The 55792-nt window shown below is 69.4% G+C and carries 53 protein-coding genes (2 of these 53 running past the window's edge); 26 read left to right on the top strand and 27 right to left on the bottom strand.

The genetic code is table 11. From position 1 onward, the window contains the following. Positions 1–256, top strand: partial view of a hypothetical protein gene (locus IEY36_RS10190; protein WP_188966941.1) — the 3' portion only. 122 nt of this gene lie to the left of the window's left edge; the window shows 256 of its 378 coding nt (coding positions 123–378); its start codon lies beyond the left edge, outside the window; its stop codon occupies positions 254–256. Between the two features lie 67 nt (positions 257–323). Here IEY36_RS10190 and ykgO read toward each other — a convergent pair whose 3' ends face one another. Next, positions 324–449, bottom strand: a complete 126-nt coding sequence (gene ykgO, locus IEY36_RS10185; protein ID WP_188966940.1) for a type B 50S ribosomal protein L36 — start codon at positions 447–449, stop codon at positions 324–326. A gap of 587 nt (positions 450–1036) precedes the next feature. On the opposite strand from ykgO, the gene IEY36_RS10180 reads away from it, so the two are divergent. After that, positions 1037–2752, top strand: a complete 1716-nt coding sequence (locus IEY36_RS10180) for an ATP-dependent nuclease (protein WP_229681236.1) — start codon at positions 1037–1039, stop codon at positions 2750–2752. Then, complete coding sequence (locus tag IEY36_RS10175) at positions 2749–4488, top strand: UvrD-helicase domain-containing protein (protein ID WP_188966939.1); 1740 nt, start codon at positions 2749–2751, stop codon at positions 4486–4488. Before IEY36_RS10180 ends, IEY36_RS10175 begins: the two co-directional genes overlap by 4 nt. A gap of 301 nt (positions 4489–4789) precedes the next feature. On the opposite strand, the gene acdA is transcribed toward IEY36_RS10175, so the two are convergent. The 4 genes from acdA to IEY36_RS10155 all read right to left on the bottom strand — a co-directional run bounded on the left by acdA (position 4790) and on the right by IEY36_RS10155 (position 8564). Further along, positions 4790–6010 (bottom strand): 3-sulfinopropanoyl-CoA desulfinase, encoded by a 1221-nt coding sequence (gene acdA / locus IEY36_RS10170; protein ID WP_188966938.1) that lies wholly within the window; start codon positions 6008–6010, stop codon positions 4790–4792. A 5-nt stretch (positions 6011–6015) separates the two neighbouring features. Continuing rightward, positions 6016–6744, bottom strand: a complete 729-nt coding sequence (locus tag IEY36_RS10165; RefSeq protein WP_188966937.1) for a DUF533 domain-containing protein — start codon at positions 6742–6744, stop codon at positions 6016–6018. Between the two features lie 31 nt (positions 6745–6775). Beyond that, complete coding sequence (locus IEY36_RS10160; protein WP_188966936.1) at positions 6776–7681, bottom strand: hydrogen peroxide-inducible genes activator; 906 nt, start codon at positions 7679–7681, stop codon at positions 6776–6778. A 130-nt stretch (positions 7682–7811) separates the two neighbouring features. After that, positions 7812–8564, bottom strand: a complete 753-nt coding sequence (locus tag IEY36_RS10155) for a Crp/Fnr family transcriptional regulator (RefSeq protein WP_188966935.1) — start codon at positions 8562–8564, stop codon at positions 7812–7814. A 213-nt stretch (positions 8565–8777) separates the two neighbouring features. Here IEY36_RS10155 and IEY36_RS10150 point away from each other — a divergent pair, with 213 nt between their 5' ends. Both IEY36_RS10150 and IEY36_RS10145 read left to right on the top strand, forming a co-directional pair. Further along, positions 8778–9539: an SDR family NAD(P)-dependent oxidoreductase gene (locus tag IEY36_RS10150; protein ID WP_188966934.1), complete on the top strand. Its 762-nt coding sequence runs from the start codon at positions 8778–8780 to the stop codon at positions 9537–9539. 5 nt (positions 9540–9544) lie between these two features. Next, positions 9545–11152 carry an MBL fold metallo-hydrolase RNA specificity domain-containing protein gene (locus IEY36_RS10145; RefSeq protein WP_188966933.1) on the top strand — a complete coding sequence of 536 codons (1608 nt, stop codon included), beginning with the start codon at positions 9545–9547 and terminating at the stop codon, positions 11150–11152. Between the two features lie 175 nt (positions 11153–11327). On the opposite strand, the gene IEY36_RS10140 is transcribed toward IEY36_RS10145, so the two are convergent. From IEY36_RS10140 to IEY36_RS10110, 7 genes are all read right to left on the bottom strand, one after another. Further along, positions 11328–12293 (bottom strand): Bug family tripartite tricarboxylate transporter substrate binding protein, encoded by a 966-nt coding sequence (locus IEY36_RS10140; RefSeq protein ID WP_188966932.1) that lies wholly within the window; start codon positions 12291–12293, stop codon positions 11328–11330. 217 nt (positions 12294–12510) lie between these two features. Further along, complete coding sequence (locus tag IEY36_RS10135; RefSeq protein ID WP_188966931.1) at positions 12511–13425, bottom strand: cupin domain-containing protein; 915 nt, start codon at positions 13423–13425, stop codon at positions 12511–12513. After that, positions 13422–14627, bottom strand: a complete 1206-nt coding sequence (locus IEY36_RS10130; protein ID WP_188966930.1) for a hydantoinase/carbamoylase family amidase — start codon at positions 14625–14627, stop codon at positions 13422–13424. The genes IEY36_RS10135 and IEY36_RS10130 overlap by 4 nt, the downstream gene beginning before the upstream one ends. Next, positions 14624–15505, bottom strand: a complete 882-nt coding sequence (locus IEY36_RS10125) for an alpha/beta fold hydrolase (RefSeq protein WP_188966929.1) — start codon at positions 15503–15505, stop codon at positions 14624–14626. Before IEY36_RS10125 ends, IEY36_RS10130 begins: the two co-directional genes overlap by 4 nt. An 11-nt stretch (positions 15506–15516) precedes the next feature. Continuing rightward, positions 15517–16644, bottom strand: a complete 1128-nt coding sequence (locus IEY36_RS10120; protein WP_188966928.1) for a pyridoxal phosphate-dependent aminotransferase — start codon at positions 16642–16644, stop codon at positions 15517–15519. Then, on the bottom strand, positions 16644–17426 hold the full coding sequence (locus IEY36_RS10115; RefSeq protein WP_188966927.1) for an SDR family oxidoreductase: 783 nt from the start codon (positions 17424–17426) through the stop codon (positions 16644–16646). Before IEY36_RS10115 ends, IEY36_RS10120 begins: the two co-directional genes overlap by 1 nt. Positions 17427–17481: 55 nt before the next feature. Beyond that, positions 17482–18195: a GntR family transcriptional regulator gene (locus IEY36_RS10110; RefSeq protein WP_188966926.1), complete on the bottom strand. Its 714-nt coding sequence runs from the start codon at positions 18193–18195 to the stop codon at positions 17482–17484. 103 nt (positions 18196–18298) lie between these two features. Between IEY36_RS10110 and IEY36_RS10105 the strand changes: the two genes are divergently transcribed. From IEY36_RS10105 to trhA, 9 genes are all read left to right on the top strand, one after another. Beyond that, positions 18299–19099 (top strand): ABC transporter ATP-binding protein, encoded by an 801-nt coding sequence (locus IEY36_RS10105; RefSeq protein ID WP_229681235.1) that lies wholly within the window; start codon positions 18299–18301, stop codon positions 19097–19099. Next, on the top strand, positions 19096–19833 hold the full coding sequence (locus tag IEY36_RS10100) for a class II aldolase/adducin family protein (protein WP_188966924.1): 738 nt from the start codon (positions 19096–19098) through the stop codon (positions 19831–19833). Before IEY36_RS10105 ends, IEY36_RS10100 begins: the two co-directional genes overlap by 4 nt. A gap of 25 nt (positions 19834–19858) precedes the next feature. Then, positions 19859–20866 (top strand): ABC transporter substrate-binding protein, encoded by a 1008-nt coding sequence (locus IEY36_RS10095; RefSeq protein ID WP_188966923.1) that lies wholly within the window; start codon positions 19859–19861, stop codon positions 20864–20866. After that, positions 20863–21606: an ABC transporter permease gene (locus IEY36_RS10090; protein ID WP_188966922.1), complete on the top strand. Its 744-nt coding sequence runs from the start codon at positions 20863–20865 to the stop codon at positions 21604–21606. The genes IEY36_RS10095 and IEY36_RS10090 overlap by 4 nt, the downstream gene beginning before the upstream one ends. Beyond that, positions 21603–22346, top strand: coding sequence for an ABC transporter permease (locus tag IEY36_RS10085; RefSeq protein WP_229681234.1), 744 nt, complete (start codon positions 21603–21605; stop codon positions 22344–22346). The genes IEY36_RS10090 and IEY36_RS10085 overlap by 4 nt, the downstream gene beginning before the upstream one ends. A gap of 5 nt (positions 22347–22351) precedes the next feature. Beyond that, on the top strand, positions 22352–23644 hold the full coding sequence (locus tag IEY36_RS10080; protein WP_188966921.1) for an LLM class flavin-dependent oxidoreductase: 1293 nt from the start codon (positions 22352–22354) through the stop codon (positions 23642–23644). 49 nt (positions 23645–23693) lie between these two features. Continuing rightward, positions 23694–25124: a cryptochrome/photolyase family protein gene (locus IEY36_RS10075; RefSeq protein WP_188966920.1), complete on the top strand. Its 1431-nt coding sequence runs from the start codon at positions 23694–23696 to the stop codon at positions 25122–25124. Next, on the top strand, positions 25121–25900 hold the full coding sequence (locus IEY36_RS10070; RefSeq protein WP_188966919.1) for a metallophosphoesterase: 780 nt from the start codon (positions 25121–25123) through the stop codon (positions 25898–25900). Before IEY36_RS10075 ends, IEY36_RS10070 begins: the two co-directional genes overlap by 4 nt. Positions 25901–26091: 191 nt before the next feature. Further along, entirely contained in the window at positions 26092–26775 is a 684-nt protein-coding gene (trhA, locus tag IEY36_RS10065; protein WP_188966918.1) for a PAQR family membrane homeostasis protein TrhA, read from the top strand. Here trhA and IEY36_RS10060 read toward each other — a convergent pair whose 3' ends face one another. Genes IEY36_RS10060 through IEY36_RS10050 form a run of 3 tightly spaced genes read right to left on the bottom strand, consistent with a single transcriptional unit; the run spans position 26776 to position 29887 of the window. Further along, positions 26776–27546, bottom strand: coding sequence for a creatininase family protein (locus IEY36_RS10060; RefSeq protein WP_188966917.1), 771 nt, complete (start codon positions 27544–27546; stop codon positions 26776–26778). Between the two features lie 48 nt (positions 27547–27594). Continuing rightward, on the bottom strand, positions 27595–29127 hold the full coding sequence (locus IEY36_RS10055) for a cryptochrome/photolyase family protein (protein WP_188966916.1): 1533 nt from the start codon (positions 29125–29127) through the stop codon (positions 27595–27597). A 34-nt stretch (positions 29128–29161) separates the two neighbouring features. Further along, entirely contained in the window at positions 29162–29887 is a 726-nt protein-coding gene (locus IEY36_RS10050; protein WP_188966915.1) for an SDR family NAD(P)-dependent oxidoreductase, read from the bottom strand. Between the two features lie 112 nt (positions 29888–29999). Here IEY36_RS10050 and IEY36_RS10045 point away from each other — a divergent pair, with 112 nt between their 5' ends. The 5 genes from IEY36_RS10045 to glpD all read left to right on the top strand — a co-directional run bounded on the left by IEY36_RS10045 (position 30000) and on the right by glpD (position 35939). Further along, positions 30000–30536: a SixA phosphatase family protein gene (locus IEY36_RS10045; RefSeq protein WP_188966914.1), complete on the top strand. Its 537-nt coding sequence runs from the start codon at positions 30000–30002 to the stop codon at positions 30534–30536. A gap of 89 nt (positions 30537–30625) precedes the next feature. Further along, positions 30626–32122 carry a CYTH and CHAD domain-containing protein gene (locus tag IEY36_RS10040; protein ID WP_188966913.1) on the top strand — a complete coding sequence of 499 codons (1497 nt, stop codon included), beginning with the start codon at positions 30626–30628 and terminating at the stop codon, positions 32120–32122. 200 nt (positions 32123–32322) lie between these two features. Further along, entirely contained in the window at positions 32323–32793 is a 471-nt protein-coding gene (locus IEY36_RS10035; protein WP_188966912.1) for a thermonuclease family protein, read from the top strand. Positions 32794–32917: 124 nt separating this feature from the next. Next, positions 32918–34225, top strand: coding sequence for a citrate synthase (gltA, locus tag IEY36_RS10030; RefSeq protein WP_188966911.1), 1308 nt, complete (start codon positions 32918–32920; stop codon positions 34223–34225). A 229-nt stretch (positions 34226–34454) separates the two neighbouring features. After that, positions 34455–35939, top strand: a complete 1485-nt coding sequence (gene glpD / locus IEY36_RS10025) for a glycerol-3-phosphate dehydrogenase (protein WP_188966910.1) — start codon at positions 34455–34457, stop codon at positions 35937–35939. Here glpD and IEY36_RS10020 read toward each other — a convergent pair. From IEY36_RS10020 to IEY36_RS09995, 6 genes are all read right to left on the bottom strand, one after another. Next, positions 35936–36736, bottom strand: a complete 801-nt coding sequence (locus IEY36_RS10020; protein WP_188966909.1) for an N-acyl homoserine lactonase family protein — start codon at positions 36734–36736, stop codon at positions 35936–35938. The genes glpD and IEY36_RS10020 overlap by 4 nt on opposite strands. Further along, a complete protein-coding gene (locus IEY36_RS10015) occupies positions 36726–37652 on the bottom strand; it encodes an NAD(P)-dependent oxidoreductase (RefSeq protein ID WP_188966908.1) in 927 nt (308 codons plus the stop codon). Before IEY36_RS10015 ends, IEY36_RS10020 begins: the two co-directional genes overlap by 11 nt. A 4-nt stretch (positions 37653–37656) precedes the next feature. Beyond that, entirely contained in the window at positions 37657–37992 is a 336-nt protein-coding gene (locus IEY36_RS10010) for a carboxymuconolactone decarboxylase family protein (RefSeq protein WP_229681233.1), read from the bottom strand. A 17-nt stretch (positions 37993–38009) separates the two neighbouring features. Further along, complete coding sequence (locus tag IEY36_RS10005; RefSeq protein WP_188966906.1) at positions 38010–38792, bottom strand: class II aldolase/adducin family protein; 783 nt, start codon at positions 38790–38792, stop codon at positions 38010–38012. Further along, a complete protein-coding gene (locus IEY36_RS10000; protein WP_188966905.1) occupies positions 38789–39574 on the bottom strand; it encodes an MBL fold metallo-hydrolase in 786 nt (261 codons plus the stop codon). The genes IEY36_RS10005 and IEY36_RS10000 overlap by 4 nt, the downstream gene beginning before the upstream one ends. A 66-nt stretch (positions 39575–39640) precedes the next feature. Then, entirely contained in the window at positions 39641–40360 is a 720-nt protein-coding gene (locus tag IEY36_RS09995; RefSeq protein ID WP_188966904.1) for a maleate cis-trans isomerase family protein, read from the bottom strand. A 132-nt stretch (positions 40361–40492) separates the two neighbouring features. Between IEY36_RS09995 and IEY36_RS09990 the strand changes: the two genes are divergently transcribed. The 7 genes from IEY36_RS09990 (at position 40493) to IEY36_RS09960 (ending at position 48750) form a co-directional block, all read left to right on the top strand. After that, complete coding sequence (locus IEY36_RS09990) at positions 40493–41152, top strand: aspartate/glutamate racemase family protein (protein WP_188966903.1); 660 nt, start codon at positions 40493–40495, stop codon at positions 41150–41152. A gap of 55 nt (positions 41153–41207) precedes the next feature. Then, positions 41208–42536, top strand: coding sequence for a paraquat-inducible protein A (locus tag IEY36_RS09985; protein ID WP_188966902.1), 1329 nt, complete (start codon positions 41208–41210; stop codon positions 42534–42536). Further along, positions 42536–44227 (top strand): PqiB family protein, encoded by a 1692-nt coding sequence (locus IEY36_RS09980; protein ID WP_188966901.1) that lies wholly within the window; start codon positions 42536–42538, stop codon positions 44225–44227. The genes IEY36_RS09985 and IEY36_RS09980 overlap by 1 nt, the downstream gene beginning before the upstream one ends. A gap of 4 nt (positions 44228–44231) precedes the next feature. Next, positions 44232–44804 (top strand): PqiC family protein, encoded by a 573-nt coding sequence (locus tag IEY36_RS09975; protein WP_188966900.1) that lies wholly within the window; start codon positions 44232–44234, stop codon positions 44802–44804. Between the two features lie 306 nt (positions 44805–45110). Then, on the top strand, positions 45111–46115 hold the full coding sequence (gene glsA / locus IEY36_RS09970; protein ID WP_188966899.1) for a glutaminase A: 1005 nt from the start codon (positions 45111–45113) through the stop codon (positions 46113–46115). 26 nt (positions 46116–46141) lie between these two features. Continuing rightward, positions 46142–47770, top strand: coding sequence for an MFS transporter (locus IEY36_RS09965; RefSeq protein WP_188966898.1), 1629 nt, complete (start codon positions 46142–46144; stop codon positions 47768–47770). Continuing rightward, entirely contained in the window at positions 47767–48750 is a 984-nt protein-coding gene (locus IEY36_RS09960; RefSeq protein ID WP_188966897.1) for an asparaginase, read from the top strand. The genes IEY36_RS09965 and IEY36_RS09960 overlap by 4 nt, the downstream gene beginning before the upstream one ends. An 88-nt stretch (positions 48751–48838) precedes the next feature. On the opposite strand, the gene IEY36_RS09955 is transcribed toward IEY36_RS09960, so the two are convergent. The 6 genes in view from IEY36_RS09955 to IEY36_RS09930 are tightly spaced (each overlapping or abutting the next) and all read right to left on the bottom strand, a layout consistent with a single transcriptional unit that may run on beyond the window. After that, the gene (locus IEY36_RS09955; protein WP_188966896.1) at positions 48839–51256 is read right to left on the bottom strand and encodes an AsmA family protein; all 2418 of its coding nucleotides are present in this window, start codon (positions 51254–51256) and stop codon (positions 48839–48841) included. After that, positions 51253–52860: a complex I subunit 5 family protein gene (locus tag IEY36_RS09950; RefSeq protein ID WP_188966895.1), complete on the bottom strand. Its 1608-nt coding sequence runs from the start codon at positions 52858–52860 to the stop codon at positions 51253–51255. Before IEY36_RS09950 ends, IEY36_RS09955 begins: the two co-directional genes overlap by 4 nt. After that, a complete protein-coding gene (locus IEY36_RS09945) occupies positions 52857–54338 on the bottom strand; it encodes a complex I subunit 5 family protein (RefSeq protein ID WP_188966894.1) in 1482 nt (493 codons plus the stop codon). The genes IEY36_RS09950 and IEY36_RS09945 overlap by 4 nt, the downstream gene beginning before the upstream one ends. Next, on the bottom strand, positions 54338–54628 hold the full coding sequence (locus IEY36_RS09940) for an NADH-quinone oxidoreductase subunit K (protein ID WP_188966893.1): 291 nt from the start codon (positions 54626–54628) through the stop codon (positions 54338–54340). Before IEY36_RS09940 ends, IEY36_RS09945 begins: the two co-directional genes overlap by 1 nt. Next, positions 54625–55560 carry a hydrogenase subunit MbhD domain-containing protein gene (locus IEY36_RS09935; RefSeq protein ID WP_188966892.1) on the bottom strand — a complete coding sequence of 312 codons (936 nt, stop codon included), beginning with the start codon at positions 55558–55560 and terminating at the stop codon, positions 54625–54627. Before IEY36_RS09935 ends, IEY36_RS09940 begins: the two co-directional genes overlap by 4 nt. Beyond that, positions 55557–55792, bottom strand: partial view of a monovalent cation/H(+) antiporter subunit G gene (locus IEY36_RS09930; RefSeq protein ID WP_188966891.1) — the 3' portion only. The gene runs 58 nt beyond the window's last position; the window shows 236 of its 294 coding nt (coding positions 59–294); its start codon lies beyond the right edge, outside the window; its stop codon occupies positions 55557–55559. The genes IEY36_RS09935 and IEY36_RS09930 overlap by 4 nt, the downstream gene beginning before the upstream one ends.

The following is a 55792-nucleotide window of genomic DNA, read 5'->3' as shown; positions in this document are numbered from 1 at the left end:
GCTGCAGATGGAGGCGGCCGGGGGGAATACCTGGCGGGTGGTGTGGAGCGTGGCCGGGGATAGCGCGCGGGGGCTGGGGCTGCTGATCCCGGAAGGGCCGCTGCTGGTGGTGGGGTATCTCGCCGGGCGGGAGATTGGCGTCGTTGCCTATGCCGTGCAGCCGGATGGGCGGCTGTTGGGCACGTGGACGCAGGGCGCCGGCGGCGGCGTGGGCAGCGAGACGCTGACGCCGGCCGGCGGAAGCACCGGGAAATAGACAAGGGGGGCTTGAGCCCCCCTTTCGACCTCGCATGGACCGTGCCGGGTTGGGCCCGGCGCGGGGTTCAGCCCTGGCGGGCCTTCAGGCGGGGGTTCTTCTTGTTGATCACGTAGACGCGGCCACGGCGGCGCACGACGACGCAGTTCTTGTCGCGGGTCTTGGCGGTCTTCAGGGAATTACGGATCTTCATGGTCTTACCTCGTGAGGGGGCCGCTTCTAAGGGGGGGTGAGGCGGGCGTCAACCTCGGGCGGGTGGGGCACTTTAGGATTTTAGGGTTTTAGGATTTTAAGGGGGGTGGAAGTGCGGGTTTTGGACAAAGGGCGGGGGTTGGGGGGTGTGGCTACCTGTGTATGGACGGATGGACGGGGTCAAAGAGCGAGAAAGAAAGGTATACACTAGCGACGACGGCCTCAAGTTTTTTTTCCTATGCCGTCAACCGCTCCTCAGACTCTCGAAGCGTAGTTGAAGGGGGGAATGCGCCTTCAGATTCGGCTTTGCGCCCATCCCGGTCATGGGCTTGGTGCTTGTCGATTACTGAAAGCAGTCGCTCGCTCAGACTACCCGCTGACGTCGATTAGAGCTGAAAAGCGTACGTTAGACCTCTTCAAGTGGATGATCCCTACGGCCGGTAGTTCTGTTCCTGCGCCGCCGTGGTCGGCACCGCCGATAATATTCCACAAGTCTTGATCGCCACGGCTACCGGGCGACCGTTGGTTGAGATAGCAGCGTGTGGGGATGAACGCTTTGGGGGCGCAAACGTGTTTCTGGCGCAGCTGATGATCAAGAATTTCCGGCGGGTGGGCGAGGCTACGCTGCTATTTCGGCCGGGCCTCAACGTGATCGTCGGACCGAACAATATCGGCAAAACGGCGGTCGTGGACGCATTGCGGGCGCTGCTTGCGGGGGCCGACGATCCTTATCCCCGCTTCAGTAGCGACGACGTTCATCTTCCGCTAGGCGGCGCGGCCACCGGGGAAATTCGGTTTGAGTATATCTTCCGGGACCTGAGCCTCGATGACGAGGCTGAGTTCATGCATGCGATCCACGAAGGTCCCGACGGCAAGACAGAAGCGGTCATGGGCGTGACCTATGGCGATGCCGATAAGGCGGGACGCCTGAAGCCTCGCCGCTGGTGCGGGGATTTCGACGAACTTTCGATGACGTCGTCGATGCTGGAGAACTTGCGCAGCGTCTATCTCCAGCCGCTGCGTGACGCTGAGCAGGGCCTGCGGCCGAGTCGGAACAGCCAGCTTTCACGCCTTCTCCACCTGCTCTCCGACGAGCCCGGACGGGATGCGATCGCGGCGGCGCTTAAGGAGCTGGATAACAAGCTAAAGGGTGAAAGGCCGATCCAGGACACCCACGGCGCGATTTCCGGCCGCCACCGGACGATGCTCGGCCCCAAGCTTGCTCAGGTGGTCGACGTCGGGCTTGCGGGGACCGACTTTGGCAAACTTGCCGCACGCCTGTCGCTCGTTGTTGACGCCTTCGAAATCGAGCGGAATGGGCTCGGCTACAACAACCTAATCTTCATGGCGGTGGTGTTGAGCGAGCTCGCTAAGAATGCCGATGCGGCATATCGCAGCCTGATCGTCGAGGAACCCGAAGCGCACCTCCATCCGCAGCTTCAGGCCGTTTTGCTGCGCTACTTGTCGAGCATCGACAAGGGCGAGCCGGGCGAGAAGCCGGTACAGGTCTTCGTAACTAGCCACTCGCCCAATTTCGCCAGTATCGCCGACCTCGACTCAATCGTTTGTCTTGTAGATGCAGGAGCAAGCAAGGCGGCGGCATTCCACCCGCGATCGGTGAAGTTCGAAAAGGGCAAGCGTGAGAAGCTCGCACGCTACCTCGATGTCACCCGGGCCGAGCTGTTCTTCGCCAGGCGTGCATTATTCGTCGAGGGGGCCGCCGAACTGCTGCTGGTCAACGTCCTCGCCCAGTGCCACGGGCATGACCTGCGCGATCATGGTGTCAGCCTGATTAGCGTCGAGGGTTTGAACTTCGACTCCTTCATGCCGCTGTTCGGCGAGAAGGCGATACCTATCCCGGTGTCGGTGATAACCGACGCCGATCCGAGCACCAAGATAGAGGGCAAGACGGTCGCCCTCTATCCGGCAGCGGGCGATGCCGTCGATCCCTCCGATACGACCAAGTCAATGCTCAAGGCGCAGGACGGCCTGGTGAAGGTCTTTCATGGCCAGAAAACCTTCGAATATGACCTCGCACTGATCGCCAAGAACCGGCCGACAATGCTGGCGGCGCTAGCGGATATACATCCTCAGATCGGCGCCGAGCTCAAGATCTTGGTTGAGGCCGCCGAGGATGATCAGGCAAAAGCCAAGGCGCTGTTTCGAGGCATGTTCGAGCGCACCAGTAGCAATGTCTCAAAGGGAAGATTCGCGCAGGCGTTGGCCGCGCAGATACAGGACCAGAAGCTCGAGATCGAGGCACCTGATTACATCCTCCATGCAATCAAGCATGTCTGCCAATGATCGATGATCTTTCGCCCGAGCAGCGCGACATCGTCGACCAGCCGCTCGGCCCGATCGCGGTCACGGCCTGCGCGGGCAGCGGCAAGACCAAAACGGCCGTGTATCGGCTAGCTACCATGCGACAGCGGCATGAGGGCCCCGGTTTGGTTGCACTCCTATCCTTCTCGAATGTAGCGGTTGATACGTTCCGAAAGGAATATGCGGCATTGCTGCGCAGCCTGCCGATGATCGGCCGATCCTCCGCGGTCGAGATCGACACAATGGACGGCTTCATCACGAGCAACGTCCTGCGGCCGCACGGGCACCGGGTGATGAAATGCGACCGGGTGCCCTATCTAGTCGAAGGCCGCGAAGCCTTCTTGGCCGGTTTCAAGGTCTATGATGGCAAAATCATGCGGCCGACAACGGATATCGAAGTCGCATGCAACGGCGCTGGATTCCACTTTACGATCGGGCGAGGCGCTACGGCGCTCCCAGCGAGACGAGCCGAACCCGCCTTGGGCAAGCTTGCATCGGTCGGCGCGTATAGCCATTCGGCAGGCCGTTACTGGGTGCTGCGCGTGTTGCGCGAAAAGCCGTTCGTCCTGCGCGCGCTAGCGCGGCGCTATCCTCACATCCTCATCGACGAGGCTCAGGACATTGGTCCGGAGCATCAGGCGATCCTCCAGCTTCTGATAGATGCCGGTTCACAGGTATCGCTGATCGGCGATCCCCACCAGGGCATCTACGAATTCGCGCGTGCCGATGGGACATTTCTGCGGACATATGGCTCTCGGCCAAGAGTGTCCGCGCACAATCTGACGGTCAACTACCGATCGCTGCCCGACATCGTGGACGTAGCCAATAAGCTGACCAAGCGCGCCGACACGGCCAAGCGCGTGGGTGCGGTGAACCGAGCGACTGCCTATTATATGCCCTTCAAGGCGGCCGAACGGGATCATGCGCTGACATCCTTCCGAAGCCTGTTGGTCGCGGCGGGCATCGATCCTGCAAAGGGAGTCGTCCTATGTCGGTCGAAGCCCTTAACCGCAGAATGGGCCGGCGAGCTCGACGGACAGGGCATCGGCGTCGTGCGATGTTTTGCTGACGCCGCGATCAGCCGCGACCAAAAAAGGAACTTCCATCAGGCCTTCAATCAGACGGGCCTAGCCGTGAGCGGCTTACTCGCCGCAAAACATGGTTCTCTGTCGGCGCAGCTCGCGCGTCCAGCGGATGACAACATGCGTCGCTTACGCCAGCTGATATGGTCGTTCGTACGCGATCCAACGACCGGCCTTCCATCGGCCGCGCTCGTTGCCGACAGCGTATGGCATCCCTTGCTTCTCGCACGCGCGCAGGCCTTGATCGCAACCATGGTCGCGAAGTTTGGGTTCGAAGCGGCGGACAATCTCGGCCGCAGACTCGCCAAGACAAAGCTCGAGGCGCGCCCTCTGGTCCCGGCGGCCGGTCTTGCGGTTGATGTCGGCGCGACCTTTCGCACCTCGACCGTACATAAGGTCAAGGGGGAGAGTCTGAATGCGGTCCTCTATGTGGCGCAGAAAGGGCATGTTCGGGCATTGCTGAACGGCACCGGCACCGAAGAAGGCAGGATCGGCTATGTGGCCCTCACTCGGGCCCAGGACCTGTTCGTCCTTGCAGTGCCCGACAACTGCCTTGTGGAATTTGAGGCCGAGCTTCAGGCATTGGGCCTGAAGCGGGTCGGGTTCGTCGAGGCGCCCGTCCAACCAGACGCCTGATCGCGACAACCGGGTCAACTCTGCCGCAGGAGAATACCGCAATCCGTCTTTCGCCATCCTGCACGCCCTGCGGACCAAGCGGCGGGTAGCTGCTACGCGCATCTTGTATCTAAGAGCGGGCTGTCGCTTAGCGGCCAAAGGCAGTCAAACATGAGCCGCGCCTCTCGACCGTAGACGTCAAAAATCGGTTTCCAAAGGCCTCGGGCCTTTGGCGGGGTGAGGTCCGGAGAGGGGCGGCGCCCCTCTCCGCTGCCGGACGTGGCGCCGAGAACCGCCCCTCCCCTGCCCTATCGACCCCGCCTCACTCCGCCGCCACCCGCGCCGCCGCTTCCGCCAGCCGGACGAACCCGTCCCGCGTCTGCGGCAGTTTCCGCCCCAGGATCTGTTCCGCCACCTGGGTCCGCAGCACCTGGGCGGTGCCGCCGGCGATGGCGAACATGCGGGCGTCGCGGACGTAGCGTTCCATCGGGTTGTCGCGGGAGTAGCCGGCGGCGCCCCAGACTTGCAGGGCGTTGTTGGTCACGCGGATGGCCATGTCGGCGGCCATGACCTTGGCCTGTGCTGCCGCCAGGCGGTCGGGGAAGCCGTTGGGGCCGGCGGAGCGGGCCGCGCGCCAGACCAGGGCGCGGGAGGCTTCGAGTTCGATGGACATGTCCGCGAGCATCCAGGCCAGGCCTTGGAATTCGGCGATGGGGCGGCCGAATTGCTCGCGCGTCTGGGCGCGGTCGAGGGCGTGGTCGTAGGCGCCGGCGGCGAGGCCGAGAGCGACGGTGGCCGCACCCACGCGCTGGCCGTTGTAGGCGTCCATCAGCCGGCCGAAGCCGCGGGCCCAGCCGCCGGGCGGGCGGAGGACCATGGAGTCGGGGACGATCACGTCGCGCATCGTGATGTTGGCTTCGGGCATGCCGCGCAGGCCCATGGAGGGGATGCGTTCGGCGGTCATGCCGGGGGGCATGGCGTCCCCGTCGCGGATGACGATGAAGCCGCCGATGCCTTGTTCCTCGCCGTTCTCGAAGGCGCGGGCGAAGACGAGGTGGAGGCGGGAGATGCCGCCGCCGGTGATCCAGGTCTTGTCGCCGGTGAGGACCCAGTCGTTGCCGCGGCGGGTGGCGCGGGTGGTCATGTTGGTCGCCGCCGAGCCGGCCTCGGGTTCGGTGATGAGGATGGCGGGTTTGTCGCCGGCGAGGACGAGTTCGGCGGCGCGCTTTTTCTGGGCGGGGGTGCCGTAGGCCATGATGGCGCCGACCGCGCCCATGTTGGCTTCGACGGCGATGCGGCCGCAGACGGCGCAGGCCTTGGAGAATTCCTCGATGACCAGGACGGCGTCGAAGTAGGACAGGCCGGGGCCGCCCCATTCCTTGGGGATGGTGAGGCCGGTGAAGCCGGCTTCGGCCATGCGGGCGACCATGGGCCAGGGGTATTGTTCGGATTTGTCGGTGGCGGCGGCCTGGGCGGCGGCGTCCTGGGCGAGTTCGCGGGCGCGGGCGCGGAGGCGGGCTTCGGCTTCGGACAGGTCGGTCATGGTGGTTACGTTCCCCTGATTCGGCGTTCGATGGCCTCGGTCGCGGCGCGGTCCAGGCGCAGTGCCTTGGCGAAGGTATCGAGCCAGGCGCGTTCGGCGCCTTCGATGGTTGCCGTGCCGGCGACGGCGGCGGCGTAGAGCTGGGCGGCCAGCATAGGGTCGGTTGCTTCGCGCGCCAGGGCTTCGGGTGTGGCGGTCTGTTCAAATTGCGCGAGGACCGTATCGCGGCCGGCGGGGGTGAGGCCGGCGGCGTCGAGCTGGTCGGCGATGCGGGCGCGTTCGTCGGCGTCGACGAGGCCGTCGGCTTTGGCGGCGGCGATCATGGCGCGGAGCATGAGCAGGGCTTCGCGGTCTTCGGCGGCGATGGGGGGTGGTGGCGGGGTGCCCGGGGTGGGGGACCAGGCGTCGGTGGCGCGCGCGGGTTTGGTGGGGGCGGGTTTGGTGGTGGGTGGCGTGCCCCAGGGGCTGCCGGAGGGGGGGACGCTGGCGCGGGTCGGGGCGGGTTTGCGGGTGGGGACGGCGTCGTCCCAGCCGGTGGTGGGTTTGGCGGTGCGGGGGCGTGGGGGTGGCGGGGCGGGTTGCTGGGGTTTGGTCATGGCCTCGATGGCCGCGCCGGCCAGCATGGCGAGGGCGCGGTTGAGGTCCTGCTTGCCGCCGCGCCGGCGGGTGCCGCGCGTGGCGGCGGTGCCGCCGAGCATGGCGCCGAGCACGCCGCCGAGGTCGAATTGTGCCATGGCCGTGGGCCCTTCCCCGAGTGGGGGATTGTTACGATCCGTTCAGGGCGGCCGCAATGGTGGGGACGAGGGCGCGGAATTCGTCGGCGCGGGGGCTGCGGGCGCGCCAGGCGAGCGCGATGCGGCGGCCGAAGGCGCCGGTCAGCGGGCGGGTGGTGACGTTGGCGCCGGCGGTGATGCCGCCCGTGACGGCGATGCTGGGCAGCAGGGTGAGGCCGAGGCCGCCGCCGACCATCTGCACCAGGGTGTGCAGGGAGGTGGCGGCGAATTCCTCGGAGGAGGCGGTGCCGGGCAGGCCGCAGGCGGAGGCGGCGTGTTCGCGCAGGCAGTGGCCTTCTTCCAGCAGCATGAGGCGTTCGCCGGCCAGCGCCGTTGGGGGGATGTCGGGCATGGCGGCGAGCGGGTGGGTGGGGGGCATGGCGACGTGGAAGGGGTCCTCGGCGATGGAGACCGATTCGATGTCGCCGCAGTCGCAGGGCAGCGCGAGGAGGAGGAGGTCGAGGCGGCCGGCGTCGAGGCCTTCGATGAGGCGGTCGGTCATGTCCTCGCGCAGCCAGAGGCGCAGGCGGGGGAAGGCCTCGCGCAGGCGGGGCATCAGGCGGGGCAGCAGGAAGGGGCCGATGGTGGGGATGGTGCCGAGGCGCAGCGGGCCGGTGAGCGGGTCGCGGGCGGTTTCGACCGTTTCGACGAGGGCGGTGAGGGCGGCCAGCGCGGTGCGGGCGCGGCCGACCAATTCACGGCCGAGGGGGGTGAAGACGGGGCGTTTGCCGCCGGTGCGTTCGAGCAGGGCGGCGTCGAGCTGGCGTTCGAGGGCGAAGATGCCGGAGGACAGCGTCGATTGCGTGACCGCGCAGGCGGTGGCGGCGCGGCCGAAATGGCTGTGCTCGGCGAGGGCGACGAGGTAGCGGAGCTGTTGGGGACTCGGCAGGGCAATCATCGGTTGTAGAGATTACCCCGTTTGCGCGTCGCGCCAGGGGCGGGAATGCAGGGCGGCCATGCGCGGTGGAGGCGGTTGCGAGCCGGCGACAGGGCGCGTGAAGCGGTCTCGGGCAGATCGGAAAAGGGCGTCAGGCCGCGTCGGCGCCATCGCCGTTGCCGAGGCCGATCAGCGCCGCGCGGTCAATGAGTTCAATGCCGGAATGGCCATGGAGGCGAATCCAGCCACGTTTGCGGAAGGCGGAGATGGCACGGCTCACCGTCTCGAGCGTCAGGCCGAGGAACTCGCCGATATCGGCGCGCGTCGCCGGCAGGTCGAAGACCGGGCCGACATGGTTGCGGCATTCCTGCGCCTCGGCGAGGGAGACGAGGAAGGCGGCGACACGCTCCTCGGCGCTGAAGCGGCCCAAAGCGAGGATGTGGTCCTGGCTGGCCGCCAGTTCCTTCATGCACAGGTCGAGGAAGCGGCGTTCCAGCACCGGGTACCGCCGGAACATCTGTTCGAGACGGCGGCGGTCGAGCCGGCAGACGGTGCCGCGGGTGAGCATCTCGGCCCCGAAAGCGTGTTCGGCCGCCGGGGTGAAGCCGAGGATGTCGCCGGCGAAGCGGAAGCCGATCACGGATTGGCGGCCGTCGGGCAGCACCCGGGTCAGGCGCGCCATGCCTTCGGTCAGGGTATAGACGTGGCGCGCGGGATCACCCTGGTGGAACACCGCCTCGCGCACATCAAGGGTATGGCGTTCGCTCTCGCCCGCCATGTCGTCCAGCGCAGCCATGTCGAGCGGGGCGCAAAGCCCGATCGAGCGCGAACCGCATTTCAGGCAGACATCCGCACCAGTCCCGAGACCGTCCATCAGAGCGCGGGTGCTGTCGAGAGGGTTCATGATATCCGTTTACCTGGCTGGGCGGATCATAGACCGCAGACGCCCGCAAACCGGGCCGACCGTGCGCGGCACCATCCTCCGGCCGTTGCGGTAGATCAAGAACAAACGCATCTACGGCGTGATGTGCTGCTGCGCGTCAGGCGCGTGGCCGGGTTGCGTTGCGCGGCACGGTGGCGACACTGCGCGGTGGGGACCGTCCCACAGGAAATTCACATGATGCAGGCTGCACCCGTTTTCCGTCTCGATGGCCAGAGGATCCTGGTCACCGGGGCATCGCTCGGCATCGGGCGCGCCGTCGCACTGGCCGCCGCGGCGAGTGGGGCGACCGTCGTACTGGCCGCGCGGGGACGGGTGGGGCTTGAGACAGTCGCGGCCGAGGTCGCCGCGGCCGGTGGCACGGCCGAGGTGCTGCCCTTCGATGCCGCGGACCCGGCGGCGATCCGAAGCGCCGTCGAGGCCGCCGGCGTGCTGGACGGCTTGGTGAACAATGCCGGCAGCGTGACACGCGAGGCCTTCCTCGACGCAACCGAGGCGGAGATGGACCGCGTCCTTGGCCTGAACGTGAGAGGTGCGGTGATCGTGGCCCAGGCGGTGGCGCGCGGCATGGTGGCGGCGGGGCGCGGCGGGTCGATCGTCAACATGGCCTCGATCGCCGGGCTGGTGGGGGCGCGCAATCGCAGCCTCTATGCGGCGACCAAGCATGCGGTGATGGGGCTGACGCGGGCGATGGCGCTGGAACTCGGGCCGAAGGGGATCCGGGTGAATGCGGTCTGCCCCGGGCTGGTGAACACGCCACTTGCCGCCGACCTGATGGCGGATGCGACATTCGTCGCGGCGGCGCGGGCGCGCATTCCGCTTGGACGCATCATGGAGCCGGAGGACATCGCCGGGCCGACGGTGTTTCTGCTCTCGGCCGCATCCTCCGGCATCACCGGCATCGCGTTGCCGGTCGATGGCGGCGTGACGGCGGAGTGAGCGCGATGCCCGTCACCGTCCGCACCTGCGGCGCCGCGCGCACCGTCACCGGCCTGTCGCTGCTGTTCGAGACCGGCAAGGCCCGCTTCCTCGTCGATTGCGGCATGTTCCAGGGGCCGAAGACGCTCAAGGCGCTGAACTGGGAACCCTTCCCCTACAATCCGCGCGAGATCGACGCGGTGCTGCTGACGCATGCGCATATCGACCATTCCGGCCTGCTGCCGAAGCTCGTGAAGCAGGGGTTCCGCGGGCAGATCCATGCCACGGCCCCGACCGTCGATCTGTGCGCCGTCATGCTGCCGGATTCGGGGCATGTGCAGGAGATGGAGGTCGACCACCTCAATCGCCGCAATCGCCGGCGCGGAGGCGAGGCGGTCGAGCCGATCTACACCGCCAACGATGCCGTCGCGGCGATCCGTGCCTTCCGCGCGGTGCCGATGGACCGCTGGCTGACCTTCGATGCCCTGCCGGGGCTCCGCGCGCGCTGGTGGAATGCCGGGCACATGCTCGGTTCGGCTTCGATCGAGCTGGAATTCACCGAGGGCGACGCGGCGCCGCTGCGCGTGCTGGTCTCGGGCGACCTCGGGCCGGATTGCGCGGCGTTCCATCGCGACCCGGAAGGGCCGGAGACGCTCGACCATGTCTTCCTCGAATCCACCTATGGCGACGAGGACAAACCCTGCGTCGGCCAGGCCGAGCGTCGCGATCGCCTCGCCACGCTCGTGAACGAGGCGGTGAAGCCCGCCGGCGCGCTGTTGATCCCGGCCTTCGCGGTGGAACGCACGCAGGAAATCTGCTGGGACCTGGTGGCGTTGATGCAGGCCGGACGGATTCCGCAGGCGCCGATCTTCGTCGACAGCCCGCTCGCCATCCGCGCCACCGAGGTGTTCCTCGAGCATGCCGCGGCGCTGGAGGATGGGCGCTCAGTCAAGCGCGCGCTGCGCTCGCCGCTGCTGAACTTCACGGAGACGGGCGAGGCGTCGCGCCGCATCGCCTCGGTCGAGGGGTTCCACATCATCATCGCCGGGTCGGGCATGTGCGATGCGGGGCGCATCCGCCATCACCTCAAGCGCTGGCTGTGGTCCCCGGAGGCGACGGTGCTGCTGACCGGCTACCAGGCGGAAGCAACGCTCGGGCGGCTGTTGCAGGAAGGGCGGCAGGAGGTGCGCATCCAGGGTGACACCATCCGCGTCGCCGCGCAGATCCGGGAAATCCGCGATTATTCCGGCCATGCCGATGCGGTGGAACTCGGCGCCTGGTTGAAGGCGCGTGGGACGGTGACCGGGGGGGTGTTCCTGGTGCATGGCGAGGAACCGGCGATGGAGGCGCTGGCGCAGCGGCTGACCCGCGAGGGGATCGCCCGCGCCGGGCAGGTGTTGATGCCGTCGCTCGACGACAGTTTCACCTTGGCCAGGGCGAGCATGCCGGCGCAGCGGGAGGCGCCGCGACGGCGCGAGGACCCGGCCACGGCCGGGCGGCCGGATTGGCACAATGCGCGCGCGGCGCTGCTGCTGGGGATCGAGGATGCCATTGAGCGCGCGCCGAATGCGGCAGCGCGCGAGGCGCTGATGGCGGCGCTGCGGGAGGCGCTGGAGGCGCGGCGGCCGCGGTAAGGGCAGAACCATCGGCACGGGGCTCCGGCCCGTGCTGAGGCCGCGAATGCGGCCCGCCGGCGGTCCGGCAAAAGCCAGGCGAACCGAAGGCGCGCCGCTGGCACGACGCGTCTGGGGGCCTGATGAGGCGGGTACCGGCGGTCGAAGAATTCGGCCGTCGGCATCAGAGCACGGTTCAGTTGATGGTGATCTGCGCCTCGCGCACCACGGGGCCCCAGACGCGCGCGAATTCGACGTGGACCTGCTGGTATTCCGCCGTGGAGACGATGCGCCCCAGCGGATAGAGACCGGCCGCGATCAGGCGCCGCTCGGTGTCGGCGTCAGCGAGTACCTGCTGCATGGCGGCATGCATCTCGGCGACGATCGCGGGCGGCATGCCGCGTGGGCCGGAAATGCCGGTCCAGGACGAGACGGTCAGCGCCGGCAGGCCCAATGCGCGATAGGTCGGCACGCCGGGCAGCGGTGCGAAGGGCTCGGCGGTGGACACGGCAATCGGCTTGACCTGGCCTGCCTCGATCGCGCCGGTGGTGCCGGCGAGCGGGGTCAGGAAGCAGTCCACCTCCCCCGCCATCGTCGCCTGCAGGCCCGGGCCGGTGCCTCGATACGGCACATGCACCCAGGTGCCGCCGCTGAGCTTCGCCAGCATCTCGCCCTGCAGATGCTGCATGCCGCCGGCGCCGGAACTGCCGTAGGTCACGCCGCCGGGGCGCGTGCGCGCGGCCTCGCGGAGTGGCTCGAAGCCGGTGAAGGGGCTGTTGCTCGGCAGCAGCATCACCGTCGGCGTGTCGGCGACCATGGCGATATGGGTGAAGTCGGCATCACCATCATAGGGTTTCGGCGTCATCGCCAGCGGCACGATGCCATTGGGCGAGGTGTTGGAAATGCCGATCACGCTGCCATCGGGCGGTGCCTGCACCAGCATGCGCGTGCCGATGGCCCCGGACGCCCCGGCACGGTTCTCGATGACGATGGCACGGCCGAGCCCGGCGGCGAGGCCCGGCTGGATGATCCGCGCCGTGGTGTCCGAGGCGCCACCCGGCGCGAAGGGCACGATCAGGCGAATGGTGCCTGCCTGCGCACGCGCCAGATTCGGCGCGGCGAGGCAGGCTGTGGCGATGGCGAGGACAGAACGACGCTGCATGGCACGCTCCCGACATGGTGCAATTGTGTACAAAGCAATGTCGGGGCCAGCGCCGGCCAGGCCGGATCATACCAATGGCATGAGGCATTGCCCCATGCCGGGGCCGCGAATGCGGCCGGCCGGAAGTCCGGCGAAGCCAGGCAATCAGGAGGTCGCGCCCGGCGTTTGAGGGTTTGGGAAGGCCAATACCGGAGGTCGAAGCAATCGGCCGCTGGTATCAGTGCGGCGCGGATTCCAGGAATTCAAAGCCCATGGTGCGCGCGTGGTAGTGCAGCCCGCCATCCTGCACGATCAGGAAGCGTGCCTGCACCGGGCCCGCATTGTGGTGCGAATGCGGGTCGCCGGGTGGGGTGACGAGGGTGTTGCCGAGGCTCCAGGGGCGCGGCGTGCCGGCGATCATGGAATGGCAGTGTTCCCCTTGCAGCACCAGGGTAATCGCCGCGGAGTTGTGGCGGTGAGCGCGCTGGTGTTCGCCGGGCGGCAGGGTGTTGAGCGAGAGGGTCAGGCTCGGCGTGATGTTGCGCCAGGCCTCCAGCCCGTCCGAGGAGAAGATGACGGCGAGGCCCGAAGTACCGGGATTGGTGGTGCAGGCACCAATGAGGGCGAGTTGGCGTTCGATCTCGGCGGCCGGGTAATGAACGGGCGCGATGGTGGCCGGGTTTTCGCGCAACGCTTCGAAGGCGAGCATCGGATCATTGCCGACCAGCCAGAGCACCGTGTGGTCGCGCGCGGTTAAACGCTGCGCGCCACCGGGCAACAGAAAGACGTCACCCGGCCCCCAGGCGAAGTCAAGCGTGGTGCCGGTGCCGCGCAGCACATAGCCGATCAGGCCGGTGCTGCTGGTGTCGAGGGTGAGCGTCTCGCCGGCGCGGATCACCGCGTAGCGGGCGAGGAGGAGCGGCGAGGTGGCGGGGAAGGCGCAGCCGATAGCGTCGGATTGGTCGCAGAGCAGCACGCCGGTGGGCGCGCCGGGAGCGAGGGCGGCGGCAGCGATGGCAGCGAAATCGGCGGCGGGGACCGGTGGCAGCTTGATGTTGAAGGCGTTACCGGAATTGAAGAAGCGGGCGCGCGCGGCGGCAGCGCTGGCGGGCAGGGCCGGAAGTTGGACGGGCAGGTCGGCCATGTCGGTCATGTCGTCAGCTCCTTCACGACGGATGCAAGCAGTGCGGCGCCGGCCTGCACATCGGCGGGTTCGGCCGATTCCTCGGGCGAGTGGCTGATGCCGCCGCGGCAGGGGATGAAGATCATGGCCGACGGGCAGAGCGGGGCCATGTGGCGCGCGTCGTGGCCGGCGGCGGAGAGGATCGGCATGGCGCCGAGGCCGAGGTGGTCGGCGGCCTTCGTCAGGCGGTCGCGCAGGTCGGGGTCGAAGGTGTTGGAGGGGGCGTCGACCAGGCGCGTGACGGTGACGGCGCAAGGGGCGGCCTCGGCCTGCGCGGCGGCTTCGAGGCGCGTGCCGTAAGTCTGCAGGGCGGCGTTGTCGGGGTGGCGGAGGTCGATGCGGATGGTGACGCGGCCGGCGATGACGGAGGGGGCGTTGGGCTGGACCGTCACGCGACCGATGGTGAATTTCACGATGGGGTCGGCATCACCGACATCGCGCTGCATGCGGGTGGCGATGCGGGCGAAGGCCATGACGGCGTCGCGGCGTTTCGCCATGTCGAGGGTGCCGGCGTGGCCTTCCTCGCCCTCGATGGTGATCTCCCAGGTGATCTTGCCCTGAATGCCGGTGACGATGCCGAGCGGCAACCTTGCCTGTTCCAGCAAGGGACCCTGTTCGATGTGCGGCTCGATGTAGAAGGCCGGGGTGAAGCCGAGCGCGCGATGCGGCAGGTCGGGGAAGGCGGCGTGCAACGTGTCGAGTGCCTCGCCCACGCTGACGCCGGCGGCGTCGCGCGCGGCGCGGATGGCGGCGAGGTCGCGCAGGCCGATGAAGGCTTCGGAGCCCATCATGCCGGGGGCGAAGCGGCTGCCCTCCTCGTTCATCCAGGCGACGACGGTGATGTCGCGCGCGGGGGTGGTGAGGTCGGTGGCGGCTTCGAGGGCTGCCAGCACACCGAAGGCGCCGTCGAACTTGCCGCCATTCGGTTGGGTGTCGATGTGGCTGCCGATCAGCGCCGGCGGCAGGGTGCGGTCGCGGCCGGGGCGGGTGAGGAAGAGGTTGCCGGCGGCGTCGGTCGACGGTTCGAGCCGCGCCTCTTCAGCCCAGGTGAGGAGGAGGCGCCAAGCGTCGACCTCGCCGGAGGACAGCGCCTGGCGGTTGACGCCGCCGTCGCCGCGGGCGCCGATCTCGGCCAAGCGCATCAGGCGTTGCCAGAGGCGGGTGTCGCTCATGTGGTGCGCATGATCTGGCCGGGCAGCGCGCGCGGGTCGCGGCGGCGCCAGCGGCCGGCTTCGACCTGGGCGATGAAGGATGCGAGCAGGGCGTTGAAGGCGTCGGGCTCTTCCAGGTTCAAGGTGTGGCCAGTCTTGGGGAAGACGGAGAGGCCGCAGGCGGGGATGGTCTTCTTGAGGAAGATGCCGGGTTGCAGGCAGTGGTCGTCCTCGTCGCCGACGATGACAAGGGTGGGGACGTCCATCGCCTTGAGTTCGGCTTCGAGGTCCCAGAAGGAGGGGCGGCGCGCCTGCACGCCGCGCATGGTCAGCGCCGCGCCCTGGTCGGAATGGGTGGCCAGGCGGTCGGCGAATTCGCGCCAGCCGCGCGGGTCCTTGTCCTGGAACTGCACGCGGCTGGCGCCCTCGGCGTAGATGGGGGCGAAGGCGCGGGCGCCGTCCTTTTCGAATCGGTCGGCGACTTCGAGGGAGACGCCGCGGAAGTAGTCCTCGTGTTCCTTCTCGCAGCCATAGCCGGCGCCGGCGACGGTGAGAGAGAGGGCGCGGTCGGGGTGGCGCAGGCCGAAATGGACCGTGGCGAAACCGCCCATGGACAGGCCGACGATGTGGGCCTTGGCGATGCCGTGGGCGTCGAGCACGGCGATGGCGTCGGCCACCGCGATGGCCTGAGAGTATTGGTCGACGTTGGCCGGCACGTCCGAGGGCGGGTAGCCGCGGGCGGCGTAGGTGATGCAGCGATGGCGACGGGAGAAATGCCGCATCTGCGGTTCCCAGCTCGCATGATTGCCGCCGAATTCGTGGATGAAGAGCATCGGCGTGCCCTCCCCCGCTTCCTCATAGTGCAGGCTGATGCCGTCCGGCGTGGTGATGCGCGGCATGGTGCGGTCCTTCAGAATTGCGGCGGCAGGTCGTTGAGGCTGCGCGCCGTCTCGACCAAAGCGGGCAGGCGGTCGGCGAGCTTTTCCGCCCAGTCGCGCGGGACGGAGGTGCTGACCTTGATGAAGCGATGGCCGAAGCGAGCGGTGTGGTAGCTGCCCTGGCGGATCATGATGCCCTCGCGGTTAGCGGCTTCGACGAGGGCTTCGGGCTTGAGGCTGCCGGTCTCGATGACGATGAAATTGCCGTGGGAGGGCCAGACCGGGACGGAGAAGCCGGGGATGGCGAGGGCGGCGTCGCGGATCAGCGCGTTGTTGGCGCGGGTGGTGGCACGGACGGTCGCCATCCAGTCGGGCTTCACGGCGAGGCCGGCCAGCGCCGCGCGTTGCGCGATGACGCTGGCGCCGAGCACGCCGGTGGATTGCGCGGCGAAATCCTCCAGCATCGCGGCGGGGGCGACCAGCGCACCGATGCGCAGGCCGGCGAGGCCGAGCCATTTGGAGAAGGAGACAGAGACCACGGCGTTGTCGGGAGCTTCCAGCAGCGCGGGGTGATGGTCGTCGGCGAAGTCGCGGTAGGTGCAGTCGTGGACGAACAGCGCGCCGACATCTTTCGCGATGGCGGCGAAGGCGGCGATCTCGTCGCGCGTGTAGCGGATGCCGAGCGGGTTGTTGGGATCGACGATGTAGATGATGGCGGTGCGGGCGTCGCAGGCGGCGCGCAGGGCGTTGGGCGTCAGGCGGTAGGCGCAGGCGGGATCGTAGATGGGGATTTCGATGACCTCGGCGCCGGCCTGGCGGGCGAAGAGGCAGGGCCATTTCCAGGTCGGGTCGGTGGTGACGAAGGTGGTGCCAGGGCGGCAGCGGGCGCGGCAGACCAGGGCGAGCGCGTTGACGCCGCCCTCGGTGACGAGGGCTTCGGCGCCGGTGACACCGAGATCGGCAGTGATGGCGGCGCGCAGGGCCTCGAAGCCGAGTGGGGGCGCGTAGGCGTTGAACTCGGCGGCGTCGATCGAGGCGTGCATGGCGGCGAGGACGGCCGGGTGCGCGGGGATGTGGTTGGTGTTCTGGCCCATCCAGGCGAGGCCTGGCGTGGCCGTCAGCGTGTCGAAGTAGCGGTTGCGGGTCAGCGCGCCGGACATCAGATCACCGAACCCCGCGCGGCGATGCCGCCATCGATGGTGACGACGGTGCCGGTGATGTAGCCGGCGCGCGGGGAGGCCATGAAGGCGCAGAGGTCGGCGGTTTCGCGCACGGTGGCGGGACGTTTGCCGGGGTACTTCGCGTAGAGTTCTTCCCATCGGGATTCGTCGCCGAGCATGTCGCGCGCCTTGATGCGCATGATCTTCAGCATGCGGTCGGTGGCGACGGGGCCGGGATTGATGCCGACGACGCGGATGCCGTCATCGAGGCTACGGCCGCCGATCGCCTTGGTGAAGGACATCAGCGCGGCATTGCCGGTGGAACCCGCGAAATACGCCGCGTCCCAGTTCTCGCCGGAATTGCCGATGACGTTGATGATGACCCCGCCGCCCTTGGCCATCATGCGGGGGTAGAAGCAGCGGGTGAGCGTGATGTAGCCGAAGACCTTGAGGTCGAAGCCGCGGCGGATGGCGTCGTCCGTCACGCTGTCCAGCGGGCCGGCGGGGATGTCGCCGGCGTTGTTGATCAGGATGTCGGAGTCGGCGGCGGCCTCGGCGAGGGCTTCCATCGCTGGCGTCGAGCCGAGGTCGAGCGCATGCACCGTGACGCGGACCCCGTGGTCCGCACGCAGCCGCGCGGCAGCTTCCTCCATCGCCGGGCCGTTGCGAGCGGCGAGGTGGAGGTGGCAGCCCTCCTCGGCCAGCACCTCCGCACAGCCGAGGCCGATGCCCTTGGAAGCCCCGGTGATGAGGGCGGTCTTGCCGATGAGGTCGAGCTGCAAGGGTCTCTCCGCGGAGGTTATGTATACGTGGGACAGGCAAGCCGCATACCAGAACTCAGTCGAGGCCGGCGATCAGGTCCAGCAGGTTTTCGCCGAGCAGGGTCAGGTGCGCGCGCATGGCCCGGTGGGCGGCCTCGGGGTCGCGGGTGAGGATGGCGTGCATGATCTCCTCATGCTCGCGGATGGTGTCCTCGATGCGGGTCGGCATGTGGGTGACGCGGCGGCGATAGGCGGCGACGCGGTTGCGCAGGCGGCGCGTTTCATCGGCCAGGAAGGCGTTGTTGGCGGTCTCGTAGATGGCTTCGTGGAACTCGGCGTTGACGTCGTAGAAGGCGTCCACGCCGGCCTCGGCGGCGACGATCAGACGGCGGTGGATGGCGCGCAATACTTCGGCCTGCGGCGGGGTGACGCGGCGGGCGGCGAGGCGGGCGCAGAGGCCTTCGAGTTCACCCATGACCTGGAACATTTCGATCAGCGTCTGGGCGCCGATGGTGCGCACCACGGCGCCCTGGCGTCCGCGCAGTTCGACGAGACGGTCGGCCGCGAGCAGGCGGAATGCCTCGCGCACCGGGGTGCGGGAACAGCCGTAGCGTTCGGCGATCTCCTGCTCGTCCAGGCGGCTGCCGGGTTCGATGCGGCCGGCGGCGATCTCGGTCTCCAGGCGGCGGTGCAGCGTATTGGCGAGGGTGGCGGGGAATGGCTCGACACGGGCCGAGGGGCGCCCCCTTTCTGGCCATTCTGCACGCCCGACTGCCTGTTTGCTGCGCATTTGTATTCCAACGCCCCAATCTTGTGTGCACGAACCGCCATTTATGTATTCCACAAACCACCCCCGTGCCGCCAGTATCAATGCAAGGACGGAAGGCGGGGCTTTGCAGACCACCACCACAGCGCTGCTCGAGATGCAGTCGATCGGCAAACGCTTCGGCGCCGTGCAGGCGCTGGACGGCTTCGCCATGGATGTCGAGCCGGGCGAGTTCGTCACCGTCGTCGGCCCGAGCGGCTGCGGGAAAAGCACGCTGTTCAATATCGTCGCCGGGCTGGAAGAACCCGACGAGGGCGGTATCCTGCGCTTCAAGGGGCGTGGGTGCCATGCGAAGGAATTGCTGGGCCGCGTCTCCTTCATGCCGCAGCGGGATTTGCTGCTGCCCTGGCGCAATGTTGTGGACAACGCGATCCTGGCCCGCGAGATCGAGGGCGCGAACCGCGCCGCGATGCGCGCCGAAGCCCGCGCCATGCTGCCGGAATTCGGCCTGGCGGGGTTCGAGAAGCAGTATCCGCACCAACTTTCAGGGGGGATGCGCCAGCGCGTGGCACTGATGCGCACCTTCCTGTTCGAACGCGAGCTGATGCTGCTGGACGAACCCTTCGGCGCGCTCGATGCGCTGACGCGCAGCATGATGCAGCGCTGGCTGCTCGATATCTGGCAGCGGCATCGGCGCACCATCCTGTTCATCACCCATGATGTGGATGAGGCGATCTTCCTCGGCGACCGCGTGCTGGTGATGACGGCGCGGCCGGGTCGCGTGAAGCTGATGCGGAAGGTGGAATTGCCGCGGCCGCGCAAGGCGGAGCTCGTCACATCGCCGGAATTCACCGCGATCAAGCGCGAAGTGCTCGATGCGATCGAGGAGGAAGCCATGAAGTCCTTCGTCGCGGAGACCGCCGCATGACCCCCGCCGAAACGGAAGCCCGCATCAGCCTCGCCGCCTGTTACCGGTTGGTGGCGCGGCTCGGCATGGATGACGTGATCTACAACCACATCTCGCTGCGCGTGCCGGGCGAACCCGGCGCCTTCCTGCTCAACCCCTATGGGTTGATGTTCGGGGAGATCACGGCGTCATCGCTGGTGAAGATCGATATCGACGGGCGCAAGCTATCGAACAGCCCGCATGAGGTGAATGTCGCCGCCTTCGTCATTCATGGCGCGCTGCACAAGTCACGCGAGGATGCCGCCTGTGTGCTGCACACCCACTCGGATGCCGCACTCGCTGTCTCGGCGCAGAAGGATGGACTGCTGCCGCTCAGCCAGTTCGCCATGCGCTTTTACAACCGGCAAGCCTTCCACGATTACGAGGGCGTGGCGATCGACCTCAATGAGCAGCAACGGCTGATCGCCGATTTCGCCGACCATCCGGTGATGCTGATGCGCAACCACGGCATGCTGACGCTCGGCCGCACGCCGGGCGAGGCCTTCATGCTGCAATACTATTTCGAGCGCGCCGCGAAGATCCAGCTGATGATGCAGGCCTCCGGCGTGCCGATCATCGCACCGCCGCATGACGCCTGCGAACACGCCGCGCGGCAGTTCTGGGACCTCAAGGGCGACATCAGGATCCCCGGCGAGCGCGAATGGCCGGGCTTCCTGCGCCTGCTCGACCGCGAGGACCCGTCCTATCGCGACTGACCCTTTCCCCCAAGGAGCCACCACGATGAACAGGCGTCATCTTCTCACCGGCCTCGGGGCGGCGCTCGCCCTGCCCGCCATTCCCCGCGCCGGCGCGCAGACGCTGACGCGTGCTACGCTGCGGCTGAAATGGCTGACCCAGACGCAGTTCGCCGGCTTCTACGTCGCCGTGCAGAAGGGCTATTACCGTGAGGCGGGGATCGACCTGACGATCAACCCCGGCGGGCCGAACCTGCTGACGGAGAACCTGGTCGCCTCGGGTGCCGACACCTTTGGCCTGTCGGGCGGCACGGACAGCGTGTTTGCCGCGCGCGAACGCAGCCTGCCGATCGTCTGTACCGGCGTGATGCATCAGCAGACGCCCTTCGTGTTCGTCGCTCGCGCCGATGGGCCGATCCGCACCCTGGCGGATTTCCGCGGCAAGACCATCACCACCTGGTTCACGGGGGCGAATTTCGTGCTGCTCGGCATGCTGGCCGAAGCGGGGCTCCGGCCGACCGATTTCACCATGCAACCGCAGCAGGTGAGCGTGACGCCCTTCGTGGACGGGCAGATCGATGTCGTCACCGCCACGCGCTACAATGAATTCTATACGCTGATGACGCGCATGGGGCGCGACAAGTTGCGCGTCTTCGTCCCAGACGACCACGGCATCACCTTCCCGCGCGACACCGTCATCGTCAGCGAGCAGACCGCGCGCGACAAGCCCGACATGGTGAAGGGCTTCATGCAGGCGTCCATCCGCGGCTGGCGCGATGCGTTGCGCGACCAGAAGCTCGGCGTCGATACGGTGATGGCGGTCGCCCCCACACTGGCCCGCCCGCATCAGGAATTCATGCTGGAGGAAGCCGGCAAGCTGATGGTCGCCGGCCCCGCCGCGACCAACGGACTGTTCTGGGTGGACATGCCGACCATCCAGAAGGCGCATGACTTCTTCCTACGCAACGGGGTGATCAAGGCGCCGCTCGACCTCGCCGCGGCCTACAAGCCGGATGTCCTCGCGGGCATCCCCCTCGCCGACCGGATGGCATGAAGGCATCGCTGCGCCTGGCCGGCGGGCTGCTGCTCGCCGGTCTTATCTGGGAAGGCGCGGTCGTCGTCTTCGGCATCCGGCAATCCACCCTGCCGCGACTGACCGAGGTGCTGGCGGCGATCGCCGCCACCCCCGGCGCCTATTGGAGCGGCTTCCTGCGCACGGCGATCGAAACGCTGATCGGCTTCGCCGCCGGCACCGTGGTGGGTGTGGCGAATGGGCTGATCTTCTTCCGCGCGCCGATCCTGCGCGACATGTTGTTGCCGATCTTCGTCGTCTCGCAGACCATTCCCGTCATCGCCTTCGGCGCGCTGGTGGTGATGTGGTTCGGCAATACGCTGATGGCCAAGGCGGTGATCGCCTTCTACCTGACATTCTTCCCCGTAACCGTGAACACGCTGCTCGGGCTGCATTCGGTCGATCCGCGGCAGGTGGCCCTGCTGCGCAGCTTCGGCGCGACGGGCCGGCAGATCCTGTTCCGGCTGCAATTGCCGATGGCGCTGCCGCAGATCTTCGTGGCATTGCGCCTCGGTGCCTCGCTCAGCCTGGTCGGGGCCATCGTTGGCGAGTGGTTCGGCGATACCACCGGCATCGGTGTGCTGCTGCTGCAGGCGATGTACAACGAGAACGTCATCGCGGTCTGGGCGGCGATCCTGTGCGCGGCGGTACTCGGTACGGGATTCTATGCGCTGGTCGCCCTGGCCGAACGGCGCATCGTGTTCTGGGGGGCGGAGCAGTGACGCGCCATCGCGGCACCCTGCGCGGCATCCTCGGCGGCGTGCTGCTGCTGACCGTGTGGGAGGCCGTGGCGCGGGGCTTCTCGCTGCCCGCCTATACGCTGCCGGCAGTCAGCGACATCCTGGCCGCGGCCTGGCAGCACCGCGCCGTGCTCGCCGCCGCCGGCTGGATCACGGCGCAGGAAGCCTTGGCCGGCTACGCGATCGGCACCATCGTGGGCATCGGGCTCGCCGGGCTGCTGGTGGTCGCACCGCTGCTGCGTGGTCCCGTGCTGCCCACCGCCATGGCGATCAATTCGGTCCCCGTGGTGGCCTGGTCGCCGCTGGTGCTGCTGTGGCTCGGCGTCGGCATGGGATCGAAGATCGCCATGGTCGCGCTGGCAGTGGGTTTCACGGTGTTCCTCAGCGCGCTGGCAGGGTTCGACCGGGTGGACCGGCGCAGCGTGGACCTGATGCGCAGCTTCGGTGCCGGGCCGGCCGGCGTGTTCTGGCGGCTGCGCCTGCCGGCCGCATTGCCGCTGATCGCGGCGGGGATGCGCGTCGCGACCGTGCGCAGCCTGATCGTGGCGATCGTGACGGAGATGCTCGGCGCCTATGGCGGGCTCGGCTGGGTGATCTACCAGTCGGTGACGCTGATCGACTTCGTGCAGGTGTGGTCGGCGATTCTGGTGGCCTCGGCGATCAGCCTCGCCTTCTTCGGGCTGGTTGGCGCGATCGAACGACGCGTGATCTTCTGGCGGTGAGCGACATGGCGCGACAGATGCATCTCGGCCTGTTCATTCTCGGCACCGGCAGCCATGTGGCGGGCTGGCGCTATCCGGGGGCGGTGGACAGTTTCCAGGACATGGCGGCGATCCGTGCGATTGCGCGGGAGGCCGAGCGCGGCCGCTTCGACATGATCTTCATGGGGGACAATCTCTACGCCGATCCGGGCGCGCATCCCTCCTACACGGTGCGTCTGGAACCGCTGACGATGCTCGCCGCACTGGCGGGCAGCACGACGCATATCGGCTTGGGGGCGACGGTCGCGACGACCTACAGCGACCCCTTCACCGTGGCGCGCGCCTTCGCCTCGCTGGATCATATCAGCGGCGGGCGGGCGGCGTGGAATGCGGTGACCGGGGCCAGCCCGCAGGCGGCGCCGAATTTCGGCAAGCTGCATCCGAACCACGCGGAGCGTTATGCGATCGCCGGCGAATTCGTCGATGTGGTGCGCGGCTTGTGGGATTGCTGGGCGGATGACGCGATCGTCGCGGACCGCGCGACCGGCGTCTATGTCGATCCGGCACGGCTGCGGCGGCTGGATCATGCGGGGCCGCATTTCGCGGTGCAGGGGCCGTTGAACATCGGGCGCTCACCGCAGGGGCGGCCGGTGGTGTTGCAGGCGGGTGGGTCGGCGCCGGGGCTCGACCTCGCAGCGCGAACGGCCGATGTGGTGTTCTCCGTCGTGCAGGATTTCGACGAGGCGCGCGCGCAATACGCCACGCTGAAGGCGCTGCTGCCGCGCCATGGCCGCCGCGCGGCGGATGTCACCGTGCTGCCCGGCGTAATGCCGGTGGTCGGGCGGACCGAGCGCGAGGCCTTCGATCGCCTGGCCACGCTTCAGGGTTTCATCGATTCCCGCAACGCGCTGCAATTGCTGTCGGACCGTTTCGGCACGGACATGTCGGCCTATGACCTCGACGGCCCGGTGCCCGACCTGCCGCTGCCGGACACCTATCATTCCTTCTCCCGCGCCGTGTTGAACAAGGCGCGACGGGAGGGGATGTCGCTGCGCGACGTCTACAACCTGATCGCCGCCGCGCGCGGACATTGGGTGCTGTGCGGATCGGCCGAGACCATCGCCGACACCCTGCAGGCCTGGTTCGAGGGCGGCGCGGCGGATGGCTTCAACATCATGCCGCCCTGGTTCATGGAAGGCTTCACCGATTTCGTCGACCTGGTGGTGCCGATCCTCCAGGCGCGCGGGTTGTTCCGGCGGGAATACGCGGGGCCGATGCTGCGCGACCAGCTTGGCCTGGCACGGCCTGAGCGGGTCTGACACGCGCTGCCCGGTGACGCGATGGCGCGCCACCCCCACATAGGCACAAATGCGTGACACTGCCCTGATCTGGTTCCGCCAGGATTTGCGCCTGGCCGACAATTCCGCGCTCGCCGCCGTGCAGGAGCGCCCCGTGCTGCCGGTCTACGTCCTGGAGGACGGACCATGCGCGCCGGGCGGGGCGGGGCGCTGGTGGCTGCATCACAGCCTGGTGGCGCTCGGCCGGTCGCTGGCCGAGCGCGGCGCGCCGCTGGTGCTGCTGCGCGGCGACCCGCGGCAGGTCATCCCCGAGCTTGCCGCGCGCATCGGTGCCAATGAGGTGCATGCCGGCCGGCAGACCGAACCTGCCGCCCGCCGCCGCGATGCGGAAACCCACGAGGCGCTGGAGCGGGCCGGTCGTCGGCTGGTGCTGCATCGCAATGCGCTGCTGCATGAACCGCATCTGGTCCGGACCGGGGCGGGGGCGCCGTTCTCGGTCTATACGCCCTTCTCCCGCGCGGTCTTTGCCGGGCTGGAGGGGTTGCCGCCGCCCCAGCCCGCCCCCGATGCGCTGACGCCGGCGCCCGCTGCGCCGGAGGGCCTGGCGGAAGCGGCCTTCGGCCTGCTGCCGGCCCCGCCAGGGCCTGATTGGGCTGCCGAATTCCCGGCCCATTGGACGCCCGGCGAAGCGGGTGCGACCGCACGGCTGGCGCAGTTCCTGCGGGACGGTCTCGCCACCTATGCCGATCGGCGCAACCTGCCGGCGGCCGAGGCGGGCACCTCGGGCCTGTCGCCGCACCTGCATCTGGGCGAGGTTTCGCCCCGGACCGTCTGGCATGCGGCGAAGGCCCAGGGCGGCGCGGGGCTGGAGACCTTCCTCAAGGAGATCCTGTGGCGGGAATTCTCCCACCACCTCCTCTGGCACCGGCCCGAGATGCCCGAGGAACCCCTGCGCCCCGCATACAAAGCCTTCCCCTGGCGGCACGACACCGCGATGCTGGCCGCCTGGCAGCGCGGCCGGACTGGAGTCCCGATCGTCGATGCCGGAATGCGTCAACTCTGGCGCAGCGGTTGGATGCATAATCGGGTACGGATGATCGTCGCCTCCTTTCTGGTGAAACATCTGCTGCAGCCGTGGCAGTCGGGCGAGGCCTGGTTCCGGGACACGCTGGTCGATGCCGACCTCGCGGCCAATGCCGCGTCCTGGCAGTGGGTCGCCGGGTGTGGGGCGGATGCTGCGCCCTATTTCCGCATCTTCAATCCGGTGCTGCAGGGCGAGAAATTCGATGCCGAGGGCGCCTATATCCGCCGCTGGTGCCCCGAACTGGCGCGGCTGCCGGCCAAATTCATCCACCGTCCGCATGAGGCGCCCGAGGTCATCCTGCGCGGCGCCGGCCTGCGCATCGGTAGCGACTACCCCGCGCCGATCATCGACCTCGCCGAGGGGCGCGCCCGCGCGCTGGCGGCCTTCGCCGCCATCAAGGGTGCCGAGCCGGCGTGAACCCGACACCCGACAGCCTCCGCGCGGCAGGCTTCACCGGGTTGCGGGTGGTGGGCGACGTGCATGGCGACATTCGCGGCTTCACCGCCGCGGTGGCCGGGGCGGAGGCGTCGCGGCTGTTCCTCATTCAGCTCGGCGACCTGACCGATCACGGGCCGGACAATGCCGCCGTGCTGCGCGCGATGTTCGCGGTGATCGATGCCGGCCGCGGACTGTTCGTGCTCGGCAACCATGACCACAAGCTGCGCCGCGCGTTGATGGGCCAGTCGGTGCGCATGGAACGCGACGGGCTGGGCCGCACGCTCGACCAGATCATGGCGGCGCCGGACGCGGCGACGCTGAAGGCGCGGGCCATCGCCGAGATTGGCCGCGCCCCGGCCTGGCTCGGCCTCGGGCGGCTGCTGTGCGTCCATGCGGCTTTCCATGACGGCATGCTGCAACACCCCTCGCCGCCCGACGCCGGGGAGGCGCGGCCCGAAGGCCTGGTCGGCCGCGCCATTTTCGGCCAGGTGACCGGGCGGCGCGGTGCCGATGGCTTCCCGATCCGCCTGACCGGCTGGGTGGACCGGATCCCGTCCTGGCTGACCGTGCTGGTCGGGCATGACAACCGGTCGCACGATGGGCGGCCGGTGACGATGACCGGGCTGCGCGGCGGCCAGGCGATTTTTCTCGACACCGGCGCCGGCAAGGGCGGCGCGCTGGCCTGGCAGGACTTCAGCCTGGCCGAGGCAGGGCTTGATTCACCGCAAGGACCGCCTTTTTTCGTCGCCGTCTGATGGCCGTCATGACACCCGACCACAATCGCCGCACCGCCGCCTTCGCCTTCCCCGTGAGGGCGAGGATGAGGCCGTGGGACCCGGTCAGCGCCGGACCCACCGCCCATGTGATCGAGGCCGGGCCCGCTTTGCCGTGTTGGGCGGCGATAGGCCGCGCCACCGGACTGCGCCTGGTGTAAGCTCGCGCGGCCATGCGACATCCCACCAAATTGCGGCTCGCCCTGCCGGTGCGGGCGGGGCGGCAGGACACCGCTGCCGAACGCCGCGTCGATGCCGCCATTCTCGGTTCCGGCCTGGTCGCGGCGATCATCGGTTGCATGGTCATCGCGCTGATCCTGCCGGCGGATGCCCCAGCCGGCCCGATTGCCGCCCTCGCCTTCTACGGCGTCGCGCTGATCGCGATGCTGGGCTTCGCGCTGGCCTACAACCTGGCGCGAGGGGAACGGTCGCGGGCCGTGCTGCGGCGGCTCGACCATGCCGCGATCTTTCTGATGATCGCCGGCACCTACACGCCCTTCGCGCTGGTGGCGATCGGCGGCAGCTGGGGCTGGTCGCTGATCGCCTTCGTCTGGGCCGGGTCATTGGGGGGCATGGTGCTGAAGCTCGGCTGGCCGCACCGCTTCGAGCGCGCCTCGATCGTCGCCTATCTCGCGCTGGGCTGGGCGCTGCTCGGTGCGCTGCCGGCGATGCTCGAACGCGTGCCGACGGGGGCGCTGGTGCTGCTGGGCGTCGGCGGCCTGATCTACAGCGCCGGCATCGCCTTCCATGTCACGCGACGCATGCCGTTCCAGAACGAGGTCTGGCATTTCTGCGTCGTGGCGGCGGCGGGCTGCCACTTCGCCGCGGTGGTGGTGGCGGTGCTGCCGGTGGCGTGATCAGCTCCAGAGGCGCGGGCTCGCCAGTTCGCCGGCGATGCGTTCGGCGGCGGCCTCCAGCAGCGCCTCGCCCTTCGCCGCAGATGCCGAACGCGCATCGCCAATCACGCCCGAGGGGGTGACATCCTTGAAGGAGCGGCGGCGGATCATCGCCGCGGGCTGGCCTTCCGGGCGCGTGGAATGCGGGCCGTGGGCGTCGGGCAGCCGGTCCAGGCGCACGGCTTCGGGCAGCAGCGTCATCACCATCGAGGTCTCGGCCTCGCAGGCATGCATGACATTGGACTGGCGTTCGAGGATCGGGGCAAAGGCGTCGCCGGCGAGGTGCCAATAGGTGCCGGCGGCAACGGCGACGCCGAATTCGCTCTGGCATTCGCCGCCGACCACGGCAACCGCCTCGGCATTGCCGCCATGGCCGTTGAGCAGCATGACGCGCTTGAAGCCGGCGCGGGCGGCCGAGCGCACCACGCCCTTCAGCACCGCGGCGAAGGCCGCGTAGTCCAGGGTAACGGTGCCGCCGAAGGGTATGTGATGCTCGGCGAGGCCGGTCCAGACGCAGGGCATCACCACCACCGGATGGCCTGCCCCGGCCATGCGGCGCGCGACGCGCTGCGCGACGCCAGTGGCGCAGATGATGTCCACGCCGGTCGCCAGATGCGGGCCGTGCTGTTCGAGCGAGGCGACCGGGACGATGACCAGCGCATCCTCGGCCGCGCGGGCGTTCAACTCGGCGAAGGTGAGCTTCATCCATTCGATCTCGGTGTCGGTCGCCATGGTCGTGTCCTCTCGCATCGGCTGGCGCGGAAGATGCCGCCTGGGCGGTCAGGCGTCGAGGGTGGCCAGGAAGCGCGCCGCCTCGGCCCGCAGCGCGGCACGCTTGCGCGGATCCATCTTCGCCAGGCTGCGCAGCGGCATGGCCATGCGCGGGTTGGTGGCGAAACGCTCGGCGTGGCGGGCGATAAAGTCCCAATAGAGCGCATTGAAGGGACAGGCGCGCGGGCCGGTCGCCTGTTTCGGGTCGTGCGCGCAGCCGACGCAGTAATCCGACATGCGGTTGATGTAGGCGCCGGAGGCGGCATAAGGCTTGGACGCCATGACGCCGCCATCGGCATGGATCGCCATGCCGTGGGTGTTGGGCAGTTCCACCCATTCGACGGCGTCGGCGTAGACGGCGAGATACCAGGCATTCACCTCGGCCGGGGCGAGGCCGGCGAGCAGTGCGAAATTGCCGGTCACCATCAGGCGCTGGATGTGGTGGGCATAGGCGAGGAAGCGGGTCTGCGCGACCGCCTGTTCGATGCAGCGCATCGAGGTGGCCGCGCCCCAGTAGAAAGCAGGGAGCGGGCGGTCGGCGCCGAGCGCGTTCTCAGCCGCGTACCCGGGCATGAGGTGCCAGTAGAGGCCGCGCACATATTCCCGCCAGCCGAGGATCTGGCGGACGAAGCCTTCCACCGCATTGAGCGGTGCGCGACCTGCGCGCCAGGCGTCCTCCGCCGCGCGACAGGCTTCCATCGGGTCGAGCAGGCCGATGTTCAGGCTGGGCGCGATCAGGGCATGGAACAGCGTCGGCTGCCCGACCGCCATGGCGTCCTGGTAGCCGCCGAAGCTTGGCAGCCGTTGGCGAATGAAGTCGTCGAGCGCGGCGCGCGCCTCCTTCGCGGTGACCGGCCAGGCGAAACCCGCCACATCGCCGAAATGCGCGCCGAAGCGCTCGGCGACGAGGGCGATGACCTCGCGGGTGATGTCGTCGGGGGCGAAACGCAGCGGTGCGGGCGGCACGAGGCCCTTGGGCAGGGCGGCGCGGTTCTCGGCGTCGTAGTTCCATTGTCCGCCGACCGGGTCGTCGCCTTCCATCAGCAACCCGGTCTCGCGCCGCATCTCGCGGTAGAAGAACTCCATCCGGTATTGCTTGCGCCTTGCCGCCCAGGCGCGGAAGCGCGGCAACGGACAGAAGAATCGGGTGTCCTCGCGGATCTCGACCGGCACGCCCGTGGCGTCCTGCCAGCCCTCCATGCCCTGCAACACGCGCCATTCGCCCGGATGAGTTGCCACGATGCGCACGGGGCGGTGGCGCCGCGCGGCGCGCTGCACCTCGCCGGTGAAGGATTGCGTGTTCGCCGGGTCGTCGAGCCGGATGTAGTCCACCCGCACGCCCCGCGCCGAGAGGGCACGCGCGAAATGGCGCATCGCCGAGAGGAACAGCACGATCTTCTGCGGATGGTGGGGCACATAGGTGCATTCCGCCTGCACCTCCATCATCAGCACCGTGTCGCGCGCGGGGTCGAGGTCCCGCAGCGAGGCAAGGTCGCGCGCACATTGGTCGCCGAGGACCACGCGCATCGAGCCGGCGGTCATGGCGTCCCCACCCGCGGCGACGCGTGACGGCGCGTCACCCGCGCGTGCGGACGGTGGACCGCCCGCCATCGACCGCGAAGACCTGGCCGGTGATCCAGCCCGCCGCCGCCGACAGCAGGAAATCCGCCAGCGCGGCGGAATCCGCGCCCTCGCCGAGGCGCGGGATGGGGTGTTGCCTGGCGATCGCCTCGGCCATTTGCGAGTTGCCGATCAGCGGCGCCGCCATGGCGCTGCGGGTCAGGGAGGGGGCGATGCAGTTCACCCGCACTGCCGGCGCGAGTTCGGCCGCGAGGGCAACGGTCAGCCCCTCCACCGCCCCCTTGGCGGCGGCGATGGCGGCATGGTTCGGAAAGCCGGCCCGCGCCGCGATGGTCGAGAACAGCACCACCGCCCCGCCGGCGGTGACCAACGCCTCCTGCGCCGCTTGCACGGCGATCGCGGCCCCCAGCGCATTCAACCGGAAGGCGTCGAGGAAATCGGCCTCGGTCGTGCGCTTCAGCGGCTTCAGTGCGATCGAGCCGACGCAATAAGCGAGGCCGTCGATGGCCGGCCCGGCCCCGGCCAGCGCGGCGCGCAGCGCGGCGGGGTCGGTCGCATCGGCCGCGACGGCGAGGCTGCCGGGCAGCTCCGCCGCGAGGGCGGCCAGGCGCTGCCCGTCGCGCGCCACGAGGACCAGCCGGTCGCCCTGCGCCGCGCGACGGCGGGCGAGCGCCGCCCCCACCGCGCCGGTCGCACCGATCACCACCATCGTTCCCACCATGAAACTTCCCCCACCATCAAGCCACGCGCAGATGGGGACGTATCGGCGATGCGCGAGATGTCATGCCGGCAGCCGCGACAGGGGCGACGGTCCATGGCAAGATGATGAGGATATGCGTCAGCTCCTCCTCCTGCGTCATGCCAAGTCGTCCTGGGACGACCCGTCTCTCCCCGACCATGCCCGCCCGCTCAATGCGCGCGGGCGACGTGCCGCGACAGCGATGGCGGCGGCCATGCGCGACCTCGGCCTGTCGCCCGATGTGGTGCTGGTGTCCTCCGCGCGGCGGACGCTGCAGACGCTTGAGGCCATCTCGCCCTTCGCCGACAGCCCGCTGATCGAGCCGATGGACGACCTTTATCTCGCTCCCGGGCCCCGGCTGCTCGAATTGCTGCGGAAGTCGCCGGAGACGGCGCGCAGCGTCCTGCTGATCGGCCATAATCCGGGGCTGCACGACCTGGCGCTGTCGCTGGCCGGGCCGGCGGCGATGGCGGGCAGCGCGGCGGTCGCGGCGCGGCGCATGGCAGAGGGCTTCCCGACCTGTTCGCTGGCGGAATTCGTCGTGGCCACACCCTGGCGCGACCTGGCGGAGGGCGGCGGACGGTTGGTGCGCTTCCTGGTGCCCGCGGACCTGCCGGAGACCGTGCTGTGACCAGCGAGGCCAGCCCAGCGAGCAGTAGCCGGGCGCCCGCGCCGGAGGCTGACGCCGAACCTGCCATACTCCCCGTCGCGCCGCCGCCCATGACCGTGGCAGTGGACAGCGTGACGCTTGATTTCGAATTGCCGGCCGAGGCGGCAGGTCGCCTGCGGCGCTTGCCGGCGATCGCCGCGCTGCGCAGCGGCCGCGCCCGCGGGGCGACGACCTCGACCATGTGGTTCGATACCGCCGATGGCCGGCTCGCCGCCGAGGGGCTGGTGGTGGAAACGCCGGCGCGGGGGCCTCGGCTGCTGCTGCGCACCCTGCCCGAAGCGACCGAGACCTGGCATCCGGCCCGCCCGCCCGCCGTGCTGCGGCGCCTGGCGCCTGACGAACTGCCCGAGGAGGCCGGCGGCGACGCGCTCGCCGCCATCGCCGCCTTCGCCGGCCGCCAACAGAGCTTCCGGCTGGATAGCCCCCATGGCGCCGTGCAGGCAGTGCTGCAGGATGGCAAGCTGCGGAGCCTTGCTACGGAAAAAGCGGCGGCGCGGCTGTCGCTGAGCGGGCCGATGCCGGCGGTGCTGGCCGCCGCGCGGGGCATCGCGGCCGAACTGCCCTTGCTGCCGCCGCTTGCCGCGCTGGCCGAGGAAGGGCGCGCCCTGGCGATGAGCCTGCCGGCGCGGGCGCATCGCCTGGGCGCCCCTGACACCTCCGCCGCGACCACCGCCGAGGAGGCTTTCCTCGTCGCCGCGGGCCATCTGGTCGAGGTGGTGCGCCAGCAATCCGCCCGCATCCGGCAGGACGCGCCGCCCGAGCCGGTGCACCAGACGCGCGTCGCGCTGCGGCGGCTGCGCTCCGTGTTCCGGGTGTTCCGGGCGACGACGGATTGCGCCGTGCTGCGCACGCTCGACGGCAAGTTTCGCGACGTGCTGACTGTGCTGGGCCCGGCGCGGGATTGGGATGTCTTCCTCGGCGGCATCATCCGCCAGGTCGAGGCCGCCTTCCCGGAGGAAAAGCGCATCGCCGCGCTGCGCCGTGCCGCCGAGGCGCAGCGCCGCGACGCCTATGCCGCCGTCCTGGCCATGCTGGGCGGTGCGCCTTGGCGGCTGCTGCTGATCGATGCGGTGGAGATGCTGCTGACCCGGCCCTGGCGGGACGGGGTGGAACCGGAGCGGCTGGCGATGCTTGGCGCCCCGGTCGCCGAGTTCGGCCGATCGGTGATGGACCGGCGCTGGCACAGGCTGCGTCGTGCCGGCGGGGATTTCGAGGCGTTGCCCGCCGAGGCGCTGCATGAGCTGCGGCTCGACGGCAAGCGCCTGCGCTATGCGGCTGAGGTCTTCGCGCCGGTGTTCGGCGCCAAGGCGGGCCGGCGTTTCCTGCGCCGCGTCGCCGCGCTGCAGGAAGGGCTGGGGTTGGCGAATGACGCCGCGGTGGCGCGCGGCCTGGCGGCCAAGCTGGCCAAGCCTGGCGATGGCGGACGCGCCTGGGCAGTCGGCGTGATCGAGGGTTGGAGCGAGGCGCGGGTCGTGGCAAATCGTGGCGACGCGCTGCAGGCATGGCGGCAGTTGCACGGCCGGGATCGTTTCTGGTCAGAAGGTTAACCGCAATTCTTACGGCAGCGTTTAGGCCGTCGGCGCCGCAACGCAGGATTGCAATTGAAAAACCTTCGCGAGCCCGGTTGCGGCCCACCATCGGGTCGGTCTAACGATCGGGTGTGCTCGAAAGACGTCGCATCTTCAAAGGGCGAAAGACACGTCCCCGCATGCGGGGCGCGGCCCTGTTGGTTACGGCAGCGGTGGCGATGCCCCTGCTGCTTGCCCTCGCGCTGCCGACCAATCTGTTCGGCTCCGGACCGACCAACTGGCAGTGGCATGCCGATGCCTCGGATATCCGCATCGTCGATGGTGAGACGCTCGCGCTCGGTGAGCGCGTGGTCCGTCTCGCCGGCATGGCGGCGCCGATGCGTGGGGAGATCTGCCGGCGCGCCGATGGCGAGAATTTCGATTGCGGCGGGGCTTCGGCCGCGGCGCTGATGCGGCTGATCGGTGGCCGTCCGGTGACCTGCCGGATCGTCGGCCGTGACGCGTTCGGTCGTGGCGTCGGGCAATGCGAGGCGAATGGCGCCGATCTGGGCCGCATGCTGGTCGGCGGCGGCTTCGCCATTGCCACCGGCAGCACGATGCGCACCGCCGAAGTCACAGCGCGGCATGCCGATCGGGGCCTGTGGGCGAACCGCGCCGGCATGCCCCAGGATTGGCACGGAAGGGATTGACCAGGCCGGCGACGGTCGGTTTTCCGCCGGGTTTGCCAATCCCGCCGACAGGATTATCTTGCGCTGCATCATAACCGGCACGCGCCCGTGCGCGCGCCGCCGAACGGGTTGAGGAAGTTCCTGCATGACCAGCAAGGCCACCGGCTCCATCACCGTCACGCTTGAGGGTTCCAACAAGAGCACCACCCTGCCCCTGCTGGGCGGGACGCTCGGCCCGCAGGTCGCGGACATCCGCAAGCTGTATGGCGACCTCGGGATCTTCACCTTCGACCCGGGCTATGGCGCCACGGCCTCCTGCGAGAGCACCATCACCTACATCGACGGCGATGAGGGCGTGCTGCTGTATCGCGGCTACCCGATCGAGCAGCTGGCGGAGAATTCGGACTTCCTCGAGGTCTGCTACCTGCTGCTGAACGGCGAGCTGCCGAACAAGGCGCAGTTCGCCGAGTTCCACAAGGGCGTCACCTACCACACCATGCTGCACGAGCAGCTGCGCAGCTTCTTCAACGGCTTCCGCCGCGATGCGCACCCCATGGCGATCATGTGCGGCGTGGTCGGCGCGATGGCCGCCTTCTACCACGACAACCTGAACATCAACGATCCGGAGCAGCGCCGCATCGCGGCCTTCCGGCTGATCGCCAAGGTGCCGACCATTGCGGCCTGGGCGTACAAGTACTCGATCGGCCAGCCCTTCCTCTATCCGCGCAACGACCTCGGCTATGCCGAGAACTTCCTCTACATGCTGAACGGCGTCCCGGCCGAGGAGTATGTGAACAACCCGATCCTGTCGCGCGCGATGGACCGCATCCTGATCCTGCACGCCGATCACGAGCAGAATGCTTCGACCTCGACGGTGCGGCTGGCCGGTTCGACCGGGGCGAACCCCTTCGCCTGCATCGCCGCCGGCATCGCCGCGCTGTGGGGCCCGGCGCATGGTGGCGCGAACGAGGCCGTGCTGAAGATGTTGGCGGAGATCGGTTCGCCGGAGAACATCCCGGCCTTCATCAAGGAAGTGAAGGACAAGAACTCCCACACCAAGCTCATGGGCTTCGGCCACCGGGTCTACAAGAACTTCGACCCGCGCGCGAAGATCATGAAGGAAACCTGCCACGAAGTGCTGGCCGAGCTCGGGATCAAGGACGAGCCGCTGCTGGACATGGCGATCGAGATGGAACGGATTGCGCTGACCGACGAGTATTTCGTCAGCCGCAAGCTGTATCCGAATGTCGATTTCTATTCGGGCATCATCCTCAAGGCGATGGGCATTCCGACCTCGATGTTCACCGTGCTGTTCGCGGTGGCACGCACCGTTGGCTGGGTGAGCCAGTGGAAGGAACTGATCGAGGATCCGTCGCAGCGCATCGGGCGTCCGCGGCAGATCTATACGGGCGCCGCGGCGCGCGACTTCGTGCCGGTCGACAAGCGCGGCTGAGGCTCGCTTCCGCATCGAGCATTGCGCCGGCCGGGGGCGACCTCGGCCGGTTTTTCGTTGACGTGACGATCGAGTGGCCATGCCCCTCGCCCACCCCGGCGGGAAGCTCCGTTTCCTGCACCTTCTGGCGATTGCTGCGAAATCGACCAGGCATGGCAAGGCATGAAAGTCGTTCCTGTGCGGCTGCGGGGTTGGTATCACCGTCAGGACAGACACGGCGAAGGACAGGATGGACGGCAAAACCTTCGACATCATCGTCGTGGGCGGCGGCATCAATGGATGCGGGATCGCCCGCGACGCCGCCGGGCGCGGCATGTCCGTCTGTCTGCTGGAACGCGCGGACCTGGCCAGCGCCACCTCCTCCTCCTCGACCAAGCTGATCCATGGCGGGCTGCGCTACCTCGAGCAGTATGAATTCCGCCTGGTGCGCGAAGCCTTGGCCGAACGCGAGGTGATGCTGCGCATCGCGCCGCATATCGTCTGGCCGATGCGTTTCGTGTTGCCGCATCGTCCGGAAATGCGACCGCGCTGGATGATCCGGGCAGGGCTGTTCCTGTACGACCAGCTCGCGCGCCGCGTCAGCCTGCCGGCGCATGAGGCAATTGACTGCCGCACGCATCCCTATGGCGCGCCGCTCGACCCGCAGATCACCAAGGCCTTCGCCTATTCGGATTGCTGGGTGGAGGATGCGCGGCTGGTGCTGCTCAACGCACGCGACGCGGCGGCACGCGGGGCGGAGGTGCGCACGCGCACGGCGATGGTCGCCACGCGCCGCCATGCCGAGCATTGGAACGTGACGGCGGAATCGGCCGATGGCTCGCGTGAGGTGCTGCGCGCCCGCACGCTGGTGAATGCCGCCGGGCCCTGGGTGATGGACGCCTTCGGCTTGGCCGGACAGACACCGCGCGGCCATGTGCGGCTGATCAAGGGCAGCCACATCATCGTCCCTGCGCTGCATGACGGCGCGCAGGCCTATCTGTTGCAGAATGGCGACCGGCGCGTCGTCTTCGTCATCCCGTATGAAGGCGCCTTCTCGCTGATCGGCACCACAGACGTGCCCTATGACGGCGATGCGCGGCAGGCGCACGCCTCGGCGGAGGAGATCGACTACCTCTGCGCTGCCGTGGGCGAGCAGTTCAAGCGCGCCCCGCGACCGGACGATGTCGTCTGGACCTATTCAGGCGTGCGGCCGCTCTATGATGACGGGTCCTCCGACGCGTCATCGGTCACGCGCGACTACGTGCTGGAACTGGATGCAGCGGCGGGCGCGCCGCTGCTCTCCGTGCTCGGCGGCAAGATCACCACCTATCGCCGGCTGGCGGAGGAAGCGGTCGGGCGCATCGCCAAGGCCGCGGGTCGCGAGGTCGGCGCGTCCTGGACGGCGACGGCGGTGCTGCCGGGCGGGGATCTCGGTCCAGGCGGGCTGGATCGCTTCGAGGCCGAGGCGGCGCGTCGCCACCCCTGGCTGCCGGCGACGACGCTGCGGCGGATGGTGCGCGCCTATGGGTCCGAGCTTGACCTGATGCTCGACGGCGCGACGTCTCTCGCGGCGCTGGGCGCACCGCTCGGCGGGGGGCTGTCCGAGCGCGAACTCGCCTGGATGCAGCGGCACGAATGGGCGCGCACCGCCGAGGATGTGCTGTGGCGGCGCTCGAAGCTCGGCCTGCATATGACGGCCGAGGAACGCGCGGCGCTGACCGCGCGCCTGGGTTAAGCGATGGGCTCGCGGTGCAGTTCCACCGCGATGCCTTCCAGCCCCGGTACGGCCGGGTAGCGGCGCATCACCTCCGGGTCATGGCCCGGGATGATGTGGCGCGGGCTGGGTGCCAGCGCACGCAGCCGGTCGAAGCCATCCAGCATGCCGCCCAGGTGGAACAGGGTTGTGAAGGGTCGTCCGGTTTCCATGTTCTCGTAGAAATGCGTGACGTCGGAGGCGAGCACGACCTGGCCGCGCTCGGTGTCGACGCGCACGCATTGCAGGCCGGCGGAATGGCCCGGTGCGGAGTGCAGCGTGATGCCGGGGGCGAGTTCCGCGTCGCCGTCATGGAACACGACGCGGTCGGCATAGGTCATGCGGATGATGCCAGCGACGTCCTCGACCTCGAAGGAATGACGCAGCTTGTGGTGGCGCATGTAGTGGCCGCAGGCGTAGTGCATCTCGGCTTCCTGCAGGTGGAAGCGCGCCTTCGGGAATTTGTGGAAGGTGCCGACGTGGTCGTAGTGGAGGTGAGAGATCACCACATCCTCGACGTTGTCGGGATCGATGCCGAGCAGCGACAGGCTCTCGACCGGGCAGCGGAACCAGGTGCGCTTACGCTTCGCCGCGACGGCTTCGGTGAAGCCGGTGTCGAGGATGATGGTGCGATCGGCATTCACGATGGCCCAGACGAAGTAGTCCATCGGCATCGGCGCGTCATGCGGGTCGCCGCCGATGAAATGTTCGCCGCGGCGCGCGTCGCGCATCGCGTACCGCAGGGCATAGACCTTGTAGGCCACGGCGTCAGTCTTCATCGAGCACTGCCTGCACCGCTGCCGGATCGCAGGCGATCGTCACACCGGCGCGCTCGAGCTGCATCTTCATCGGGATGCGGCTGTCCAGGTTGTCCCAGCCACGGTTCATCGCCTCGTTGAAATCCTCGAGCGTGAGGTTGCACAGGCGCATCGGCACGCCAAGTTCGCGGCCCATGTTGACGGCGAGGGAGACGTCCTTGTGCGCGCCCTTCAGCGTGAAGGAGGGCGGGTCGTAATTGTCGACCAGGAACTGGTCGGCAAGGCGGTCGAAGGCCCGCCGGCGGCCATAGGCCCCCTGCCGCACGGCCGCCCACAGGGCGAGCGGGTCCATCCCCGCCTTCACGCCCATCGAGAAGGCTTCCGCCATCGCCGTCTGCACGGCGTAGCCGGACATGTTGTGGACCAGCTTGGCGACGGTCGCGGTGCCGATCGGACCGATGTAGCGCGCCTGGTCGCCGAAATCGTCGAGGACCGGTTTGAAACGATCATACACCGCCCGGTCGCCGCCGACCCAGATGGCGAGCTTGCCGCTTTCAGCGCCCTTTGGACCGCCGCTGACCGGCGCGTCGAAGCCGAAGGCGCCCTTTTCGGCGAGCGCCTCGGCGAAGCGACGCACCAGCGACTGGGCATTGGTGGACAGATCGAAATACGCTGTGCCTGGCTTCACCCCGGCCACGATGCCGTCCGGGCCGAAGACGACGTGCTCGACCTCCTTCGGGCCGGGCAGCGAGGTGAAGATGATCTCGCTCTGCTCGGCCACCGCTTTCGGCGTGTCGGCCCAGATGGCGCCGGACGAAAGACGATTGGCGCCTGCCTCGCGGCGGACATCGTTGATTACCAGCTCATGGCCGGCCTTCTGCAGATTGGCCGCCATGAAGGCGCCCATGGTGCCGAGGCCGATGAATCCTACCTTCATGATGTCAGCCCTTCTCCTGGTCTTCGGCGTCGAAGACATCGGTCGCCACATGGGCGGCGGTCATCGCCGAAGGCCAGCCGGAATACAGCGCGAGGTGGGTGATGGCCTCGGAGATTTCCTCGCGCGTCAGGCCGTTGGTGAGGCCGCGGCCGATATGGCCTTCAAGCTGGTCGCGCCAGCCGAGCGCGGTCAGCGCGGCAATGGTCACCAGGCTGCGGTCGCGCTTGGACAATGCCGAGCGTTCCCAGACATCGGCGTAGACATAGTCGCGGGTCATCTCGACCAGCTTGGGGAAATGCGGGTTGATCCGTTCGCGACGGGCCGCCGGGGAATAGGCCATGGGGGGTCTCCTGTGGGTCAGTCGCGGAAGCCGGGGTCGGTACGGTCGAGCATGCGCAGCAGGCCCTGCCATTCCAGCGGGCCATAGGTGCGCGAGTTGCCGGGCGCGTACATCGAGCAGGACTTCTCGACGACCTCCTCGCTCGGCATCTCCAGCGGGGTGTTGCAGGCCATCGCGGCGAGTTGCGCCTGGCAGGCGCGTTCCAGGCCCCACATGGCGATGAAGGCTTCCGAGACGCTCGCGCCGACGGTCAGCAAGCCGTGGTTGCGCAGGATGCAGTAGTTCAATGCGCCGAGGGATTGCGCCAGAAGATCGCGTTCGGAAGGGTCGCGCTCGGGGCCGCGGAAGTCATGGTAGGCGATGCGGCCGCAAAAGCGCGTCGCCGTCTGGGTCAGCGGCAGCAGCCCGCATTTCAGAGCGCTGACCGCCATGCCGGCGATGGTGTGGGTGTGCATCGCCGATGCCGCATCAGGCCGCGCGCGATAGATCGCCGAGTGGATGGTGAAGCCGGCCGGATGCAATCCGTAGGGCAGGTCAGGGCGATACAGCAGCTCGCCATCCTCGGTCACCTTCAGCAAGGAGGAGGCGGTGATCTCGCTGAACAGCATGCCGTTCGGATTGATCAGGAACTGCCCCGGCGCATCCGGCACGCGCGCCGTGATGTGGGTGTAGATCATGTCCGACATGCCGTACCGGTCGCACAGCCGGTAGCAGGCGGCGAGGTCGACCCGCGCCTGCCATTCGGCCGCGCTGACGGAGGACTGGATCGGGGCGATGGATAGCGCGGAAGCGTGGGTCATGGGGTGGTTCCTCCTGTCTCCGCGGGCGCGAGGTCGAAGCGCGTCGTTTCGTCGAGCGTCGCGCCGAACCAGCCGCGGATCGTCGCCTGATGCTGGCCGATGGGGCGCGGCACGCCGTTCTCGACCGTCATGGGCAGGTCGTGGCCGGGGATCAGCAGGACGCCGGGACGGGCGCGGCAGATCGCCCACACCATCTCGATCGTCGCGCGGCTGATGGCGGGGTCGTAGGTCATGTCGGTGTTGCGCGTGGTGAGTTCGACGCGGTTCTTCACGGCATCCTGCAGCAGCACGCAGTCCTGCCCGTCCCCGGCGATGACGAAGATCAGGTGCCCCGGCGTGTGGCCGGGCGCGAGATGCGCGGTGATGCCGGGCAGCACTTCCTGCCCCGCATCCATCAGTTGCAGCGTCGGCCAGCGCGACAATGCCTCGATCGCGTGTTCCGGCACCGCGGTCTCGCCCCAGGGCACGCCGAGCGCCCAGGCGAGTTCCTTGCGCCCGATATGGATGCGCGCCTCGCGGAACATCGGCCAGTTCACCGAATGGTCATGATGCGCGTGGCTCAGCAGCAGGTCGGTGACGTCGCCGGTGGCGATGCCGCGATCCTTCAGCTGGGCCCGCAGGACATTGCGCAGCCCATAGCCGCCGCCGTCGAGCACGACGATGCGGCCATGCCCGCGCAGGAGCACCACCGTGCTCCAGCCGAGACCGCCATGCGGATATGCCTTGCCCGGATAGCCGTTCACCAGGACCTCGAGGTCCCAGCCGCCGCCTTGCCATTTCATTCGGACTTCCTTCCCGGGGAGAAGCCTAGGGCGGCGGATCGGTTCCGACCAGAGAGGCCAGCGGCGTCAGGCGGCCAGCGCGAAAATCCGGCCGAGAGGTGTGGCGGGCGCCATGTCTGCCCCGATCGCGCGCAGACAGCCCCAGACGCCGGCGGCGGCGGAATCGATCACCGGGATGCCCAGCTCGGCTTCGAGCGTCGCCATGGCATCAAGCCCGAACAGGTTGGTGCTCCACAGCAGGATGGCGTCGGGCGTTGCCTCGGCGGCGACCTCGCGCGCCAGCGCGATGATCCGCGCGGTCGGCACCAGGGAGGCGTCATGGTTGTTGGTCAGGCCGAGCGCGCGCAGCCCGGCGAGGTCTCGCCCCAATCCGCGCGCGGCCTGCGCCGCATAGGCCGCATCGCCAGGCGTGACGATGCCGATACGCCGCGCGCCCATGGCATCGAGCAATTGCACCGTCGCAAGCGACGCCGTCGTCGCCGGGCAGCCCGCCGCTTCGGCCATCAGCCGCACCAGCGCGCGGTCGGCATCGAGGCCGAAGCCTGCGCCGCGCGTGCCGTTCCAACACACCGCGCCGACCTCCGCATGGCCGAGGGTCCAGGCGGCGTGCCGATAGGCCTCGGCGTCATAGCCGTCCTTCGGCTGGCCAAGGCCGTCGCCGTAGTAGGGGATCCGGGCGATGCAGGAATCGATGCCCGGCAGGTGGCGAAGAATGCCGGCCAGCGTGCGTTCCACGACACGGTTGGAGGATGGCGTGATGCTGCCAATCGCTGGGCAGGTGGTCATGCGGGTGCGCCTCCGTCTCGCGTTGGGGGGAGGATGGCATGGCGCGGCGCTGGCCGCGACACCGCGCGGTTGGATAGGCTGTCGTCGTACCGCCTTGAACCGGGGCCGCGCGGCGGCCTCGCAGGAGATGCCATGCGGCTGCTGCTCGTGAACCCCAACACCAATGCCGCGACCACCGCGCTGATGATCGGCATCGCCCAGGGCGCTGCACCGGCGGGCGTGACCATCGAGGGCGCCACCGCCGCCACCGGTGCGTCGCTGATCCTGGACGCTACGATGCTCGCAGCCGCGGCGACGGCGGTGCAGGCGCTGGTCGCAGCGGCCGACCTCGCGCCCTATGCCGGCGTGATCGTCGCTGCCTTCGGCGATCCGGGGCTCGCCGCCACGCGCGCGCTGACCTCGCTGCCGGTCACCGGCATCGCCGAGGCGGCGATGGCCGAAGCGGCCTCGCATGGCCGCTTCGCCATCGTCACCACCACGCCGCTGCTCGTTGAGGCCATTGGCGCCCGCGCGGCGGCCTATGGCCACGGCGCCGCCTTCGCCGGAACCTGGCTGACCGCAGGTGATGCCGGCGCGCTGATGGCGGATCCCGGCCGGCTCGAGGACGCGTTGGAGGCGACGATCCGCCGCGCCATGGCTGAGGCCGCGCCGGATGCCGTGATCATCGGCGGCGGGCCGTTGGCGGCGGCGGCGGCGGCGTTGCGGCCGCGACTGCCGGTGCCGATCATCGAACCGGTGCCTGCCGCGGTCGGCCTCGCGCTGCGCCGCGCGGCCGGCACGCCGCCGGGCTGATTTCGGATAGACTTCTGGCATGGTGTGGGCGCCAGGAAAGGGTACAAGGCTGTCCATGACCCTCGCCGCCCCGACCGCCGATACCGCCTTGGCGGGCGCCCGTGAGGCCTGGCGCACCGCCGGGCGGCTGTGCGAATGCGCGAGCTGCGGACAGTTCCAGAAGCTGCCTTCCCTGCTGCCGGGTGAGGCGGCGCGCTGCATCCGCTGCGATGCGGTGCTGCGCCGCGCGCGCGTCGACCCGCTCGGGCGCGCGCTGGCGTTGAACATCGCCGCGCTGTCGATCTTCGCCGTGGCCTGCCTGATGACGCTGATGACCGTCAGCACGGCCGGCATGGTGCGCGACGCCAGCTTGTTCAGCGGGCCGATCGACATGGGCCGCAGCGGGTTGTGGGAACTGACCATCGTGGTGATGTTCACCACCGTCGTCGCGCCGATCGCGAAGCTTTCGGCCATGGTCTATGTGCTGGTCGGGCTGCGGCTGTCTCGCCCGCCACGCCATATCCGCCGGGTCTATGCGCTGGTCGAACACCTGCGGCCGTGGTCGATGGTCGAGGTGTTCCTGCTCGGCGTGCTGGTCGCCTACACCAAGCTGATCGACCTCGTGCATATCGAGATCGGCGTCGCCCTCTACGCCATGGCGCTGCTGATGCTGACCATGATCGCCGCCGAGGCGGTGCTCGACCGCCAGGCTGTGTGGGACGAGATGGAACGCCGCGGCGTCCCGCATGGCGATATCGACCATGCCGCGACGGCTCTGTCCGGGCCGGCGGATGGCGCGCTGTCGTGTCATACCTGCGGCCTGGTCAGCCTGCCGCATGACCATGATGACCATTGCCCGCGCTGCGGCAGCGCGCTGCATGCGCGCAAGCCCAATGCTGTGTCGCGCGCCTGGGCGCTGCTGATCGCGGCGGCGATCCTGTACGTGCCGGCCAATGTCTATCCGGTGCTGCAATTCATCCAGCTCGGTTCCGGCGAGCCCAGCACCATCCTCGGCGGTGTCGTCGAATTGCTCGATGGTGGGATGTGGCCGCTCGCGGCGCTGGTGTTCTTCGCCTCGGTGGCCGTACCGATGCTCAAGATCGCCGGGCTTCTGCTGCTGCTGGTCTCGACGCAGCTGGGCTGGACGCACCGGCTGCGCGATCGCACGAAGTTGTATTTCGCGGTGAATGCCATCGGCCGCTGGTCGATGATCGACATCTTCATGGAGACCATCCTGGTGGCCCTGGTTCGGTTCGGCGACGTGGTCAGCATCGAGCCCGGCATGGGCGCGATCGCCTTCTGCGGGGTGGTCATCCTGACCATGCTCGCCGCCGAGGGTTTCGATCCGCGGCTGATGTGGGATACGGCGGGCGAGAATCCGCACAGGCGCGGGGAGGCACATTGATGGTACTCGACCATCCCGAAGCGCGGGTCACCACGGCCAAGGTCGGGCGCAGCCGGCGCCTTTCGCCGATCTGGGCAATCCCGATCGTCACGGTGCTGATCGCCGGCTTCCTTGTGTGGCACACCTATTCGCAGCGCGGCCCGACAATCACCATCACTTTCAGGGGCGCGGAAGGGTTGACCGCCGGCCAGTCGCAGCTGCGCTATCGCGACGTCGTGATGGGCACGGTGCAGGAGATCGTCCTGTCGCAGGACCTCCAGCACGTCACCATGACGGTGCGCACCACGCGCGCGGCCGAACCGCTGCTGACCGAAAACACTCGCTTCTGGGTAGTGAAGCCGCGGCTGTTCGCCGGCAGCATCTCGGGGCTCGATACGCTGCTGTCGGGGTCCTACATCCAGATGGCGCCGGCGCTCACCGCGAGTGGCGAGCATACGCGCCACTTCATCGGCCTCGAGGACCCGCCGCTGCTGACGGCCGAGGAGCCGGGGCGCAGCATTCTGCTGCGCGCCGACCGGATCGGCTCGATCAGCCTGGGCTCGCCGATCTTCTACCGCGACCTCGACGTCGGCCAGGTGATGGGCTGGGACCTCTCGGACATGGCCGAGAGCGTCACCATCCATGCCTTCATCCGCGCCCCCTTCGACCGCTATGTGCGCGAAGGGTCGCGCTTCTGGAACGCATCGGGCGTCTCGGTGAAGATGGGCGCGGAGGGGATCCAGCTGCAGGTCGAATCGCTGCGTGCACTGCTTCTCGGCGGCATCGCCTTCGAGACGCCCGAGGCCGCCCGGAATGGCCGCCAGATACAGAATGACGCGACCTTCCGTCTCTATGCCACGCAGGACGCGGCCAACAGCGCCGCCATCACGCGCCGTGTGCCCGTGGTGTCGTATTTCACCGATTCCATCTCAGGCCTCGCGCCAGGTGCGCCGGTCACCTTCCAGGGCGTGCGCATCGGCGAAGTGCTCGGCTACGACCTCGTCTATGATGCCACCACCCAGCGTTTGCGCGTACCGGTGCGCTACGAGATCGAGCCCGAACGCGTCGCCGGGTCGATCAATGCGCAGGGCCGCACGGCGCTCGAGAATGCGCGCCTGTTGGTCCAGCAGGGGATGCGGGCGCGGCTGATGAGCTCCAACCTGATCACCGGCCAGCAGCAGATCGCGCTGGAGATGATCGAGAATCCGCCGCCGGCCGAGATCACGATGCAGGGCAATGTCATCGTGATGCCGTCGGTGCCCGGGCAATTCGCCTCGATCATGGAAGGCGTGAACCGCGTGCTGACGAGCATCGAGGGCATGCCCTGGGCGGATATCGGCCGCAATGTCGACAGCACCGTCGCGGGAGTGAACGAGCTGATCCGCGGGCCGGAGCTGCGGCAATCCCTCGCCGGACTCAACTCCACGCTGACCGCAGCGGAGGAGATGATCCGCCATATCGACGCCGCCGCCCAGCCGGCCCTGCGCGGCCTGCCGCAGATGATGGCGAACTTGAACGCCACGGTGGTCCAGGCGAACCGGCTGGTGGCCTCGGCGAACCGTGGCTATGGCGAGGACTCGCAATTCCAGCGCGACCTCGAACGCATGCTCGAACAGATCACCGTCGCCGCGCGCTCGCTGCGCAGCCTGGTGGACCAGCTCAACCGCAACCCGGAATCACTGATCCGGGGCCGCTCGACGCAAGGGCCATGACCGTATGACCATCCGCCGTCGCGATGCCGCATCGCTCGCCGCCCTCGGCCTGCTGGCCGCCTGCCGCTCGACAGAGCCTTTGCTCTATGCGCTGCTGCCGGCCCCTGGCACGCCGCGCCGGGGTGGGCCGCGGAATGTCGCGGTGCGGGCGGTCTCGCTCGCGCGTTACCTCGACCGCGTGCAGATCGTACGCTCGGTGGATGACTACCGCCTGTCCGTCTCCGGCAATGACTGGTGGGGCGAAAGCCTCGACAGCATGATGACGCGCGTGCTGGTGGAGAATCTGGCGCAGCGCCTGCCGAATTCGAACGTCTTCGCCACCGGCGGCGCCATCTCGGTGACGCCGGAGGCGACGGTGGAGGTCAACCTCCAGCGCCTGGGGCAGCCCGATCCGCGCACCCTGGTGATGACCGCGCAGCTCGCCGTCACGCTGCGCGAGCCGCGCCGGCGCGAGGTGGCGCGGACCGAGACGCTGACCACGCCCGTCATCGGCGACGAAGTCTCGGCCTTCGTCGCGGCGGCCAGCGTGGCGGCAGGGCGGCTCGCGGATTCCGTGGCGGCAATCCTCGCGCCCTGACGCGGCTTCCGTTCGCTGCGGCTCACGGAAGCCCCTCTCGATATCTTGGTTTCGCGAGCACCTTCACCCGATCACGTGATTCCACCTGACCGGGATCTGCTCCGATGGGCGTCGCACCCGGCCAGATTGGAACGCTTCGTCCAGGGGCGGGATTCTGGACCCGTGCCGCGGGGCTTCGCGGCACCTAGCGTGGTTGGCCGCGGCATCGGCATGGTCGCCCGGACTGTTCGGTTTTTTGGGCGCTAGGTCGCATCGCGCCTGTGCCACTGTCGGACAGGGTAGAATCGAGACCGGGAGGCGCGCGCCATGCATGATCGCCTGCACAATGACGAAGCCATTGGCCCGGCCACGGTCTCGACGGGCCACCTGCCGCCCGACCCGGCCGTCGACACCCTGGTGCAGGAAGCCTGGGATCGCTATCGCGACGTCAGCGAGGGCAAGGTCGCCGACTACATCCCCGCATTGGCCAAGGCCTCGGCCGAGTGGTTCGGCATCTGCGTCGCCGATGTCGATGGCGGCATCCACGCAGTGGGCGACACTGACCGCGAATTCTCGATCCAGTCGATCTCCAAGCCCTTCGTCTTCGCGCTGGTGTGCCAGGCGCTGGGTGGCGGGCGCGCGCGGGCGAGCATCGGCGTCAATGCCACCGGCCTGCCGTTCAATTCCGTCATGGCGATCGAGCTGAACGCCGACCGCACGATGAACCCGATGGTCAATGCCGGGGCGATCGCGACGACCTCGCTGGCCCCGGGCGCCAATGCCGAGGCGCGCTGGAGCTTCATCCGCGAGGGGCTGTCGCGCTTCGCCGGGCGCGAGCTGGCGATGGACCACGATGTCTATGAATCCGAGGCAGCGACCAACCAGCGCAACCAGGGCATCGCGCGGCTGCTGCTGGGCTATGAGCGGATGTATTCCGACCCCGATGACGCCACCGATATCTACACCCGACAATGCGCGCTGAACGTCACCGCGCGTGACCTCGCGGTGATGGGGGCGACGCTCGCCGATGGCGGGGTGAATCCGGTGACGAGGGAACGCGTCGTCGATGAGGATCGCTGTCGGCGCGTGTTGGCGGTGATGGCGACCGCCGGGCTGTACGAGCAGTCCGGCGACTGGCTCTATGAGGTCGGGCTGCCGGGGAAAAGTGGCGTCGCCGGGGGGCTGGTGACGACGGCGCCGGGCAAGGGTGGGCTCGGCGTGTTCTCCCCGCCGCTCGATGCTGCGGGCAACAGCGTGCGCGGGCAGTTGGCGACGCGCTTCCTGTCGGAGCGGCTCGGCCTCAATCTTTTCGCATCAAAGCCGGCGGCCTGAACCGGCACCGGGGGGGAACACGAACCATGAGCAGCACAAGCGCCGCCGAACAGCGGGAATCCTGGGTGCCGATGATCGCCATCGCGCTCGGCCAGATGCTGATGTCGTTCAATGTCGCGGCCCTGCCGGTCTCGCTGTCAGGCATGGTGGCGAGCTTCGGCGTGCCGCCCACCACGATCGCCACCGGCATCGTGATGTATTCGCTCTCCGTCGCCGGCTTCGTGATGCTGGGGGCCAAGCTGGTGCAACGCTTCGGGTCCACGCAGGTGTTCCGTGTGGTCATTGGCATGTTCGCCGTCGCGCAGGTGCTGATGGTGATGGCGCCGGCCGCGCCCGTGATGCTGTCGGCCCAGTTGCTGGCTGGCCTCGCGGCGGCGGTGATCGTGCCGGCGCTGGTGGCGCTGATCGCCCATCACTATCGCGGCGCGCAGCAGGCGACGGCGGTGGGCGCGCTCGGATCGGCGCGGGCGGCGGCGGGGGTCAGCGCGTTCCTGATCGGCGGCATGCTCGGCACCTTCATCGGCTGGCGGCCGGTCTTCGGCATCCTGGTGGTGGCGTCCGTGGTGGTGTTCTGGCTGTCCTTCAAGCTGAAGCCCGAGGCGGCGCGGCCCGAGGTGAAGATCGACCTGGTCGGCGTGGTGCTGGCGGCGGCGGCGATCATCATGATCGTGTTCGGCTTCAACAATTTGAACCGCTGGGGCCTCGGCGTCGCGCGGCCGGGCGCGCCCTTCGACGTGTTCGGCCTCTCCCCGGCGCCGATCATGATCGTGGTGGGCGCCATCCTGCTGCAGACCTTCATCGCCTGGTGCCGGCGCGTCACCGCGCGCGGCGGCACGCCGCTGCTCGACCTGTCCGTCATCACCTCCGGGCGCGAACGCGCAGCGGTCTACGCGATGTTCACCGTGGTCGGGCTCGAGGCGATGCTGAACTTCTCAGTCCCGCTCTACATCCAGATCGTGCAGGGGCGCTCGCCGATCGAGACGGCGATCGCCATGATGCCGTTCAACCTGACGGTGTTCTTCACCGCCATGCTGGTGGTGAAGCTGTACGACAAGGTGACGCCGCGACGCATCGCGCAGGGCGGTTTCATTCTGTGCGCGGTGGCGCTGCTGTGGCTCGCCTGGGTGGTGCGCAACGATTGGTCGGCGGTGCCGGTGATGTTCGGCCTGATCACCTTCGGCATCGGCCAGGGCGCGCTGGTGACGCTGGTGTTCAACGTGCTGGTGACCGCCGCGCCAAAGGAACTGGCGGGCGACGTCGGCTCGCTGCGCGGCACCACGCAGAACCTCGCGGCCGGCGTCGGCACCGCGGTGGCGGGCGCGCTGCTGGTCGGGCTGCTCTCGGCCGGGATCGTGGTCCGGATTGCCGAGAATCCGCTTCTGCCGCCGGCGGTGGTTTCGCAGATCGACCTCGACAGCATCAACTTCGTCAGCAACGACCGGCTGCTCGGCATCATGGAACGCACCGGCGCGGCGCCGGAGCAGGTCATCGAGGCAGTGCGCGTCAACGCCGAGGCGCGATTGCAGGCGCTGAAGATCGGGCTGTTGCTGATGGCGCTGTTCGCCGCGCTGGCGATCATCCCGGCCGGGCGGCTGCCGGGGTACAGGCCCGGCGAGATCCCCGACGGCATCACGCCGCGTGGGGGCAAGGCGTGAGCGGAAAGCGTCTGCTGCTGCTCTCGTTGGGCGGCACCATCACCATGGTGCCCTTGGCGGAGGGCGGCATTGCGCCGAAGCTCGGCGCGGCGGAGTTGGTGGCCTCGGTGCCGGAACTCGCCACCGTCGCCGAGATCGAGGCGGAGAGCCCCGCGCGCCTGCCCAGCCCATCGCTGACGCCGGCGCATCTGGTCGATGTCGCGCGGCGCATCACGGCGGGTTTCGCAGCGGGCGTGGATGGCGCGGTGGTCATCCAGGGCACCGACACGATCGAGGAATCGGCCTTCCTGCTCGACCTGCTGGTCGCCGGGGACAAGCCGGTGGTGGTCACCGGCGCGATGCGGGGCGCGGCGGCACCCGGGGCGGATGGGCCGGCGAACCTGCTCGCCGCCGCGCGCGTCGCGGCGAGTGACGCGGCGCGTGGGCTCGGTACGCTGGCGGTGTTGAACGACACCATTCATGCGGCGCGCTTCGTGCAGAAATCGCACACGGCGCTGCCCTCGGCCTTCACCTCGCCGATGGCCGGGCCGCTCGGCCTGGTGGCGGAGGACCGGGTGCGCGTGCTTGCCCGCGTGGGGCGCTGCCCGGTGTTCCGCGCGGAGGCCGGCGCACCGCTGCCGGTCGCGCTGGTAAACTGGGCGATGGGCGATGATGGGCGGCTGCTGGCCGCGCTGCCGGGGCTCGGCTATGCCGGCGCGGTCATCCAGGGCATGGGCAGCGGCCATGTGCCGGCCGAGGCCGCGGAGGCGGTCGGGGCGCTTGCGACGCGGATGCCGGCGGTGCTCGCCTCACGCTGCGCGAGTGGGCCGGTCTTCAGCGAAACCTACGGCTATGCGGGCGGCGAGATCGACCTGATCCGGCGCGGCGCCATCCCCGGCGGGACGCTGTCGGGGTTGAAGGCGCGGCTGTTGCTGGGGCTTGCGCTACGCCATGGCGGGGGGCGGGCAGCGGTGGCCGACGCCTTCGCACCCTACGAATAGGGCGTGAGGGTCTTTCGTTCGACCTGGCTCACGGAACCCTTTCTGGCCAATCCTTGTTGCTGGCATCTTCATCTGATCAGGATCCGCTCTAGCGGCGCCGCCCGCCGAGCAGCCCGCCAATGCCGCGCACGACATCCTGCGCGGTGCCCTGAATTTCGCGTGGGATCAGCGGGATGGGCGTCGCCCCGGGGGCGGGCATCGGGCCCGCGCGCCCGAGCCGCGCCAGCGTCAGCGCCGGGCCGCAGGCGCCGCCCGCCGGCCCGCTGCCGGTGGCGTCGCGCAGGAATTCCATCGTGCTGCTGCGCCACAGGCGGTTCGCCACCGTGTCGCCGAGGACGCGTGCCAGGGCGGCGCCCGGTTCCACGCCGATGCGCGGCTCCGCCATCGTGCCGCCGATGACGACCGGGGCACGCACCGTCACCCCCATCAGGCTGATATCGGGCAACAGCCGGGCCGCGACCGTCTCGTCGCGCAGGTTGATGGCGATATTGCCGTCGATGCGGCCGAAATCGCCTTCCATCAGCATGGCCTCGCTCTGCGCCACACCCTGGTCGGCCGACAGGCGCAGCGCTAGGCAGCGCAAGGTCACCCCGCCGGCCGGCGTGCCGCGCGGCAGCAGGAGGCGGGCGAGATCCGGCCCGATGCGCAGTGCGGTGGCGCCGGTGAAGCGGCCGCCGACCATCGCGACGCCCGCCTGCCCCGACAAGCTGGCAGCGACCGCGCGGCTCGTGGCGCCCTGCCCGCGCAGGTCGATGGCCAGTTCGGCGCTGCCATCGAAGCCCGCCGGCACGCCGAAGGCGCGGCGCAGCGCGGCGAGATCCAGCCCGCGCCCGCGGCTGTTGAGGCGCAGTTCGACGCGTGGCGGCTGCGCGGCGGCGTCGAGCACGGCCCGGCCGCCGACGGCACCGCCGGGCGTGGTGACCTGCAGTGGGTCGAGCACCAGGCGGCCATTGGTCAGCACCACAGTGCTGCTCGCATCGCGCCAGGTGGTGCCGCCGGCGACCAGTTGCGTCGCCGAGAGGCGCAGCGCCGCATCGGCGCCGCGCAGCGTGTCGAGCGGCAGCGGGATGTCCGGGATCATCCGCGTCGCGGCACGCTGGCGCGGCGCGGAGGCGCCACCGCCCAGCGCGTCGAGGTCGATGCGCCGTGCCGCCAGCCCGCCGCGAAAGGCGAGGCGCGGTGCGAGGGTGATGGCGAGATCGCCGGTCATCTCCAGCGCATCGGCGCTGACCGTCAGCGAATCGAGGCGCAGTTCGCGGGTGAAAAGGCCGCCGAGCCGCGCCTGGGCGGTCACCCCCGTGACGCGCGGCAGATCCGCGCCGAGTATCGGTCCGAGCAAGGCAAAATCGGGCGCCGTCAACCGCGCCTCGAAGACCGAGGCGGCGAGGTCGGCATCGCGCCGCACCGGGCCGGACAGCGCAAGGCGTGCCCGGCCGGAGGTCAGCACCGCCTCGACCGGCATCGTCTCTTCCGCCGTCCAGGCCGCGAGCCGGCGGAGCGACGGCAGCGTCGCGGCCAAAGCGAGATCGGCCGTGCCGCGATGGCCATGGGCGGCGATCGTGGCCGGCGCGTCGAAGTTAGCGGCGCGCAACTCGGCCTGGGCCAGGCGCAGGCCCGGCAGCAGCGTGGCGAGGTCGGTCGCGCCGATGCGCAGGGTCAGCGCGGAGACCGTTGGCATCGGTGCGCCGGGGCCGATATGCGCCGTGAGGTTCACCGACGCCACTGGCGGTAGGGTCTCGCCGAAGCGGGGGGCCAGGCGCTGCGCGGCGGCGGCGTCGGCCGAGGCCTCCACCGCCAGGGACCAGCCGGGGTCGGCCATGCCGCGCGGCAAGGCGCCGTGCAACGAGACGCGCAGGCCGTCGCCCTCGATGGTGGCCTGTAGCGGCATCGCACCGTCGGCCTCGGGGCCGAGATGGGCGGCGATGGTCAGCGCCTCGCCATCGAGGCGGATGTTGCCATCGAGGGCGAGCGGATCCTGGGGCTCGTCGCGCGCCAGGCGCAGCGATTGGACGTCGATGGTCGAGATCGGCTGCCCCGGCAGTCGGATGCGGGAGGATTCGATATCGACCGCAGCGATGCTCAGTCCGCCGGCCGCGGTGGCGCCGCCACCGGCGCCGAAACGCCAGTTGCCGCGACCCTCGGCATCGCGCTCGAGGATGATGTCGGCATCGGCGAGCAGCAGGCTGTCGATCTCGACGCGGCCGGCGAGCAGCGGCAGTAATTCGAGTGTCACCTCGAGCCGGCCGATGCGGGCGAATTCCGGCAGTGATCCGCCCGGAATATTGGCGATGGTGGCATCGGCCATGGCGATGCGTGGCCGCAGCCCGAACCGGACCGAGACCGCGCCATGGGTGACGGTGCGGCCGGTGGCGCGCTCCAGCGCCGTGTCGATTTCGCCCGACCAGCTGCCGCGCCCGATGGCCACCTGCAGGCCGATGGTCGCCGCGCCGGCCAGCAGGACCAGGCCGAACAGGGTCAGGGCAATGATGCGAAGGCCTCGCTTCATCGCCCCATCATGACAAGGCCGAGGGCCGTGGTCAGCAGCAGCAATGCGAGGCCCGCGGCGGGCCAGGCGCGCAGGCGGGCCTCGAACCACGCCAATGCATCGCCCAGAGGTGCGGCGGCGGCGAGCGCGCGGCGCGCCGGATGGATCACGTCGCCGCCAGGCACGACGGGGACGCGGTCCCCCCAGCGCATCAGGGCCAGCACCGCGACCGCGCCGATCAGCACCGGCCACAGCGCCTTGGCCAGGGCGGCGGGGGTGAGGATGCCTGCCCAGGCGTCCGGAAAGGCCAGCGCCGGCAGCAGCATCGAGGCGGCGGCCAAGGCGAGCCAGGGGATCAACATGCCGCCGGACGGCCGCGCGGCGGCGTCATCGGCGAGGCCCGCCGCGAGGCGCCGCGTGAAATGCAGCATCAGCAGGGTGGAACCGGCAGCCGACAGCGCCGAAAGCGTTCCCGCCAGACCGTCGCCAAGTTCGGCCTTCACCGCCTCCTTCGCCAGCCAGCCGCCGGTCAGCGGCATGCCGCCGAAGCCCAAGGCGAGAACCACGGCTGGGCCGAGCACCAGCCATCGCGCCCGTCCGCCGGCCACCGCCGCGACGCCGACGGCGAGGAACAGCGCGCCCTTCGCCAGCACGTGATGCAGTGCGTAGAAGGCGGCCGAGGCCGGCGTCGTAGCGATGCCACCCGCCAGCCCCATGCCGATCGCCGCAGCCACCACGCCCATCTGGCTGACCGAGGAATAGGCCAGCACCGTCTTGGGGTTGCGCTGGGTGATGCCGATCGCGACGCCCCAGAAGGCGGTAACGAAGCCGAGCACCGCCAGCGCCTCGCCCCAGGCCGCCGGGGTTGCCTCGATGGGCAGGAAGCGAATCAGACCGACGATGCCGGCCTTGATGATGGCGCCGCTCAGCACCGCCGAGGCCGGCATCGGCGCGGCCGGATGCGCCAGCGGCAGCCAGACGTGCAGCGGCACCAGCCCGGCCTTCAGGCCGAAGCCGACCACCAGGAAACCGATGGCGAGGTCGCGCAGCGGCGCTGTGGCGAGCGAGGGCAGCACATCGGCGATGGCGAGGCTGTTGCCGGGGGTGAAGGCGGCCAGCAGGGCGAAGCCGGTGAGCAGTGCCGCCTCGCCGATCACCGTGAGCAGGAGATAGGTGGCGCCCGCCGCCCAGGCGCGCGGCGTCCGGTCGTGAATCACCAACCCCCACGCCGGTAGGCTGGCAAGGGCGTAGAAGAAGTAGAAGCCGACGAGGTCTCCGGCGACGAAGACGCCCAGGCTGCCGGCCATGGTCGGCAGCCACCAGGCGGCGAAGCGGGCCTGGTCGTCGCGTGCGATATAGGCCCGCACATAGACCGACGCCGCGCACCACAGCAGCGAGGCGGCGCCGAGCAGCAGCGCCGAGGGATGGTCGAGTGCCAGGGTCAGCCGGACGCGGGCATAGACGATGAAGGGCTCGCCATCGCCCGCCACCAGGGCGCAGGCCAAGCCCGGCAGTGGCGCCAGCCACAGCAGCGCGAGCACCCGGCGACGCTGTCCCGGCAGGGCGAGCGCCGCCAGCAGCAGCAGCGGGAGAAGCGGCGTCGCCGCCAGCAGCAGGGCGTTCATGGCGCGAGGTCCAGCTGGCCGACCTGCACGAGACCGAAGGCCGCCAGCGGGAGGAAGCCGAGCGCCACCGAGATCACCGCGAGGCCGAGCGCCATGCCGTCCCGCCGCCAGGTGACCGGGGTGGACATCGGCACCGCCGCGCCGCCGCTGCGCAGGCCGCTCGCGAGCACGCGATAGACATAGCCGCCGGTCAGCAGCCCGCCCCCGAGGATGACCAGCGCCCACCACCATTGCCCGGCGCCAATCGCGGCACTCAGCAGCAGCCATTTCGCCGCGAAGCCGCCGGAAGGCGGCACGCCCATCAGCGACAGGCCGGCCAGGGCGAAGGTCAGCAGCGTTACCGGCATGGCGCGCCCTGCCCCGCCGAGTTCGGCGATGCGGTCATGGCCGAAGCGCGCGGCCATGATGCCGGCGGCGAGGAACATCGCCGCCTTGGCGAAGGCGTGGGAGACCGCCTGAACCACGCCGCCGGTCCAGGCCTTGGCGGCGATGTCGCTGACGCCGGGGACCGCGGCGAGCAGCGGGAACATCAGGAACAGGTAGCCGATCTGCGCCACGGTGGAATAGGCGACCAGCAGCTTGAGCCGCGTCTCGCGCAGTGCCGCGACGGAGCCGAGCAGGATGGCCGTCGCGCCGAGCCCGGCGAGGATCTGTGCGGCGTCCGGCAGCGGCACGGCCGCCATGACGCCGAACCACAGCCGCAGCAGCAGGATGAAGGAGCCCTTCACCACCAGGGCGGAGAGGATGGCGCTGGCCGCCGCCGGCGCACCGGCATGGGCGGGCGGCAGCCACAGATGCAGCGGCAGCAGCGCGGTCTTGGCGAGCAGCCCCGCCGTCATCACCGCGATGGCGAGGATGACGGGCGGGTCGGCGGTGACGCGTTCGCGCAGCAGGACGATGTCGAGCGTGCCGGCGGCGCCGTAGATCAGGGCGACGCCGAGCAGGTAGAGCACCGAGCCGAGGAGGGCGAACATCAGGTAGCGCAGCGCGGCTTCGAGCGTCGCGCGGCTGCCATCGAGGCAGACCAGCGGCATCGCGGCGAAGGTCAGCAATTCCAGCCCGACATAGAGGGTGAATAGGTCGTTCGCGACCAGCAGCAGGTTGATCGCGGCCCAGAGCGCGAGCAGCAGCGGCCAGAAGGCGAAGGCCTGGCGGCGTTCCGGCGCGCCCGAGGCGGTGCCGAAATCGGCGCGGGCGAAGATGGCGACGGCGGCGACGACGATCGCTGTCGTCACCAGCATCGCCGCCGAGAGGCCGTCGGCGCGGAAGGCGATGCCGAGCGGCGGTGCCCAATGGCCCAGATGGTACAGGATGGGTGCCTGGGTGAGTTGCACGATCACGGCGATGACGATGGACAGGGCGAGGCCGATCGGCAGCACGGCCAGCGTCAGCCGTTCCGCGCCGCGCGCGCCGAGCGGCACGGCGGCGACCATTGCCAGCACCGGCAGCATCACCGCGAGCATCGGCAGCATGCCCATCAGCGCTTGTCCTCGGCGCTGGCGAGGCGCAGCACCAGCGCGACGGCGAGCGCCGTCGCGGCGAAGGCGACGACGAGGCCGGTCAGGATGATCGCCTGCGGCACCGGGTCACCGCCGAAGCCCGCCCCTGCGCCTCGCCGCGCCACCGCGCCGAACACCAGAAAGACGCCGCCGCCGAGCAGGTTGAAGCAGAGGATGCGCAGCAGCGGATCGGTGCGCACCAGCATGCCGAACAGGCCGATGCCGACCAGCGCGGCGCCCGCCAGGCCGAACAGCGTCGCACTGGTCATCGGCGTTGCGCCGTGTCTGGTGTGCCGATCACCAGGAGGGCGAGGGCCACCGCGATGGAGGCGGTCAGGATGAATTCGATGATGAGGATCAGCGGCTTCGCCCAGCCGGGCGGGTAGGCCAGGAAGGCGCCCTCGATCACAGCGCCGGCCAGGCCGATGGCGATGAACACCACCGGACCGATCGCGATGGTCCAACGCAGCCAGCGTGCCGCGATGGGCGGCGGCGTGACGAGACCGGCCATCCAGGGCAGCAGCCACATTGCGGCGAGGATGGCCGCCGCCTGGAACTTGCCGCCGGGCGCATCGGCGCCGACCCAGAGGATATGCATGGCGATGACAATGCCGAGCGGCGGCAGCGCGCGCGCAAGCAGGGCGAGCGGGCCATCGCGCTGCACCGGCTGCGCCGCGCCGGGGACGCCGCCCCAGCCGCCCTCGGGCGTCAGCGCCCAGACGCAGACGACCGCGAGCAGCACCACCGCGGATTCCAGCAGCGTGTCGAGCGCGCGGAAGGACATCAGCACGCCGGTGACGGGATTGCCGAGGTCGGTGGCCGGCAGGTTGGCGGCGACCGGCGCGGCGAGGCTCGGCGCCGGGTTGGGCAGCAGCAGGACCACCGCGCCGAGCGCCGCGGCGAGCGCGGCGCAGCCCAGGGCGATCAGCAGCGTCATGGCGGGGCCCGGGGGTTGCTCGGGTGGCGGTGACGCCTGGGTCGCCAGGCGTCGGACCGCGCCCAGCAGCAACACGCCGGACAGCCCGGCGCCGATCGCCGCCTCGGTCATCGCCACGTCCACGGCGGCGAGACGCACCCAGGCCAGCGTCAGCAGCAACCCGTAGGCGATGAACAGGGCGACGGCGGTGAAGGCCTGGCGCGCCAGCATGCTCGCCAGGGCGACGATGAGCATCGCCGCGACCAGCAGCAGGTCCGCGATCATTCGCCGGGCCGCCGCAGGCGGGCGAGACGCGCGATCATCGGCCCGACCGCCGCGCTCGACAGCAGCACCAGGCCCCAGATGGCCAGCAGGCGCAGCGCACCGTCGATTCCGGCGGCGCGCGGCAGCAGGCCAAGGACGATCAGGCCAAGGCCGAGGTGATCGGCCTTGGTCAAGGCGTGCAGCCGGCTCGCCGTATCGGGGAAGCGCAGCAGGCCGGTGGTGCCGGCAATGA

It is taken from the genome of Neoroseomonas lacus, assembly GCF_014644535.1.
Lineage (GTDB): Bacteria > Pseudomonadota > Alphaproteobacteria > Acetobacterales > Acetobacteraceae > Neoroseomonas > Neoroseomonas lacus.
Note: the sequence above shows the minus strand (reverse complement) of the source record. Positions and strands in the feature narration are given on the sequence as shown.

Bases quoted from the DNA above. Each gene is read 5' to 3' on its own strand.
- IEY36_RS09980 (WP_188966901.1), top strand. From the start codon at position 42,536: ATGGTACTCGACCATCCCGAAGCGCGGGTCACCACGGCCAAGGTCGGG.
- IEY36_RS09950 (WP_188966895.1), bottom strand. From the start codon at position 52,860: ATGAACGCCCTGCTGCTGGCGGCGACGCCGCTTCTCCCGCTGCTGCTG.
- IEY36_RS10090 (WP_188966922.1), top strand. From the start codon at position 20,863: ATGAAGGCATCGCTGCGCCTGGCCGGCGGGCTGCTGCTCGCCGGTCTT.
- IEY36_RS10045 (WP_188966914.1), top strand. From the start codon at position 30,000: ATGCGTCAGCTCCTCCTCCTGCGTCATGCCAAGTCGTCCTGGGACGAC.
- IEY36_RS09935 (WP_188966892.1), bottom strand. From the start codon at position 55,560: ATGATCGCGGACCTGCTGCTGGTCGCGGCGATGCTCATCGTCGCCCTG.
- IEY36_RS09995 (WP_188966904.1), bottom strand. From the start codon at position 40,360: ATGACCACCTGCCCAGCGATTGGCAGCATCACGCCATCCTCCAACCGT.
- IEY36_RS10125 (WP_188966929.1), bottom strand. From the start codon at position 15,505: ATGCCGCGCATCACCACGCCGGACGGCATCAGCCTGCACTATGAGGAA.
- IEY36_RS09965 (WP_188966898.1), top strand. From the start codon at position 46,142: ATGAGCAGCACAAGCGCCGCCGAACAGCGGGAATCCTGGGTGCCGATG.
- IEY36_RS10050 (WP_188966915.1), bottom strand. From the start codon at position 29,887: ATGGTGGGAACGATGGTGGTGATCGGTGCGACCGGCGCGGTGGGGGCG.
- IEY36_RS10135 (WP_188966931.1), bottom strand. From the start codon at position 13,425: ATGACCGACATGGCCGACCTGCCCGTCCAACTTCCGGCCCTGCCCGCC.
- IEY36_RS10120 (WP_188966928.1), bottom strand. From the start codon at position 16,644: ATGTCCGGCGCGCTGACCCGCAACCGCTACTTCGACACGCTGACGGCC.
- IEY36_RS09955 (WP_188966896.1), bottom strand. From the start codon at position 51,256: ATGAAGCGAGGCCTTCGCATCATTGCCCTGACCCTGTTCGGCCTGGTC.
- IEY36_RS10165 (WP_188966937.1), bottom strand. From the start codon at position 6,744: ATGGCACAATTCGACCTCGGCGGCGTGCTCGGCGCCATGCTCGGCGGC.
- IEY36_RS10180 (WP_229681236.1), top strand. From the start codon at position 1,037: ATGATCAAGAATTTCCGGCGGGTGGGCGAGGCTACGCTGCTATTTCGG.
- trhA (WP_188966918.1), top strand. From the start codon at position 26,092: ATGCGACATCCCACCAAATTGCGGCTCGCCCTGCCGGTGCGGGCGGGG.
- acdA (WP_188966938.1), bottom strand. From the start codon at position 6,010: ATGACCGACCTGTCCGAAGCCGAAGCCCGCCTCCGCGCCCGCGCCCGC.
- glsA (WP_188966899.1), top strand. From the start codon at position 45,111: ATGCATGATCGCCTGCACAATGACGAAGCCATTGGCCCGGCCACGGTC.
- glpD (WP_188966910.1), top strand. From the start codon at position 34,455: ATGGACGGCAAAACCTTCGACATCATCGTCGTGGGCGGCGGCATCAAT.
- IEY36_RS10035 (WP_188966912.1), top strand. From the start codon at position 32,323: ATGCCCCTGCTGCTTGCCCTCGCGCTGCCGACCAATCTGTTCGGCTCC.
- IEY36_RS10055 (WP_188966916.1), bottom strand. From the start codon at position 29,127: ATGACCGCCGGCTCGATGCGCGTGGTCCTCGGCGACCAATGTGCGCGC.
- IEY36_RS10040 (WP_188966913.1), top strand. From the start codon at position 30,626: ATGACCGTGGCAGTGGACAGCGTGACGCTTGATTTCGAATTGCCGGCC.
- IEY36_RS10005 (WP_188966906.1), bottom strand. From the start codon at position 38,792: ATGACCCACGCTTCCGCGCTATCCATCGCCCCGATCCAGTCCTCCGTC.
- IEY36_RS10155 (WP_188966935.1), bottom strand. From the start codon at position 8,564: ATGAACCCTCTCGACAGCACCCGCGCTCTGATGGACGGTCTCGGGACT.
- IEY36_RS09945 (WP_188966894.1), bottom strand. From the start codon at position 54,338: ATGGGCATGCTGCCGATGCTCGCGGTGATGCTGCCGGTGCTGGCAATG.
- IEY36_RS10130 (WP_188966930.1), bottom strand. From the start codon at position 14,627: ATGAGCGACACCCGCCTCTGGCAACGCCTGATGCGCTTGGCCGAGATC.
- IEY36_RS10075 (WP_188966920.1), top strand. From the start codon at position 23,694: ATGCGTGACACTGCCCTGATCTGGTTCCGCCAGGATTTGCGCCTGGCC.
- IEY36_RS09940 (WP_188966893.1), bottom strand. From the start codon at position 54,628: ATGACCAGTGCGACGCTGTTCGGCCTGGCGGGCGCCGCGCTGGTCGGC.
- IEY36_RS10020 (WP_188966909.1), bottom strand. From the start codon at position 36,736: ATGAAGACTGACGCCGTGGCCTACAAGGTCTATGCCCTGCGGTACGCG.
- IEY36_RS09975 (WP_188966900.1), top strand. From the start codon at position 44,232: ATGACCATCCGCCGTCGCGATGCCGCATCGCTCGCCGCCCTCGGCCTG.
- gltA (WP_188966911.1), top strand. From the start codon at position 32,918: ATGACCAGCAAGGCCACCGGCTCCATCACCGTCACGCTTGAGGGTTCC.
- IEY36_RS10140 (WP_188966932.1), bottom strand. From the start codon at position 12,293: ATGCAGCGTCGTTCTGTCCTCGCCATCGCCACAGCCTGCCTCGCCGCG.
- ykgO (WP_188966940.1), bottom strand. From the start codon at position 449: ATGAAGATCCGTAATTCCCTGAAGACCGCCAAGACCCGCGACAAGAAC.
- IEY36_RS10060 (WP_188966917.1), bottom strand. From the start codon at position 27,546: ATGGCGACCGACACCGAGATCGAATGGATGAAGCTCACCTTCGCCGAG.
- IEY36_RS10000 (WP_188966905.1), bottom strand. From the start codon at position 39,574: ATGAAATGGCAAGGCGGCGGCTGGGACCTCGAGGTCCTGGTGAACGGC.
- IEY36_RS10145 (WP_188966933.1), top strand. From the start codon at position 9,545: ATGCCCGTCACCGTCCGCACCTGCGGCGCCGCGCGCACCGTCACCGGC.
- IEY36_RS10010 (WP_229681233.1), bottom strand. From the start codon at position 37,992: ATGGCCTATTCCCCGGCGGCCCGTCGCGAACGGATCAACCCGCATTTC.
- IEY36_RS09985 (WP_188966902.1), top strand. From the start codon at position 41,208: ATGACCCTCGCCGCCCCGACCGCCGATACCGCCTTGGCGGGCGCCCGT.
- IEY36_RS10095 (WP_188966923.1), top strand. From the start codon at position 19,859: ATGAACAGGCGTCATCTTCTCACCGGCCTCGGGGCGGCGCTCGCCCTG.
- IEY36_RS10080 (WP_188966921.1), top strand. From the start codon at position 22,352: ATGGCGCGACAGATGCATCTCGGCCTGTTCATTCTCGGCACCGGCAGC.
- IEY36_RS10160 (WP_188966936.1), bottom strand. From the start codon at position 7,681: ATGATTGCCCTGCCGAGTCCCCAACAGCTCCGCTACCTCGTCGCCCTC.
- IEY36_RS10110 (WP_188966926.1), bottom strand. From the start codon at position 18,195: ATGCGCAGCAAACAGGCAGTCGGGCGTGCAGAATGGCCAGAAAGGGGG.
- IEY36_RS10150 (WP_188966934.1), top strand. From the start codon at position 8,778: ATGATGCAGGCTGCACCCGTTTTCCGTCTCGATGGCCAGAGGATCCTG.
- IEY36_RS10015 (WP_188966908.1), bottom strand. From the start codon at position 37,652: ATGAAGGTAGGATTCATCGGCCTCGGCACCATGGGCGCCTTCATGGCG.
- IEY36_RS10100 (WP_188966924.1), top strand. From the start codon at position 19,096: ATGACCCCCGCCGAAACGGAAGCCCGCATCAGCCTCGCCGCCTGTTAC.
- IEY36_RS09990 (WP_188966903.1), top strand. From the start codon at position 40,493: ATGCGGCTGCTGCTCGTGAACCCCAACACCAATGCCGCGACCACCGCG.
- IEY36_RS10175 (WP_188966939.1), top strand. From the start codon at position 2,749: ATGATCGATGATCTTTCGCCCGAGCAGCGCGACATCGTCGACCAGCCG.